A 56,330-nucleotide genomic window follows, 5' to 3' on the forward strand; every position below is an offset into this window, starting at 1 on the left:
AGGGGTACCAGATCAGCCAGTTCGAGGTCCCGGTGGTGCAGGGCGGCGAGGTCTCGTTCTTCCTTGGCGACGAGAAGAAGACCGTGCGCCTGGTGCGTGCGCACCTGGAAGAGGATGCGGGCAAGAGCCTGCACGAGGACTTCATCGGCCAGAGCGGCATCGACCTCAACCGCGCCGGCACGCCGCTGCTGGAGATCGTGACCGAGCCCGACATCCGTTCCAGTGCCGAGGCCGTGGCCTACGCGAAGGAGCTGCACAAGATCGTCACCTGGATCGGCATCTGCGACGGCAACATGCAGGAAGGCTCGTTCCGCTGCGATGCCAACGTCTCGGTGCGCAAGCCGGGGGCCCCGCTGGGCACGCGCCGTGAAATCAAGAACCTGAACAGCTTCAGGTTCATGCAGCAGGCCATCGACTACGAGGTGCGCTGGCAGATCGAGCAGATCGAGGACGGCCACGCGATCCAGCAGGCCACCGTGCTGTTCGACCCGGACACCGGCGAGACGCGCGCCATGCGCACCAAGGAAGACGCGGCCGACTACCGCTACTTTCCCGACCCGGACCTCCCGCCGCTGGTGATCGCGCGCGACTGGGTGGAGCAGGTCAGGGCCGCCATGCCCGAGTTGCCCCGTGCGATGGCCGAGCGCCTGGTGCGCGACTATGGCCTGCCCGAGTACGACGCCACCACGCTCACCCAAAGCCCGGCGATGGCCGCCTACTTCGAGACCGCGGCGCGCGCCAGCGCACAGGCGAAGCTGGTGAGCAACTGGATCATGGGCGAGGTCTCGCGCCGGCTCAACGCCGAAGAGCGGGACATCGCCGGCGTGCCGGTGAGCGCCGCGCAACTGGCCGCCCTGATCGGGCGCATCGCCGACGGCACGGTGTCGAACAACGCCGCCAAGCAGGTCTTCGACGCCCTGTGGACCGGCGAGGGCAGCGAGGTCGACGCGGTCATCGAGGCCAAGGGCCTCAAGCAGATGAACGACAGCGGCGCGCTGGAGAAGATCATCGACGAGGTGATGGCCGCCCATGCCGATATGGTCGAGCAGTTCCGCGCCGGCAAGGACAAGGCCTTCAACGCCCTGGTGGGCCAGGCCATGAAGGCGAGCAAGGGCAAGGCCAACCCGCAGCAGGTCAACGATCTGCTGCGCCAGAAACTCGGTTGATCGTCAGCGCCCGGCCGGTGCCGGGCCGCTGACGCCGGTGCGGCTGCCGCCTGCGGCCGTCCAGAGCTGGCGCAGCTTGGCCAGTTCTTCGTCGAATCGGGCGTTGAGGCGCTGCTTTTCCTGGACCTGCTCGTCCAGGAAGCGCTTCTGCACCAACACCTGCTTCTCGTTGTCTTCCAGCTTGCGCTTGAGCCAGTTGGGCGCCTTGTTGATGTCGCCCTGGTAGAACTCCAGCTCGACGTTGATCTCCTTGCGCTGCGCCGCCAGCGCGAGTTCGCGCTTGTTCACCGCGCCGATGACCTCGTCGATCTGCGCCAGGGCGTCGGCGCGCTCTTTGTCGTGCACCGCCTGGCTGGGATAGCGGATCATCAAGGCGCGTTCGCGCCGCTTTTCTTCCTGCAGGCGGGCGCGCTGTTCCTCTTCCTGCTTGCGCTGGGCGTCGATCCTCGCGCGCTCGTCGGCCGTGTAGCTGGGTGGCAGCGTCTTGCGCACGGTGCCGCTGTTGCCCAGCTGCTGCTGTTCGCGGTCCAGGCATTCGACGATGGGGCGGTCCCGGATGATGGTGTTGCCCTTGGCATCCTTGCAGGTGTACATGCCCGACTGCCCGTGAGCCATGTTCCACATGCCCCCGCCCAGCAGCAGCGCGCCGCCGAAAAGCCACAGGCGAGTGGGGAAAGCGGAAAGCGGGGGGCGGTGCAGGGTCATCGTGGAAGAAGGGTCAGGACACGCCGTAGCGTTGCCGGTAGGCCATCACACGCTCGCGGTGCGAATCGAACTCACCGCCGGAGCGGGCGGTCAGATAGTGCAGCAAATCGGCCAGCCTCGCAATCGTGCAGACCTGCATGCCCAGCTCGCGCTGGACATATTGCACGGCGCTGTAGTCCACGTCGCGCACCTGGCCGTCGGGACCGACCTCGGTGGCCTTTTCCTGGCGGTCCAGGGCGATGGCGATGGCATGTGGCGTGGCGCCGGCTGCGCGGATCAGCGCGATGGACTCGCGCGCTGCGGTGCCGGCGGACATCACGTCGTCCACGATCAGCACGCGGCCCTGGAGCGGTGCACCCACCAGGGTGCCACCTTCGCCATGGTCCTTGGCTTCCTTGCGGTTGTAGGCAAAAGGCACGTTGCGGCCCAGCCGGGCGAGTTCGATGGAGACGGCCGCGCCCAGGGGGATGCCCTTGTACGCGGGGCCGAAGATCATGTCGAACTCGATGCCGCTGGCCACGAGGGCTTTTGCATAGAATTGCGCGAGCCGGCCCAGCTTGGCGCCGTCGTCGAACAGACCGGCGTTGAAAAAGTAAGGGCTCATGCGCCCGGCCTTGGTCTTGAATTCACCAAAGCGCAGCACGCCGGCATCAACGCAAAACTGCACGAATTCCTGCGCGAGCGCAGCATCGGGCGCGCCGGCCTTCGCCGCGCCTGTATCCAACACCATGGAGACATCCTTGTTCAAACTGACCAGCCTCAACCTCAACGGCATCCGTTCCGCCACCACCAAGGGGCTGGAGAAATGGCTCGCCGCGCACCGGCCCGATTGTATTTGCGTGCAGGAGGTCAAGGCCCAGGCCGCCGATGTGAGTGGCCGCTTTGAAGAGATCGCTGGCCTCAAGGGGCATTTCCATTACGCGCAGAAGAAAGGTTACTCGGGCACGGCGGTGTACACCCGCCACGAACCGAGCGACGTGATCATGGGCTACGGCTCGCCCGAGTTCGACGCCGAGGGCCGCTTCACCGAATTGCGCTTCGACACGCCCCATCGCAAGCTCTCCATCCTGAGCGTCTATTTCCCCAGTGGATCGTCGGGCCCTGAGCGGCAGGAAGCCAAGTACCGCTTTCTCGACGGCTTCTACCCTCACCTGCAGGCGCTCAAGAGCGGGCGCGAGTTCATCCTGTGTGGGGATGTGAACATCGCGCACCAGCAGAAAGACCTGAAGAATTGGCGCAGCAACCAGAAGAACAGCGGCTTCCTGCCCGAGGAACGGGCCTGGATGACCAAGTTGCTCGACGAAGCAGGGCTGGTGGACGTCTACCGCCGGCTGCAGCCCGATGCCACCGACACCTGCTACACGTGGTGGAGCAACCGGGGCCAGGCCTACGCGAACAACGTGGGGTGGCGGCTGGACTACCACTTGGCGACGCCTGCCCTGGCTGCACTGGCGCGCACCGAGGCCATCTACAAGGCGGAGAAATTCTCCGACCATGCGCCATTGACGATCGACTACGACCTCGCCCTGTAGGGCGCCATCCAGCGCACGCCCTGACGTCGGTCCCTGTTCTGACGTTCCGATGGCTTGCGTGAACACGGCGCCCGCTCGCCAGGGACGGCCCAGCAGCGCATCTGCGGGTGGCAGAATGATTGCATGTCGCGACGTCACGCAGTCATTTTCGCGGCGCTTGTCGCCGTCTTTCTTGTGACTGCCATCGCCTGGTGGGCCACACGCGCACCTTTGGTGCCAGCGGTCAGCGCCCGCATGGCACCGCTGGTGCGGACCCTTCAATTTTCCGCCCGCGTGGCGACCGCTTCCCGGGTCGAGGTGGGCAGCACGCTCACCGGGCGTGTGTCGCAGGTCGATGTGGTCGAGGGCGCACAGGTCAAGTCGGGCGCTGTGCTCGTGCGCCTGAAGAGCGACGAGTTGCAGGCCGCGTTGGCGCAAAGCCGTGCCAGCGAAAGCCAGGCCGCTGCGCGGCTTGCGGGCCTGCGCAGCACAGGGCGCAACGCGGTACAGGCCAGCGTCATGCAGGCAGAGTCCGTGCTGGTGGCCGCGCAGGCCGAACTGCGGCGCACACTCGATCTTGTCGCCCAGGGGTTCGTGAGCGAATCGCGTCTGGATGAGGCACGCCGTGGCGTGGCGGTGGCGCAGGCCCAACGGGAAGCCGCACTGGCGCAGCGTGCGGCAGTGGACGATTCGGGGACCGACGTCGTCCAGGCCCAGGCGCAGCTGGACCTGGCGATCGCCGCCCGAAAGGCCGCAGAGGCCAGGCTGGGCGAGGCCGTGATCACCGCGCCAGCCGATGCACACGTGCTCTCTCGCCTGGTCGAGCCTGGTCAGATCGTGCAGCCTGGTCGTGCGCTGCTGGTCTTGGCGCTGGCGGGACCGCTTCAGCTGGTGGCGCAGGTGGATGAGCGCTACCTGGGCCAGCTGCAGCCGGGGCAGGAGGCCAGCGTGCTGGCCGACGCCTACCCGTCGCAGCGCTTCAAGGCCCGTGTGCTGTCCATCGCGCCGCTGGTGGATGCGCAGCGCGGCGCGATCGAGGTCAAGTTCCTGGTGCCGCAGCCGGTGCCGGCGTTCTTGCGCGAGGACATGACCCTGTCGGTGGAGGTGGAGACAGCGCGCCGTGAGCGCGCGCTGGTGCTGCCCGCCGATGCGCTGCGGCGTGATGCCAGCAGCGACAACAGCGTCTGGCTCGTGCATGACGGGCGTGTCCAGGCGCGCCCGGTGCGCGTGGGGTTGCGCACCCTGGAGTCGGTTGAGATTCTCGAGGGCCTGAGCGAGGGCGAGCTCGTGCTGGTCGGCGCGGCGACGCCTGTGCCAGGGCGGCGCGTGCGCGCTGACACCCGGGCGCCTGCACGGGGCGTGGTCAACAAAGGCACGCAGGACAGCGCAGGGGCCGCGATGACCCATGCGATGGGTCGCTGAAGACAGGCCGGTGATGCTTGGATTCGAGACCCACGTTGCGACGCGGTTTCTGCGCGAAGGGCGCATGCAGACCCTGCTGATCATCGTTGGCGTGGCAGCGGGCGTCGCGGTGGTGGCCTACATCTCTGCGCTCATCACCGGGTTGCAGCGCAACACCATTGAAAAGACCCTGGGCTCGCAGGCCCACGTGACCGTGAGCTCGCGCGAGGATGTGGTGCTGGCCGCGCGCGAGCCCGCCGGCGGCGGCACCCGCGAACTGGTGCAGACGCAGCCGCGCGCGCAGCGGCCGCGTGCCATCGGCAACTGGCAGGAACTGGTGCCCCTGCTGGAAGCCATGCCGCAGGTGACTGCAGTCTCGCCCATGGTGTCGGCAGCGGGGTTGGCCGAGCGCGGGGAGGCGTCCAGGTCGATCGCGCTGGTGGGCGTGGACCTGGACCGCTACGACCGCATCGTGGGCCTGCGCAGCAAAGTGGTCGAAGGGAGCGCGCGGCTCGGGCCTGGCGAGGGCATCCTGGGCCGGGACCTCGCCGACGACCTCGGCGTGCGCGTCGGTGACCGCGTGGGCATCGTCACCGGCGGCGTCAGCGACTCGCTGCGCGTCACGGCGCTGGTGGACATGGGTGTGCGCGATGTGAACCGGCGCACGGTGATCGTGCCCCTGCGCACCGCTCAAAGCCTGGTCGGCCTGCCCGGCGGTGCGACCAGCCTCGACGTTACCCTGGACGACATCTGGGCGGCCCAGGCGGTGTCAGACGACCTTGCTGCGCGTTGGCCCCACAAGGTCGAGAGCTGGCAACAGGCGAATGCCCAACTGGTGTCGGCGCTGAATGCGCAGTCGGTGAGCACGGCGGTGATTCGAGGCGTGGTGATGATCGTGGTGGTGTTGGGCATCGCCAGCGTGCTGGTCGTGTCGGTGGTGCAGAAGCAGCGCGAGATCGGCATCCTGCGCGCCATGGGCGCCACCCGGGGCCAGGTGCTGCGCGTTTTCCTGCTGCAGGGCGCCATCGTCGGCGCGCTGGGTTCGGCGGTTGGCGTGTTGCTGGCGGTGGCGCTGATCTGGGCCTTCACGCACTTCGTGCGCGGCTCCGATGGTTTGCCGCTGTTCAACATCAGCCTTGAACCCATGCTGGCCCTCCAGGTGGCTGCCAGCGCCACCGTGTGTGGCGTGCTCGCGGCGGTGGCGCCGGCGCGGCGCGCCGCCCGGCTGGATCCGGCACAGGCCATCCGTCTATGAGCGCACCGCCATCTCCCCCACCATCGGCCCGTCTGCTGGAGCTTGACGGTGTGCGCAAGAGTTACAACAGGGGGCTGCCCAACGAGACCGAAGTGCTGCACGGCCTGTCGTTCAACATCGCGCGGGGCGAGTTTGTGGCCTTGATCGGCCCGTCGGGCTCGGGCAAGAGCACGTTGTTGAACATTCTGGGCTTGCTGGAGCGGATGAGCGCCGGCAGCTACCGCATCGAAGGCGAGGAGATGGCCGGGCTGGACGACGAGGCACTCACGCGGCGGCGCAGGTCCTCGCTGGGCTTTGTGTTCCAGTTCCACCATCTGCTGCCGGCGTTCACTGCACTCGAGAACGTGACCCTGCCTGCGATGTTGCGCGAGGGGCGCGTGACCCCCGCGCAGAGAGAGAGTGCGCGGGCCGTGCTCGCCGCCGTCGGCCTGGCGTCAGCCATGGGCAAGCGCCCGGGCGAGTTGTCTGGCGGTATGGCGCAGCGTGTGGCGATCGCACGCGCATTGGTGCTTGAGCCCCCGCTCGTGCTGGCAGACGAGCCCACCGGCAATCTGGACACGGCGTCGTCCGACGAGGTCTTCACCCTGATGCGGCGGATGCACATCGAACTCCATACCTCGTTTCTGGTGGTGACCCACGACCCACGCCTGGCGGCGCGCTGTGACCGCGTCCTCGAGCTCGTGGATGGGCGGCTTGTTCATGACGGGCCGCCTGCCGCCATGGGTGACTAAGACGAGCCACACGCAACCCGGTGCGCGGCCCGGGATTCCAACCGCGCGCCTGCGCTCGCTTAGATGTGCGACGGCAGCCAGGTCGCCAGTGGCGGCCACGCGTAGATCAGCCAGGCCAGCAACAGGATCAGGATCCAGTACGGCACCGAGCCCATGAAGATCTCGCTGACCTTGATGTTGCGGTCGGGGATGGCGGCCTTCACCACGAAGACGCCGATGCCAAAGGGCGGCGTGAGCACGCCAGCTTCGATCACCAGGATACCGATCAGCGCGAACACGATCGGGTCGATGCCCAGCGCCATGGCGACGGGCCAGAAGATCGGCACCGTGAGCAGCATGATGGAGATGCTGTCGATCATCGCCCCCAGGATGAACCACACCGCCACCATGAACAGCAGCGTGCCACCGGTGCCCAGGCCCATGGACTCCATCAGGCCTTGCACTTCCTGAGGGATGCCGTTGAGCGCGATGAGCTTGCTGTAGATCGTGGCGGTCAGCAGCAAGAGCATGATGGGCGTGACCGTGCGCCCGGCCTCCACGAAGGCATTGAACACCCCACGCCAGCGCATGCCCTTGGCCCAGGCCAGGATGGCTGAGCCGACCAGGCCGATCGCGCTGCCTTCGGTGGGCGTGAAATAGCCGAACCAGATGCCGCCGAGCGTGACGGCGATCAGCAGCCCCACGCCGAGCGATCCGCCGATCTGGGCGCTGGTGAGCGCCGCGCGCTCTTCGTTGGCCAGCTCCGGCGCGGCCGAGGGTTTGAGCTTGGCGTAGACCATGCAGTACACGGCGTACATGAAGGCCAGCAGCAGGCCGGGAAACACGCCGGCCGCGAACAGCTTGCCCACCGATTGCTCGGTGAGGATGGCCCAGACGATCATGAAGACGGAGGGCGGGATCAGCAGGCCCAGCACCGAGCTGCCGGCGATGCAGCCGGTGGCGAAGCTGCGGCTGTAGCGCGCCTCGCGCATCGCAGGGTAGGCCACGTGGCTGAAGGCGGCGGCGGCGGCCACGCCCACGCCGGTCACGGCGGCGAACACCGCGTTGCCGCCGACCGTGGCCACCGCCAGGCGGCCGGGCACGCCGCGCAAGCCCCGGTTGACCACGTTGAAGAGGTCGCTGGCTGCGCCGCAGTGCGCGATCAGCATGCCCATCACGGTGAAGCAGGGGATGACGACGAAGTTGTATTCCTTGATGCCCGAGAGCGCTGACTGCTGCAGCAGGTTGATCACGGGGTCGATGCCGCCGAGCGCGAAATACAGCCCCAGCGAGGCGGCAGCGGCGAAGGCAAAGACAATGGGCACGCCCACGACGACAAGGGCGAGCAGCGCGATCAGGCCGCTCCACATTTCGAAAGACATGTTGGGTTCCTATTCCGGCAGTTGTTCTTCTTCGCGCGCGCCCATGCGGCCGCACACGCCCTCGGCGACGAAGCCCAGGCACACCAGGGCGGCGATCACCCACAGCACGATGGAGCCAAAGCGCAAAGGCCAGGCGGGGATGCGGAAAGCGTCGTTACCGAAGAACTCGCCGCTGTGCCATCCCGCGAGCGAGGGCTCCCAGGAGGCGATCACGATCGCGATGAAGAACGCCGCGCCCAGCAGGTAGGTGAAGGCGTTGAGCTGGCTGCGCACCGCAGGGGGCAGGCGGTCCAGGAAGAAGGTGACGCGCAGCAACTTGCGTTCGCGGATGACGTAGGGCGCCTGCATGAAGGTCAGCAGCACCAGGCCCACGGCCGCGAGCTCGGCGGTGCCCGCGAAGGGCTTGTTGAACAGCAGGCGACCCGCCACGTCGTAGCAGATCACCAGGGTCAGAATGCCCAGCACAGCGGCGCCGGCCACATGGAGCCCCAGCAAGGCTCGGTCGGTCCAGGTTTTCATGGAGTTTCCTTTACAGCTTCATTCATCTTGTCATGTCGGGTCGACGGCCGGGCGGGCGCGGTGGGCGGCCAACAGGGCGAGCACGCCAAGGCCCACCATCACCAACGCGACGCCCGCGGTTCTTTGTGTCGCGGTACCGGGCCACAGCGCGGCACCACCGCTCACCGCCGCCCCGACCGCCATCTGCAGCATGCCGGTGAAGGCCGCTGCCATGCCGGCGCGCGTGGGCAGCGCTTGCATCACCACGCTCAGCGCCGAGGGGAAAATCACGCCGTGGCCGGTGGAATAGACCAGCATGCCAGCGATCCACGCCAGCGGTGAGGGCCACACCACACACCCCGCGATCACCAGCACGCCCAGCGCCGCCAGCGCACCACCCCGGTGGCACAGCGCGAGGCCGCCGAGCCGGCGCGATTGCCGCATGGCCCAGAGGCTGCCGGCCAGAAAGCCGAGGTAGGTGCCGCCCAGCACCGCGGCGATTTCGCGCCCGTCCAGTCCCACCGATTCGCGCAGCGCCGCAGGGCCATGCGCGATCAGCAGAAAGAACACCGAACTGATGGCCGCGAAGCCCAGCGCCACCCAGCGTGGCGCGGCATGGCGCCAGAGCACGGGCAGGGTGTCCCAACCTGGCAGGGTGGTCCCGGCCGGTCGCGTTTCCACGTGCCGCCAGAGCGCCACGGCGCCACCCAGCGCGATCAGCACCGGCACCACGCCCAGCGCCGTGCGCCAGCCGCCCCCCTGCACCAGCAGCCACCACCCGAGCAGTGGCGCCACGGCGGGCATGAGGGCGAAGGCCACAGAGACAATGGCCATGCCCCGCTGCAGCGCCGCGCCGTGGCACAGATCGCGCAAGGTGGCGCGCGGCACCACCAGCACCACGCTCAGCCCCAGTCCGGTGAGGAAACGGCCGGCCAGCAGCGTGGCGCCATGGCCGGCCAACGCCGCCAACAGGCCGCCACCCAGGCCGAGCAGCAGGCCGGCGAGCAAGGTGCGGCGGCGCCCCCAGCGGTCGGCACCGATGCCGGCCAGGGGCTGACCCATGGCCAGGCCCAGCACGTAGAGCGCGATCGCGGCCTGTCCCTGCCAGGCCGTCAGCCCGAGGTCCTCGCGCAAGGCCGCGTCCAGCGGCACCAGCACATTGAGCCCCAGGGGTGGCAGGCAGGCAATGGCGGTCAGCCAGATCAACCATGACCGGATGGGTGGGGGGGACTCGACGGCGGTCACCGTGGCGCAGCCAGGGTGCCGCTCAGAGCGGGTAGTCGATCGGGAACTTGTAGCCGGCTTCGTTCAGGAAGCGCACGTAGGTCTTGAGCACCTCGGTGGCGGGCTGGCCCTTGCCATCGAGTTCCTTCGCGGCCTTGCCCGGCAGGTCCTTGAGCAACTCGGCCCAGCGCTTCTTCTCGGCATCGGGCAGGGTGTTCACCTTGACGCCTGCGGCCTTGGCGCGCGTTTCCACCTCGATGTCGCGCTGCTTGCTGATCTCGGCCACCCGCATGGACGACTCCTCGGCCACTTCGTCGATGATGGCGACCACTTCCTTGGGCAGCTTGGCTCGCGTGTCCAGGTTCATGAAGGCCACCAGCGTGCTCAGCGAACCGAAGCCGGTCTTGTTGAAGACCTTGGCCACTTCCTGCAGCTTGAATGCCTCCAGGCCGGAGATGTAGAACAGGCTGCCGTCGGCCAGGCCGTTCTGGATCGCCTGGTAGTGCTCGCCGATGCCCAGCGTGACGGGCACCGCCCCCAGCGGGATGAACAGCGGCGCGTTGGTCCCCGCCAGCGCGATGCGCTTGCCCTTGAGCTCGGCCACGCTGTTCCAGTCGAACTTGGTCGTCACGCCATAGGCCTCGGAGGTCATGGCGCCCAGCACGTGGCTGTTGTAGGGCTTCATGCTGGCTTGCAGGGCCGGCACTTCCTTGATCATGCGGTTGGACACCTTCTGCTGCAGCACCGGGTCGGGCGAGGTGAAGGGCACGTAGGCGCTGTAGTTCAGCAGGCCGGCGCGCGATTGCTCGAAGCCAATGGGCGACAGGCCGATGTCCAGCGTGCCTTTCTGCACCGCCTCGATCACGCCATCGACCTTGGCCACGCTGCCGCCCCAGGCCTTGATGAAGCGGATGTCGTGGCCGGTTTTCTCCTTCACGCGCTTCGTGACTTCGGTGGCGAAGTAGGTGTCGTACACGCCCACGTAGGTCAGGCCGGTGGGGTGGCCGCCACCCATGCGCAGCGTGAAGCTGGCGGCGCTGGCGCCGCAGACGGTCGCGGCCAGGGCGGTGAGGGTGAGCAGTTGTTTGAATTTCATTCTTGTCTCCTTGTTCTGAGGGTTACATGGGGTTCGTGAGCAGGTCTTCGTAGGCTTGTGGGTTCAGCACGTGAGGATAGTGGCCACCGGTGGGCAGGCTCACATGGCGCGCCCCCGGGTATTGCTGTCGCAAACGCTCGCGCACATGGGGCGGAATCAAGGGGTCGTCGTCGCAGTCGAGCACCGTGATGGCCGCGTCCGGCAAAGGCAGGGGTGGGCAGGCCTTGGAACGTACCACGCCCAGGAAGCGGGCCTGCAGGTTGAGCGGCGACTGCCGCTGCGCGAGCATGATCTCCTGCAACTGCTGCAGCGGCGCGGTGGGCGTGGCGCGCACGCGCGTGAGCCACTCGTTGTGAAGGTCCTGCGCGCTGATGCCCTCCACGAATGCCCGGTCGAACATCGGGTTGGCGGCCAGATCGGTGCCGTCCACGAAACCATTGCCCAGCACCAGAGAGGTCACGTTGCCGGGATGCCGCAGACCGTAGAACTGCAGCCAATAGGCGGAGAACGAGGAGCTCACCACGCGCCCGGGCGGCAGCCCCAGGTGCTTGACGACGGCGGCCAGTCCGTCGGCCAGTTGCGCCGGGTCGGACAGCGCGGGGTAGGTCACTGCGATCAGGCGCAGGCGCTGACCCAGCGAGAGCAAGGTGCGCACGAACATCGCGCCGTCGCCCACCGAGCCCGGCAGCAGGATGGTGGCGGGCCCCGGGGCCTGCGTGTCCAGCCAGCGCCACTCGTGGCCATCGACCGTCAGCGAGTGCCAGTCGTGGCGCGCCTCGAGCTGCGCCAGCAGCTCGCGCATCGTGGGCTCAGAAGTTGCCGTTGGCATCGACGTAGCCCTTGGCTTTGAGTTCTTCCATGGCTTCGGGCGAGAACTCGGCCTGCGGCGTGTTGCCGCCGATCACGAACAGCAGCCAGTGCGTGTTGTTGGGCTCTTCGAAGGTGATGTTCTCGAAGCGGCGCTGCACGCCCGCGGGGAACGAGATCACGTCGCGCGGGCCGAGCTCGAAGGCCTCCACGCGGCCATCGACCTCCCACGAGCAGCGCCAGCGGCCGGTCAGCGGCATGAAGGTCTCGTTGGTGTCGTGGTTGTGCATCATCGGGCCCTTGCCGGGCGAGGTTTCGCACATGCCCAGGTTGAAGCCTTCGTTGATCTTGATGGCGGCGTTCTCGGCCGAGTTCGCGCCCACGGGCGAGTGCATGTCCGGGTCGCCTTCGGGGGGCTGGAAACCGATCACGTTGTAGAGCTTGCGCACGGCGCTGGGGTAGCGGCTGTCGGGCAGGCCGCCGTCGGAGCCCTTGAGTTCGCTGAACAGGGCGACGCGCTTGCGCATTTCTTCGCGGGTGACACGGATGGTGGGGATCTTGCCCATGGTGGCTCCTGGGGATGAAGTTGACGTGGAGGCGCCTGCGGCGCGCACGTCGTTGAACAACGCGGGTCATCTGCTGGTGTCTCCGATGCCCGCTCGTGAAAGTGCGGATTAAAGACGCAGCCCGGCCTGGGGGCAATTGCGCTCGTCGATAGCCGTTATCGGTCTTTCGATGGGCACAATGGCGGGGGAGACCAGGGCCGGCAAGAGCCCCACAACAAGGATGCCCATGCGACTGCGCAACGCCGACCTGAACCTGCTCGTGGCCTTCGATGCCCTGATGCGCGAATGCCACGTGACGCGCGCGGCCAACCTGCTGGACATCAGCCAGTCGTCCATGAGCCTGGCCCTGGCCAAGCTGCGCGTGCTGTTCCACGACCCGCTGCTCATCAAATCAGGCAACGCACTCATACCGACCGTTCGCGCGCGCGAACTCATTCTGCATGTGGAACAGGTGCTGCGCAGTGTGGACGTGCTGATCCACGAGCAGGCGCCATTCGATCCCGCGCATGCCAGCCAGGTCATCACCATGATCGTGGTCGACTACATCGACTTCGTGGTCATGCCCACGCTGATGGCGGCGCTGGAGCGTGAGGCGCCGGACGTCTCGCTGCGCCTCATCAACCCCAACCCGCGCCGGCTCGGGGAGATCATGAGCCGGGGCGATATCGACCTGGCGCTGTCCTACTTCCCCACGCCGCCGGAGAACATCCGGACGCGCCCGCTGTTCACCGACCGCCTGGTGGGCATCGCGCGCACCGGGCACCCGATGTTTGAACGCCCGCTGTCGCTGGAGCGCTTCTGCGAGTACGGCCACGTCGCGATCGAGCCGGGCGAGGGCGCCACCATGTACAACGCACTGGTGGACGATGCGCTGCACAACGTGGGCATGCAGCGCCGTGTGGTGCTGTCCAAGCCGACCTTTCTGGGCGTTCCCTTCGTGATCGCGCAGACCGACCTGATCGCCACCCTGCCAGAGCGACTGGTGCAGCGCTTCACCGACATCGCGCCGGTGCGCATCTTCGAGCCGCCCTTGCAGCTCGAGCGCCTCAACGTCGTGCTCATGTGGCACGACCGAACGCACAACAACCCGTTGCACCGGTGGGTGCGCGATCTGGTGGCCAAGCTGTTTGCGCGCTGAGGCGGGCCTTCATCGGTGCTGCGCCGCCAAGACGAACGCATGAAGCTTTTGCACCCGATCACGAGCGTGTGGTGGCGAGCCCCTCCCCACCACGCGACAGGGCGGCGATGAACCACGACGATGGCACTGGGCTACCCTGGTCATGGGAGGTTGACCGACTGCGTTCGTGACGCGCTTCCTGAGACCTGGAAGGCTTTGGTTGGGCGGACTGGTCGTCCCAGGTATCGCGAGGGATGGGTCTTCGAGAGACACCACGGCTGCTGCGGCTATCCAGCGAACGCATGGCGGACGGCGCACGCCATTGAGGACCAATGCGGAAGGATGGCACAAAGGCGGCATGGCCGGCGCACGTTTGGGGCAGACGCCGATGCCGTATCGGGCCTTTGGTCCGAGGCAGAGACGCCCCCGCGCGCGTCCAGGGCGCCCGATGGGCAAGGGCTCAGGGTCCCGGGTGGGACTTTCGAGGGCGGTATTGAAGCATCGACCTCGCAAACTTGGGGTCGACCACATAGCCCACGTTGTAGCGACTCCATGCGCTGACGTGCCTTGCATCAATCCCGAAAAAGGCGCCCGGGGCGAGGGCCACCTTGTCTTTCAACAGGTTCTTTGCAAGTGCCAGGGAATCGGGTGCCCACGGAAACTCCGCCCACAGGTAGAGGGTGTGCGACGGGGAGCAGAAGAGGTTGGCGCCCAGCCCCGTCAGCACCTTGGCGGCATGCCGCGTGGCGCGCTCGACCTGCTGTTGCAGCTGCACCAGCTGCCGGGGATGCTCGGGCGCGCGAAGCACCGCATCCACGGTGCGCTCGGCGTACTCCGAAGTGCTGACATGTACCAGCATCTTCACGTCCGCGAGGCGCTCGGCGAGGCCGGCGTCGGCGGCAATGAAGCCGACCCGCAGCGCAGCCGCCACGGACTTGGTGAAGCTGCCGATGTAGACGGTGCGGCGCAGCTGGTCCAGGCTGCTCAGGCGCGACACCGCCGTCGGCTTGAGATCGGCCACTGCGTCGTTCTCGACGATGGTCACGCCGTGTTTCTCCGCCACCTGCAGCAGGCGGAACGCCTTGGCCGGTGAGATGTCGGAGCCGGTCGGGTTCTGGCCGACCGACTGCGTGAAGAAAACCTTGGCCTTGGTGGTTGCCACCAGTCGCTCGAAAGTCGCGACGTCGGGCCCGTCGGCCTCGCGCGGCACGCCGACCACGGTGGTGCCGTGCAGGCGCAGCTTGCCGTAGAGCGGGTAGTAGCCGGGCTCGTCCACGAGGGCGATATCGCCCGGGCGCATCAGGCAGCGCACCACGATGTCCAGTGCCTCGTTCGCGCCGAAGGTCAGCACGATCTGGTTGGCGCGCGCCTGGATGCTGTAGCCCGCGAGCTTGCGCTCCAGCAGGTCGCGCAGGGGACGGTAGCCGTACGGGTTGCCGTACTGGAACATCGATTCCAGCGCCACGCGCGAGACTCTCTGCTGGATGCGCTCGAGCCGGTTGTCGGCCAGCCACTGTCCCGGTGGAATGCCGTGGCCCACGGCGAGGTGCTGCGGGTCGTTGTTGAGTTGCTCGCGCATCATCCAGACCGAGTCCAGCGCGCGGTCCAGCGAGCTCGGCTCGTCCTCTGCCGGCGGCTCTGCGGATCGCTGGCTGACGTAGTAGCCCGAGCCGCGCCGCGCCTCCACATGGCCGCTGGCGATGAGCCGCTCGTAGGCGTCGACGATGGTGTTCTTCGAGAAGCCGTACTGCGCCACAAGGCGGCGGATCGAGGGAAGCCGCTCGCCGATCGCGCAGGTTCCCTCGGTGATCTGCTGGCGCAAGTCGCTGGCCACCTGGTCCGCATTCGAGAGAGTGGGTTGCATTGGTGTTTTCCCTGCTCTGCATGTCCCTGCCCCTGAGCTTCCTGAGGGCATCTGGTCGCCAGAATTGTCCTGAGACAGTTTTAAAAGTGTCTGCTCAAACTGTACCTATTTGGAGCCAGACGGTTTGCTTATAGTCGGCGCCACTGTATCCCAATTGCTTCAGGATTTCACGCCCATGCCGATCGATTCGACCCTTCCCGGTTTCCGTTCCCTGACGCCGTCGCAACGGCTGGAGGTCATTGCCCAGAAGGCCGGCCTGACGCCGGCCGAAATGGCTTCCATCCACACGCCCGGTGCGCTGCCGCTGGGCACGGCGGACGGGATGATCGAAAACGTGATCGGGACCTACGAGCTGCCGCTGGCGGTGGCGGGCTACTTCCAGCTCAATGGCAAGGACGTGCTCGTGCCCATGGTGGTCGAGGAGCCTTCGGTGGTGGCGGCAGCTTCCTTCATGGCCAAACTGGTGCGCGAAGGGGGTGGCTTCCAGACCTCCAGCTCGGGACCCTTGATGCGAGCGCAGGTGCAGGTGATCGGCGTGTCCGATCCGCTGGGCGCGCGCCAGGCCATCCTGCGCCACCGCCAGGAAATCATCGAGATCGCCAACAGCCGCGACAAGGTGCTCATCGGCCTGGGCGGCGGCTGCCGCGACGTCGAGGTCCACGTGTTTCCCGACACGCCGCGCGGCCCCATGGTGGTGGCCCACCTGATCGTCGACGTGCGCGACGCGATGGGCGCGAACACGGTGAACACCATGGCCGAAGCGGTGGCCGGCCGCATCGAGCAGATCACGGGCGGTTCGGTGCGCCTGCGCATCCTGTCCAACCTGGCCGACCTGCGCGTGGCGCGTGCCAGCCTGCGGGTTTCAGCGTCCACGCTGGCGAGCCGGGACTTCGCGGGCGAGCGGGTGGTGGACGGCATTCTCGACGCCTACACCTTCGCGGCGGTGGACCCCTACCGCGCGGCGACCCACAACAAGGGCATCATGAATGGCATCGATCCCGTGGTCGTGGCCACGGGCAACGACTGGCGGGCGGTGGAGGCGGGCGCGCACGCCTACGCCTGCCGCAGCGGTCGCTACACCTCGCTGACCTGCTGGGAGCGCGCCAACAACGGCGACCTGGTCGGCTCGATCGAATTGCCGATGCCGGTGGGCCTGGTCGGTGGCGCCACCAAGACACACCCGCTGGCGCGCCTGGCGCTCAAGGTCATGAACGTGGCCAGCGCGGAAGAACTGGGCGAGGTGATCGCGGCCGTCGGGCTGGCCCAGAACATGGCCGCCATGCGCGCGCTGGCCACCGAGGGCATCCAGCGCGGCCACATGGCCCTGCACGCCCGCAACATCGCACTCGCCGCAGGCGCCACGGGCGAGGAAATCGACTGGGTGGCACAGCGCCTGGCGGCCGCCCGCGACGTTCGCATGGATCTCGCGGTCGAACTTCTCGCCGAAAAGCGGCGCTGACGCGCCGAACGCCGGGGCCGCCCAGCGGCTGTCCCCGCCTGGATTTCAACAAGCACAAGGAGACATCGGAATGAAACGTTTCACCAGATTCCTCACGGCAGGCATCAGCCTGCTGGCGTTGGCGAGCGCGTCCTTCGCGCAGAGCGCCAAACCGGCCGAGCTCAAGCTCGGCATGAGCACCTTCATGACCGGCCCGGCCTCGGTGCTGGGCACGCCGGCGAAGATCGCGGCCGACATGTGGATCGAGGACTTCAACGCGGCCGGTGGCATCGATGGCGTCAAGCTCAAGCCGACCTGGATCGACGAAGGCCAGGGCGCGGACAAGTTCCTCTCCGAATACCGCCGCCTGGCGCAGGAACCCGGCGAGAAGCTGATGCTCTCGGCGATCTCCAGCGGCTACTGCAATGCGCTGGCCCCGGTGGCGGAGGACCTCAAGGTCATCAACATCCTGTGGGAGTGTTCCACCGAGAAAGTGCTCGAGGAGCGCCGCTACAAGTACGTGTTCCGCACCGGCCCCAACGCCACCATGGAGATGGTCGCGGCCGTGCTGCACCTGCTCAAAGTCAAGCCAGACTTCAAGACCATCGCGGTGGTGAACCAGGACTACGCGTGGGGCCGAGACTCCTGGGAGATCTTCCGCCACACGCTCGCCGCGCTGCGGCCGGACGTCAAGGTCGTGGCCGAGATGTTCCCCAAGTTCGGCGCGCCCGACTTCTCCACCGAGGTCACGCGCCTGCAGGCCCTCAGGCCTGACGTGGTGCTCACCACGGCCTGGGGCGGTGACCTCGACACCTTCCTGCGCCAGGCCTCCCAGCGCGGCCTGCTCAAGACCTCGCAGTTCGTGCTGCCGTTGGCCGATTCGTCCCTGGAGCGGCTGGGCAACGCCGTGCCTCCAGGCGTCATCGTCGGCTTCGTGGGCGACGGCTACTTTGCCGATCCCGAGTTCCAGAACGACCCCGAGGCCAAGGCCTTCGTCCAGCGCTTCAAGGCGCGCACAGGGGCCTATCCCAACTTCGCCGTCTACCACATGATCCAGGCGCTGAAGGCAGCCACCAGTGCTTACCGCCAGGCCATCGCCGCCAACAAGGGCCAGTGGCCCAGCACCGAGCAGGTCGTGACGGCACTGCAGAAGCTGGAGTACCGGGGCCTGTCGCGCCCGATTCGCCTGCGCGAGGATGGGCAGGCCCTGCAGGGCCAGCTGTATGGCGTCACCCGCAACGACCCGGCTTACCCCTTCCCCGTCGTGGGCGAGCTCTTCTATTACCCGGCCGAGATCGCCACCGCACCCGTGGGCCAGAAATCGGTCGACTGGGTCAAGACGCTCAAGCCGTCGCTGATCGACCACCCGCAGATCAAGCGCGTGGGTCGCTGAGGAACGGGCGCTGCCGCACTGTCGATGAACCTGAATCTGTTTCTGCTGGCCGTGGTGGATGGACTCTCCTACGCGGGATTGCTGTTCCTCATTTCCCTGGGCCTGACCCTGATCTGCGGCGTCTTCGGCGTGATCAACGTGGCGCACGGCAGCCTGTACGCCATCGGTGGCTACAGCGCCGCGAGCCTGGTCGCCTGGCTCATGCCGCACGCGCCGCCCACGTGGATGCTGGTGGCTGCGCTCTTCGTGTCATCGATCGTGGTCGGTGCGGCGCTCGGCGCCTTGCTCGAGCGCGGCCTGCTGCGGCATTTCCAGGACCGCGATCCTGTGCTGCAGCTGCTCGTGACCTTCGGCGCCTTCATGGTGCTGGAGGATGTGCAGCGCATGGTCTGGGGTGCTACGCCGGTGAACTCGGGAGAGATCGCCTCGCGCCTGGGCACTTCGGAGCTGCTGGGCGTCACCTTCATGAACTACCAGCTGGTGCTGGTGCCGTCGGTGGCGCTGCTGGCCTACGGGGGGCTGCAATTCCTGCTGCGCCACTCGGTGGCGGGCAAGCAGATCGTGGCCATCATCCACCACCGCGAGGTGGCCACGGCGCTGGGCATCAACGCGGCGCGCGTTGGCACGCTCACCTTTGCGCTGGCGGGCATGCTGGGCGCGCTGGGCGGCGCGCTGTCGGTGCCCATGACCTCGTTCGTGCCGGGCCTGGGGGCCGAGATGATCGTCACCTCGTTCGCCGTGATCGCCACCGCAGGCCTGGGCCAGATCACCGGTGCCCTGGTGGCGGCCGTGCTGATCGGCCTGGCCCGCTCGATGGCGGTCTACACCCTGCCCGAGCTCGAGGTCGTGATGCCCTATCTCATGATGGTGCTGGTGCTGCTGATCCGGCCCAACGGCCTGTTCACGGTCGCGGCGGCGCGGAGGATCTGATGAGGCTGCCCGGTTTTTCCCTTCTGCTGGCCCTGGCGGCCGCCGGTCTGCTGATCCTCGGTGTCGCGCTGCCCTGGCTGCGTGTGCCGGTGATCACGTTCCTGAGCTACGGCATGGCGGCCCTGGGCCTGACCGTGCTGATGCGCGCTGGCCAGGTCTCGTTCGGCCATGCCATGTACGCCGCCATCGGCGGTTATGCGGTGGCCTTTGCCGCGCGCGCGCACCCCTCGGTGGACGCGGCGTTCATTGTGCTCGGTGGCGTGCTGGCCAGCGTGCTGGCTGGCACGCTGGCCGCCGCCTTCCTGTCGCGCTATCGCGGCATCTTCTTCGGCATGCTCAACCTGGGCATCTCGATGGTGCTGTTCGCCCTGGCCGGCAAGCTCTACCACTGGACCGGTGGCACCGACGGGCTGCGCTTCGAGCGCCCGCCGATCCTCGGCATGGCGCTGGACCGCGGCACCTTCGAGCTCACTGTGATGGTGCTGGCGCTGGGCCTGGCGATCGCCGTGGCCTGGCTGGTGCAGCGCTATTTCGCCTCCGCCGCCGGCCAGATGATGGCGGCCATCAAGACCAACGAAACGCGTCTGGAGTACATCGGCGTATCGGCTCGCCGCTCGCTGGCCGAGGGTTATGTCATCTCGTCGGCCCTGGTCGGGCTTTCCGGCTCTCTGATGGCGCTGGTGCAGGGCCTGGTCACGCCGGAGAGCGGCTACTGGATCCGCTCGGGCGAGTACGTGTTCATCGCCATCCTGGGCGGCGCGGGCCATGCGCTGGGCGCCTTCCTGGGAGCCGGCGTGTTCGAGGTCATCAAGCTCGTGGCCGCCGCTTACTTCACCAACGCCTGGCAGATCCTGCTGGGCAGCACCCTCATCGCCGTGATCTTCTTTGCTCCGCGCGGCCTGATGGGATGGATCCAGCGCGATCGCGCGCAACGGGAGCGCAAGGAATGAGGATGAACGCCCCTTCTGGCGAGGCCCTGCTGCGCACCACGGCCCTGACGTTGAAATTCGGCGGTGTCACGGCGGCCGATGGCATCGACTTCGAGCTGCAGCGCGGTGAACGGCTCGCCGTGATCGGCGCCAACGGCGCGGGCAAGACCACCTTCATCAACATCTGCACCGGCTACCTCAAGCCCTCCAGCGGCCGGGTCTACTTTGGCGGCGCCGACGTCACCGCGATGGGCCCGCGCCGCATCGCGCAGCTGGGCGTGGGGCGTTCGTTCCAGCTGCCCCAGCTGTTTCTTGAGCACACCGTGCGGGAATGCCTGCAGTTGGCCAGCGCCGCTCGCCAGGGCCGGCTCTCGCGCTTCGCACCCTTGTCGGTCACGGCGGACCAGCGCGCGGTGGCGGCGATGCTCGAGCTGGTCGAACTCGGCCCCTTCGCCGCCGATCCCGTGACCGTGTTGCCCGAAGGGCATCGCAAACTGCTGGATGTGGCAATCGCGCTGATGCTGCAGCCGCAGCTGGTGATCATGGACGAGCCCACCAGCGGTGTGGCCTCGGAGGACAAACACGCCGTCATGGCAACCATCATGCGGGCCCTGCAGGAGCGCGAGGTCACGGCCTGGTTCGTGGAGCACGACGTCGACATCGTGCTGCAGTACGCCACCCGCGTGGCGGCGTGGATCGATGGCCGCATTGCCGCCGACGGCGCGCCGAAGGCTGTTTTTGCCGATCCCGTCATCCGGCGCGAAGTTCTGGGGGAAAGATGAAACTTGCGATCGAATCGCTGAGCGTCGACCTGGCGGGCCATGCGGTGCTGCGGGGCGTGAACGTGGCCCTGGAAGCCGGGCAGACCGTGGCCGTCGTCGGGCGCAATGGTGCCGGCAAGACCACGCTGCTGCGCGCGATCATGGGGCTGGTCCGGCCCCGTTCCGGGCGCCTGCTGCTCGATGGCGTGGACATGGCAGCGCAGCCCGCGCACCAGCGCGCGACCCTGGGCTTCGGCTATGCGCCGGAAGACCGCGTGATTCTGCCGACCCTGACCGTCAGGGAGAACGTGACGCTGCCCTGCGACGTGCTGCGGGTGTCGCCCAGCGAGATCGGCCGGCGCATCGAGAACGTGCTCGCGGTGGTGCCCCAGCTCGAACCGTTGCTCTCGCGCTCCGGCGCGGCGCTCTCCGGCGGGCAGGGAAAGATCGTCGCTCTGGCGCGCGCGCTCATGGTCGGCACGCGTTTCGTGCTGCTGGACGAGCCGTTCCAGGGCCTGGCGCCGGCGCTGGCGCGCCAGTACGGCGACGCGCTCAGGGCGCTTCGCGGCACGCGACCCGAACTGTGCGTGGTGGTGACGGAGTCGAACGCTGCGCTGCTGGAGGGGGTGCAGAGCCGCACGCTGAACATCGAGCGCGGCAGCGTGTCCCTGCTTCACCCCGACGGTGTCGGCCCGCTGCACGCGACCGCGCTGACCCGAGATTCAAACGGAGAGTTTTCCCATGGCACCTGACCTGAACGCCCTGCCCACCCGCGAGGGGCCGCTGAAAGGGGTGATCGTCCTGGACCTCACCCGCGTGGTGGCCGGGCCCTACTGCACGATGATGCTGGCCGACCTGGGGGCCACGGTCATCAAGATCGAGAATCCCCATGACCCCGACTACGTGCGGACCTTTCCCCCCATGGTGCGCGCTGGCGACGAGGAGCGCAGCGGCTTCTTCGCCCAGTACAACCGGCACAAGTTCGGCATCACGCTCGATCTGAAGGCGCCCGAGGGCCGCGAGCTGTTCCTCCGGTTGGTCGAGCGCGCCGACATCCTGGTCGAGAACTTCCGGCCCGGCACCATGCACAAGCTGGGCTTGGGTTTCGAGGCGCTGCATGCGGTGAACCCGCGCATGGTGTTCACCGCCATCAGCGGTTTCGGCCAGACCGGTCCCCACGCCTCGCGGCCGGCGTTCGACAACAGCGCGCAGGCCGCAGGCGGCCTGTGGTCCATGAACGGCGCACCCGGCGAGCCGATGCGGGTGGGCACCATCATCGGCGACCTCGCCGCTTCGCTGTACGCGGCCTTCGGCACGCTGGCCGCACTGCGCCAGGCCGAGGCCCAGGGCCTGGGTCAGCTGGTCGACGTCTCGCAGCAGGACTCGGTGTTCACGCTGACCGAGAATGCGGTGGTGAACTACACGGCTGCAGGCAAGGTGGCGGAGCCACTGGGCAATGACCATCCCTTCGTGCGACCCTACGGGCGGTACGCCTGCCGGGACGGTCACGTGTTCTTCGGCGCCTACACCGACAAGTTCTGGCAGGAAGCCTGCCGCGCGTTCGGTCACCCAGAGCTCGCGGCCGATCCGGAAATCGACTCGATGGAAAAACGTTTTGCGCCCGACGTGTATGAGCGGCGCGTGCGGCCGATCGTGAATGGCTGGTGCGCCAGCCGCACCAAGCAGGAACTCGAAGAGCTGGCGGCCGACCGCTTTCCCATGACACCCATCAAGGACATCGCCGAGGTGGTGGCCGATCCGCACATGGCCGCGCGAGGCATGATCCGGCCGGTGGACTATGGGGCGACGCAGGCGCAGGTGTTCGGCTCGGCGGTCCATCTGTCGGCGATGGCGCCTCAGGAAGGCGCGAGGGTTCCCCTGGTCGGCGAGCACAACGAACTGGTGTACGCGCAGTGGATGGCACTGGAGTCCGGCCACATCGACCGGTTGCGCGCGCAAGGCGTGATCTGACCATGGGCATTGCCTACGACACCATCGACGCGACCGCCGTGATCCGGTTCGACCGGCCGGCCAAGCTCAATGCGCTCACCCTGGCGATGTACGACGACCTGGGCCGCGCGTTCGCGCAGGCGGGGCAGGACGATGCGGTGCGGGTGATCGTGCTCACCGGCGCAGGCGAGCGCGCCTTCTGCGTCGGCGCCGATCTCACCGAATCCATTCCGGCGCTGGCGCGCAACGAGATCGACATCTCGGCCTGGGACGCAGCCCACCTCAAGCACGTGCACATCGACAAGCCCATCATCGGTGCCATCAACGGGCTGTGCATGGGCGGCGGCTTCGAGATCATGCTGGCGACGGACATCCGCATCGCGGCCCACACGGCGCAGTTCAGCCTGCCCGAGGTGTCGCTGGGCATCGTGCCCGCCGGCGGCACGCTGGCCCGGCTCACGCGCCAGGTCGGCCACGCGCACGCCATGGAACTGCTGTTGACCGCCGGGCGTTTTTCTGCTGCCGACCTGCTGCGCATGGGTGTGCTCAACCAGGTGGTCGCGCCCGGTGAACTGATGCCCACCACGCTCGGGCTGGCCGAGCGCATCTCGCGCCTGAGCGCCAGCGCCCTGGCCGTGACCAAGCAGGCCGTGCGCGAACTGGCGGACCTGCCCCTGGACAGCGCGTTCCGGCGAGAAGCCGTGCTGGGCCAGGCCGCCTTCACCAGCAGCGACGCCCGGCGGGGGCTGGCCGCCTTCGCGCGCGGCGAGCGCGTCGACTACCGCACGCCACCACCATGAACCGTACTTCTTCATCACCCCCCGGCCGCGCCGCCATCGGCTGGCGCCGCCTCCAGCACGGGTTCACGCAGGAGCGCATCGTCTTGAGCCTGGCGGTCGCGCTGTTCGCGCTGTTCGCGGCTTTCCTGCCGGGCTTTGCGACGCAGGACAACATCCTCTCGCTGGTGCGCAGCGTCTCCGTGCTGGGGATCCTGGGGCTGGCCATGGCGCTGGTGGTGATCGGTCGCGGCATCGATCTGTCGCTGGTGGCGACGATGGCGATCTCGGTCGCCTGGACGCTGGCGCTGGCCGGCAGTGGCATGCCCATGGGCCAGGCCATCGCCTATGGCCTGCTCTTGGCCATCGGTGTCGGCCTCGTCAACGGGGTGCTGATCGCCTATGCCGACATCCCGGCGCTGTTCTCCACGCTGGCCATGGGAACCTTCATTTATGGCCTGGGGCGGTTGAAGCTGATTCCCTCCGACGTGGTGCCCGCGCCCGAGGACGTTCTCTGGTTTACGCGGATCGGCCAGGGCGAACTGCTGGGCGTACCGATGCCGGTTTGGCTGTTCCTGGCGGTGGCACTGGCGGGCCACGTGTTTCTGCGGCACACCCGCGCCGGACGTTTTGTGTACGCCTTGGGTGACAACCACCTGGCTGCGCGCATCACCGGCATTCCCGTGCGGCCCATGGTGGTGCTGCAGTACGGCGTGGCCTCGCTGATCGGTTGCATCGGCGGGCTGGTCACGGCCGCCTCGGTCTCGGGCATGAACACGCGCATCGTCAATTCCACCCTGATCTACGACGTGATCCTGGTGGTCGTGCTGGGTGGCATCGGCTTGAGCGGCGGCAAGGGCGGTGTGCGCAACGTGATCATCGGCACCCTGCTGATCGGGGTGCTGCTCAACGGCATGACCATCATGAACGTGCAATACACGGTGCAGAACGTCGTGAAGAGTTCGATCCTGCTGGCTGCCCTGATCTTTGACAGCCTGCTCAACCCGCGCGACGAGCAGACGGCCCAGCAGGGCGACATCTGAAGGCTCGCGCGCCGTCCTGTTCCAACCCGAAGGAGACATCACCATGAAACGACAGATCACCATCCGCCTGTTGCTTGCCCTGGGGCTCGGTGCCGCAGTGGCCACCGCCGCGTTGGCGCAGGAATCTCCCCTCAAGGGCAAGACGGTGGCCTTCGTGCCCACCTCGCTCGGCTATGACCTCACCGACGGCTGGAACGCGATGGCGGGCAAACAGCTGCAGGCGCTGGGGGCGAAATGGGTGGTGCGCGACCCCAACTGGAGCACCGACGCAGGCGCCCAGGCAATCACCTCGCTGATCTCCGAGAAGCCCGATGTGCTGCTGGTGCAGAACCCGGATATCCAGTCCTATGCCCGCCTGCTCAAGCGCGCGGAGGACGCGGGCATCGCGGTGGTGCAGGTCAACATGCGCTCCGCCGCCAACACCAGCGCCTTCGTGGGGGCCGACTGGGTCGGTATCGGCGAGGCCATGGCCAACGCTGTGGTCGCCCAGTGCGGCAAGGGCAGCGGCAAATCGGGCAAGGTGAGCATCGTGCAAGGCGTGCTGACGGCGGCGGCGAGCACGTTCCAGATGAAGGGTGTGCAGAACGTGCTGTCCAAGCACCCCGAGATCAAGGTGGTGTCGAACCAGGCGGCCGACTGGGATGCGTCCAAGGCGCGGGCGGTCACCGATACCGTGCTGCGCCAGCACGCCGACCTGTGCGGTGTGATTGGCTTCTGGGACGGCCACGACACCGGTACCGCCGCCGCCATCCGCGAAGCCAAGCGGCAGGGCCAGGTGTTCCTGGTGACCAACGGCGGCGCGGCCATGACGGGTTGCAGCAATGTGGCCAACGGCAACTTCAGCGCCTACATGACCTACAACGTGAAGCAGCAGTCGGACGACCTCGTCGCCGTCACGCGCGACCTGCTGACCAAGCCGCGGCCTGCCGCAATGGTCTCGCGCATCACCCCCATCACCGTGATCGACAAGGCTTCGCTGCGCCCCGATTCCTGCTGGAACCTGGCCGACGTCCGAAAGTAAGGGCAGGGGACAGGACGGGCCGTGTGCCCGGCCTGTTCCGTTGAGCAAGACACGATGAACATTGAAAACACCCTGGCGCGATGGCGCTCCCGGTACGTTCCCGACCACGTGGTCGGGGAGGTGCTGTCCAAGAACTGGATCGACAACAGCGTCCCTTTCCTCTCGCTGGTGCTGGTGCTGGCCGTGTTCGGCTCGCTGATCCCGAACTTCTTTTCGCTCGGTAGCCTGGGCGACAGCGCGCGCCAGCTCGGCGAGTTTTCGTTCATCGTCTTCGCCATGATGCTGGTGATGGTGGCCGGTGGCATCGACCTCAGCGTGGGGTCCAACTTCGCCCTCGGCAACTTCGTCGCGCTGCTGCTCATGAACGTGCACGGCTGGCCGGTGGCGGCGGTGGTGCCGGTGGTGCTGCTGGCCTGTGCCGCCGTGGGGCTGCTCAACGGGGTGCTGATCGGCTACCTGAGGCTGCGCGCCTTCCTCACCACGCTGGTGACGCTCATCATCGTGCGCGCCGTGGTTGACATGCTGCTGCTGGCCTACGCGGTCGACATCGCGACGAACATCCCGGCGTCGAGCGTCTGGGACTTCCTGGGCGGGGGCTCGCTCTGGGGTTTTCCGCTGAGCTTCTGTCTGGCCGCGCTCTTTGCGCTGGGCGCCCACCTCTTCCTCAGCCGCACGCGGCCGGGCTGGCACATCATGGCCATCGGCGGGTCGCGCAAATCGGCCTACAACGTGGGCATTCCGGTGCGGCGCGCGGTCTGCCTGACCTATGTGGCCTCGGGTGCCCTGTGTGGCGTGGCCGGCCTGCTGTATGCCGCGCGCCTGTCCAGCGCGGGATCGGACACCGGCGTCGGCCTGGAAATCATGGCGCTGACGGCTGCCGTGGTGGGCGGCAACAGCCTGGGCGGTGGGCGTGGCTCGGTCATGAAAGCGCTGATGGGCGCGGTGATCGTGCTGGTGATCACCAACGGCCTGGTGCGCATCGGCTTCCAGAGCGGCGCCGGTTCGCTGGCCCTGGGCCTGATCCTGCTGGCGGCGATCTTCATCGACGTACGCTGGCTGAAGAACCGCCACAAGCTGCTGGCGAAGGTGTACGTGTCGCCGGCCTATCTGGACCTGCCTGCCGCCCCCGCCACCAATGCCGGCAGCGCCACGCCGTTCGCCGTCAACGACCGGCTCAAGGACGTGGAGCTGATCGGCCTGGGGCAGGTGGAGGGGCCCGAGGACGTGATCTTCGACCGGGATGGCCACCTCTACACCGGCACGCGGCACGGCGACATCGTGCGCTTCCTCGGCCCGGACCACCAGCAGATGGAGCTGTTCGCCCACGTCGGCGGCCACCCGCTGGGGCTGGCCTTCGACCGCGATGGCAATCTGCTGGTCTGCATTGCCGGCATGGGGCTCTACAGCGTCAGCCCGCAGCGCGAGGTGCGCAAGCTCACCGACGAGACCCAGCGCTCGGCGTGGTCGGTGATCGACGACTCCCGGCTGAAGCTCGCGGACGACCTCGACATCGCGCCCGACGGACGCGTGTTCTTCAGCGAAGCCACGGTGCGCTATGAGATGCACAACTGGGCCTACGACGCGCTGGAGAGCCGCGGCAACGGCCGCATCATCTGCTACGACCCGCGCACCGACCGCACGCGCACCGTGATCCGCAACCTCATCTTCCCCAATGGCGTGTGCATGGCGCACGATGGCGAGTCGTTCTTCTTCGCCGAAACCTGGGCCTGCCGCATCAATCGCCACTGGTTCAGCGGCCCGCGCGCGGGTACCACGGAATGCGTGATCGGCAACTTGCCCGGGTACCCCGACAACATCAACCGCGCCTCGGACGGACACTACTGGGTCGCCCTGGTCGGCATGCGCACGCCGTCGATGGACCTCGCGCTGCGCATGCCCGGTTTTCGGCGCCGCATGGCGCGCCGCGTATCACCTCAGGAGTTGATCTTCCCCAACATCAACACCGGCTGCGTACTCAAATTCAGCCAACAGGGCGAGGTGCTCGAGTCGCTGTGGGACCTGGGGGGCAAGAACCATCCCATGATCACCTCGATGCGCGAGCACAAGGGGTACCTGTACCTGGGCGGCCTGCTCAACAACCGGATCGGCAAGTACCGCGTGACTGGCGCGGACCCGACATGGACCGCCGAGCGAAGTTACTGGGGGGATCGGCCATGATGGCGCGCGTGATGGATCGACTGGTATCGCTGGGCGATGCGCTGTTGGGGCGCGGGGAACACGCGGTGACGGTGCCTCCCATGGACGGTGCCCTGCAGCCCAATCAGGCGCTGGAGGCCGCGCGCAGCGCACAGGCCGTGGCCGCGCCCGACAACCTCGTGCGGTGGAACGGACATCTCTGCCACAGCAGCGGCGACGCGCTCTACCGCGTGGAGGCCGGGGGTGGCGTAGGTGTGCGGCTGAAGTCGTTTGGGGTCGAGATCACCTGCCTGGCGGCGCTGGACAGCGCCACTTTGGTGGTCGGCCTGGACGACGGCCGCCTGCTGCTCGAAGGAGGTCCCTCCACCGGCCGCGAGATCGGCCAGCTGGGGGATTACCGGGCTGCCTGCCCGACGGCGGTGCTGGCGCTGGACGAACACCGCCTGGTGGTGGCCGAAGGCTCTGCTCGCCAGCGCTGCAGCGCCTGGCGGCGCGACCTGATGGCGGGCGAGAAGAGCGGTGCGGTCTGGCTGCTGGACCTGCGGCAGGCGAGCGCGCGCTGCCTCGCCCGTGGCCTGGCCTTTCCGAATGGCCTGGCACGCACCGCCGATGGCGGTGTCGCCGTCAGTGAGAGCTGGCGCCACCGGCTCCTGAGGCTGCCGCTGGACGGCGGCTCGTCCACGGTGCTGCTGGCCGACCTGCCGGGCTATCCGGGCCGCCTGAGCCCGGCCGCAGACGGTGGCCACTGGCTGTGCCTGTTTGCACCGCGCAGCCAGCTGGTGGAGTTTGTGCTGCGCGAGCCGAAGTTCCTGCACCGCATGATGGCCGAGGTGCCCGAGGGTTTCTGGGTGGCGCCTGCGCTCTCCTCCGGGCGCGATTTCAGGGAGCCGCTGCAGGGCGGATCGATCAAGTCGATGGGCATCCTCAAGCCGTGGGCGCCCACCCGTTCGTACGGGCTGGTGGTGCGGCTGGACGCTGGCTTCGCGCCGGTGTCGAGTCTGCACAGCCGGGCCGATGGGCGGCGGCACGGCATCACGAGCGCGATGGAATGGCGCGGCGAACTCTGGCTGGCCAGTCGCGGGGGCGATGAGCTCGTGGCGGCACCGCTGGCCTGACACCCAAGGGACATTGCAAATGAGCATTCTTCTGGAGTTGCGCGGCCTGTCGAAAGACTACCGAGGCGCTTTTGCGGTCAGGGACATTCACTTCACCCTGCGCAAGGGCGAGGTGCATGCCTTGCTCGGCGAGAACGGGGCCGGCAAGTCGACCCTCACCAAGATGATGGCCGGGGCCGTGCGGCCCTCCAGCGGGCAGATCCTGCTCGAGGGCGAGCCGGTGCTGTTCGAGACGCCGAATGCCGCGCTGCGCAGCGGCATCGCCATGGTGTATCAAGAGACCAGCTTGGTGCCGTCCCTGACCGTCGCGCAGAACCTCTACTTGGGTGACGAACCCTTCTTCAACCGGCTGCGTGGCCTCTACATCGCCGCGCAGCAGTTCCTGCAGACCCTCAACTTCAACGTGGACCCGACCAAACTGGTTTCGCAGCTCGGCGCGGCGCAGCGCCAGATGGTGGAGATCGCGCGGGCGGTGCACCACAAGGCCCGGCTGATCATCTTCGACGAACCCACGGCCACGCTCACGCCGGAAGAGAAACACCACTTCTTCGGCCTGGTGGAGCGCCTCAAGCGAGATGGCGTGTCCATCATCTTCATCTCGCACGCGCTGGAAGAGGCCCTGGCCATTGCTGACCGCATCACCGTCCTGCGCGACGGCGAGCGCGTGCTCACCGAAGACGCCGCCCGGCTGGACCGCGACAAGATCGTCAAGGCCATGGTGGGGCGCGATCTCTCGGACAGCCTGTATGGCAGCAAGGGCCGCGGTCGCCCCTGTCGCCCGCGCGGTCGCAAGGTGCTCAGCGTCAAGAACCTGTCGATGGGCAACATCGTCAAGAACAACGCCTTCTCGCTTTATGAAGGGCAGATCACCGGCTTCTTCGGCCTCATCGGCTCGGGCCGCACAGAGACCGCGAAGATCATCGCTGGCGTGGTGAAGCGCGATTTCCTGCACGGTGGCGAGATCCTGCTTGATGACCGACCGGTGCGCTACCGCACCCCGCGCCCTGCCGTGAAGGACGGCATCGTCTACGTGACCGAGGACCGCAAGCTCGAGGGCTTCTTCGAGACGATGTCCATCGCCGAGAACATCCACGCTGGCCAGCTCGCAGCCCCCTCCGGCGGGAGCGCGCTGGTCAGCTACGGGGAGATGGCCCAGCTGGCCCAGCAATGGCGCGAATCGCTCAACATCCGCGCCATCAGCGGCGACGCGAAGGTGATCGAGCTCTCCGGCGGCAACCAGCAGAAGGTGGTGATCGCCAAATCGCTGGTGCAAAGGCCCCGCCTGGTCATCTTCGACGAGCCTACCCGGGGCGTGGACGTGGGTGCGATCGCGGAGATCCACCAACTGATCCACCGCCTGGCCGACGACGGCCTGGCCGTCATGGTGATCTCCTCCTACCTGCCCGAGATCCTGGCGCTGTCCGATCGCATCCTGGTGATGCGCCAGGGGCGTGTGGTCGAGGAGTTCACGCCCGGGAGCGCGCTGGAAGAAAAGATCATGTACGCGGCCGTGCACTGATGCGGCCAAGCGCAGGAGAACAGACCGTGCAAGGTTTCGTGAGGATCGTGGAGGTCGGGCCGCGCGACGGCTTGCAGAACGAGCGCCAGCCCATCGACGTGGACACCCGCGTGGCGCTGATCGAGCGACTGGTGGATGCCGGGCTGCAGCACATCGAGGCGGCCTCCTTCGTCTCGCCCCGTTGGGTACCTCAGATGGCGGGGAGTGCCGAGGTGATGGCCCGCCTGCCGCCGCTGCCCGGCGTGCGCTACAGCGCCCTCACGCCCAACCTGCGGGGCCTGGAGGCGGCTCTGGCGAGCGGCTGCCAGGACGTGGCCGTCTTCGGCGCTGCTTCCGAAAGCTTCTCGCAGAAAAACATCAACTGCTCCATTCGCGACAGCCTGGAGCGTTTCCGCTCGGTGGTCGAGACGGCGCGCGGCCACGGGGTGCGGGTACGGGGCTACGTGTCCTGCGTGGTGGGCTGCCCCTACGAAGGGCCGATTGCGCCTGCGAAGGTCGCCGAGGTGTGCCTGCAGCTGCAGGAGATGGGATGCCAGGAAATATCGCTCGGCGACACGATCGGCGTGGGCACGCCTGCCTCGGTGACCGCCATGCTCGAGGCGTGCCTGCGTCACCTGCCGGCCGCGCAGCTGGCCGGCCATTTCCACGACACCTACGGCATGGCGGTGGCCAATGTGGCAGCGTCCCTGGCGATGGGACTGCGCACCTTCGACAGCTCCGTTTCGGGGCTGGGCGGCTGCCCCTATGCTGCGGGCGCCTCCGGCAATGTGGCGACTGAGGACCTGGTGTACCTGCTGCACGGCCAGGGACTGCGCACCGGTATCGACCTGGACCGGCTGGTGGCCATCTCGGGTTGGATCTCCATGCTGCTCCAGCGCTCGCCCGCCTCCAAAGTCACGCGTGCGCTTCTGGCCCGCAGCTTGCCGAACTGATCTGCCTTCGGCGGGGTGGGCTAGGAAATCGTCCTGAAAACTGGGGACAAGCGCATTTCGTCCTTGCGTGAAAATATTCTGTCCCATCTTTGTCAGCCGTCAACGATTCCCCATGCTCCGCTACCACACCGTCCCCGTCACCGCCTTCGCGCAGAACTGTTCCCTCGTCTGGTGCGACGACACCATGGAGGCGGCGGTGATTGATCCCGGCGGCGACCTGGAGCGTCTGTTGGCCGAGGTGAAGCGCCTGGGCCTGAACCTCAAGGCGATCTGGCAGACCCACGCGCACATCGACCACGCCGGCGGCACAGCCGAGCTCGCTCGCCGCCTGAACCTGCCCATCATCGGCCCCCACCCGGGAGACCAGTTCTGGATATCGGGCCTGCCGCAACAAGGCGCCATGTTCGGCTTTCCACCGGCGGAGGTCTTCACGCCGACGCGCTGGCTGGACGACGGCGACACGGTGCAGATTGGCCGTTGCACGCTGAACGTGCGGCACTGCCCAGGCCACACACCGGGCCATGTGGTGTTTCACTCCCCCGAAGCCAAGCGCGCCTTCGTGGGCGACGTGCTGTTTGCCGGCAGCATCGGCCGCACCGATTTCCCGCAGGGCAACCACCAGCAGTTGATCGATAGCATCACGGGGCGCCTCTGGCCCATGGGCGACGACACGGTGTTCATTCCCGGCCATGGCCCGGAGAGCACGTTTGGCCGGGAGCGGCAGAGCAACCCGTACGTGCGCGGGACCTGAGCTTCAGCCCTTGCGCGCCTGTTCGTACAGGCCTTGCACCTTGGGCACATTGGCCTCCAGCTCGCGGATGCGATCGGGGCCGCTGGGGTGGGTGGAGAGGAAGCTCGCGCCCGAACCACCGCCGTTGGCGGCCATCTTCTGCCACAGGCTCACGCTGGCCCGGGGCTGATAGCCGGAACGCGCCGCGAGCTCAAGGCCGACCAGGTCGGCCTCGGTTTCGTCCTCGCGGCTGAACTTGAGGGTGAGCAATTGCGTGCCCAGGTTGGCGGCCACATCGCCCAACTGGCCCAGGCCCAGCAGCTGCGCTGCGATGGACAGGCCGATGCCGGTCGCGTTGCTCTTGGCCACGCGCGAGCGCGCGTGTTCGCGCAACGCATGCGCCATCTCGTGGCCCATGATCATCGCGGTCTCGTCGTCGGTAAGGCTGAGTTTTTCCAGAATGCCCGTGTAGAACGCGATCTTGCCCCCGGGCATGCAAAAGGCGTTGATCTGCGTGCTCTGGATGAGGTTGACTTCCCACTTCCACTGCGAGGCCCGCGAGTTCCACTGCGCGGAGTGGGGGATGATGCGGCGCGCGATGGTGCGCAGGCGCTGCACCTGGGGGTGGCCGTCGGGCATGAGCAGCTTCTTGGCGCTGGCCTCGGCCATCATCTGGCCATACTGCTGGCCAGCAGCGTTCTCGAGTTCATCGGCGGGCACCAGTTTGCGCAGCGTGGAGCCCTCGCCCACGTTCACCTGCGCGGCCACCGGCAGGGCAGAGGCCGCTGCAGCGGCTGTGCCCGCCAGCACGAAGGCGCGGCGGGCCGACCACACGTGTTCGGGCCGTGGGGTCTCAGGGGCGGGGGACTTGAGGTCGCAGAGCAGGCACATGCGTGAATAATAGACAAAGCCGGGCGTTCGTGCCTGTTTGCTGCTTGCCACCCACCACAATTTTCGCCGCCCATGCCACCGCCCTCCACCTTGCCGCCGACCGCCCCCAGCGAGGCGCCCGGCAGCGCCGTGGCCGAGCCGCCGACCCGCCCCAGCTGGGGTGAAACGCTGCGGGTGTACCTGGAGCCGGCCAGCCTGCGCATGTTTGCGCTGGGTTTCTCGGCCGGGCTGCCGCTGCTGCTGGTGCTGGGCACGCTGAGTTTTCGCCTGCGCGAGGCCGGGCTGGACCGCACCACGATCGGCTACCTGAGCTGGGTGGGCCTGGCTTACGGCTTCAAATGGTGCTGGGCACCGCTGGTCGATCGACTGCCCATCCCGCTGCTTACGCGCTGGTTCGGCCGGCGGCGCAGCTGGTTGCTGCTGTCGCAGGCGCTGATCATGGCCTCGCTCGTGGGCATGGCACTGGCCGATCCGCGCACCCAGCTCCACCTCGTGGTGTGGTGCGCCCTGGCGGTGGCGTTTGCCTCGGCCACGCAGGACATCGCGCTGGACGCTTTCCGCATCGAGTCGGCCGACGTGCGCCACCAGGGTGCGCTGGCGGCCACCTACCAGACGGGTTATCGCCTGGCCATGATCTGGGCCGGGGCGGGCGTGCTGTGGATCGCCGCCCGCGCGGAAGTCGCGCCCGCTGCCGTGGCTGCCGCGCCCGGCGCGCTCTACCAGCAGGGTGCCTGGACCACCGCCTACCTGGTCATGGCCGCGAGCATGCTCGTGGGCGTGCTCACGGTGCTGTTTTCGCACGAGCCTGCCCGCGTGGCTTTGTCGCCGGCGAAGAACGCCGCCGACTGGCTGCGCGGTGCGCTGATCGAGCCGTTTGCCGACTTCCTGCGGCGTTATGGCAGGCAGGCGCTGCTGATCCTGGCGCTGATCGGCGTCTACCGCATCAGCGACGTGGTGATGGGCATCATGGCCAACCCCTTTTACGTGGACATGGGCTACACCAAGGACGAGGTGGCCGCGGTGACGAAGGTGTTTGGCGTCATCATGACCCTGGTGGGCGCCTTCGTCGGCGGGGCACTCTCGCTGCGCCTGGGGGTGATGCGTGTGCTCATGCTGGGTGCGGTGCTCTCGGCCGCGAGCAACCTGCTGTTTGCCTGGCTGGCGGGGCACGGCCACGACGTGACCGCTTTGATCCTGGTGATCTCGGCCGACAACCTCAGCGCCGGCGTGGCATCGGCCGCGTTCATCGCCTACCTCTCGGGTCTGACCAATGTGCGCTATTCGGCGACGCAGTACGCGCTGTTCAGTTCGATGATGCTGCTCGCACCCAAGTGGCTTGCGGGCTATTCGGGTGCCTTCGTCGATGCCTACGACTACCCCACCTTCTTCATCGCCACGGCTTGCCTGGGCGTGCCCGTGCTGCTGCTGATCTGGCTGGCGACGCGCCTGGCGCCGGTGGAGCGCAAGGCGTGAGGCTCAGTTGCCCAGCAAGGCCTTGACGGCGGGCTTCTGCACCTTGCCCAGCGCGGTCTTTGGAAGGGCCGCCACCCGGTGCCAGCGGCGCGGCCACTTGTAGCGCGCGAGCCGACCCTCGAGCAGGCCTTGCAGCGACGCTTCCCAATCCTCGGGTGCGTCGTCGCGCAGCACCACCACGGCCACCACCACCTCGCCCCAGCGCGGGTCGTCCTGGCCAACCACCGCGCACTCGACCACGCAGGGATGCTGCGCCAGCAGGTTCTCGATTTCGGCGGGGTAGATGTTCTCGCCGCCCGAGATCAACATGTCTTTGGCGCGACCGACCACGGTGAAGCTGCCGTCGCCCGCCTGCTGGGCGAGGTCACCGCTGTGAAAGAAGCCCTCGGCGTCGCAGGTGGGCTGGTCGGGCCAGTAGCGTTGCGCCACATTGGGCCCGTGCAGCCACAGTTCGCCGACCTGGCTGGCCCCCACCGGCTGGCCAGCGGGATCGCGCAGCGCCACCTGCACGCCGGGCGCCGGCCAGCCGCAGGCACCCAGGTGGCTGGCTGCGTGGGCGGGTGGCAGGGCGATGGAGAACGGGCCGGTTTCCGTGCTGCCGTACACGTTGCACACCGGCACGCCGCGGGCGTGGCAGGCTTCGATAAGCGGGGCGGGCAAAAGGCTGGAGCCGGCCCAGATCGCTCGCAGGCTGGCCAGGTCGGTGGCGGGCCATTCGGCGTGGCTGGTGAGCGCCTGCAACGTCGCCGGCACCTGCAGCGTGAGGGTGGGGCGCTCACTGCGGAGGCTGCGCAGGGTGGCGCTGGCATCGAAGCGGCTGTGCAGCACCACCTGCGCGCCCACCGAAAGCGCGGGCAGCGTCTGGATGCACAGGCCGCCCACGTGGAAGAGGGGCAGCACAGTGAGCACCGTGTCGTGCTCGCTCAGTTCCTGCACTTGCGCGGCGATGGCCATGTTGGCCAGCAGGTTGCCCTGGGTGTGCACCGCGCCCTTGGGTGCGCCCGTGGTGCCTGAGGTGTAGACCAGCAGCACGGGGTGGTCCGCGCAGCCCTGGTCGGCCGCATCGCCGGCCATCGGGTCGGTCGGCAGGCCGTCCACGTGGAGCGTGGCGGGGTGGGCGAGGGAGCGCGCCGCCTCGGCCAGCGCCGTGTCGTGCAGCAGCAATTTGGGGCCACAGTCGTGCAGCACCGCGGCCCATTCGGCGGGCGAGAGGCGGTGGTTCAGTGGCACCAGCAGCGCGCCCAGGCGCGCCAGCGCGAACAGCAGCGCGATCTGCGCGGGGTGGTTCCATCCCAGCCAGGCCACACGGTCGCCCGCGCGCACGCCGTGGGTGCGGGCCAGCCCCTGCGCCAGCGCCCCGGTGCGCTGCGCCAGCCCGGCGAACGACAAGTGGCTCCAGCGTGGGTCGGGGGCCGTCTGGCCCGGTTCGATCCAACGCAGTGCCGTCGCCAGCGGCCTGGCACGGGCCTGCTGGTGCAGCAGCGCCTCCAGCGAAGGGGCGGGCAGGGCGGGGGGCGGGTTGGGCGGTGCCATTTACATGACTTTACGTGACCCGAAAGCCTGCTTCACACAGCACTGACACGATGATGGGCTCCGGTGCCCGCCGCTACACTGAAAACCATGAACCCTCCCCTGCTGATGATTGAAGACGATGGCCGCCTCGCGCAGATGGTGGTGGAGTACCTGGGCCAGTCTGGTTTCGAGGTGACACACGCCAGCGATGGCGAGGCCGGCCTGGAGCAATTGCAGCTCATCCAGCCGCAGCTGGTGATCCTGGACCTGATGATGCCTGGGATCGATGGGCTGGAGGTCTGCCGTCGCATCCGCTCGATGCCGGGCGAAGCCGCGCGGGTGCCGGTGCTCATGCTGACCGCCAAGGGCGATCCGATGGACCGCATCATCGGCCTGGAGCTCGGCGCCGACGATTACCTGCCCAAACCCTTCGAGCCGCGCGAGTTGCTTGCGCGCGTGCGCGCCGTGCTTCGCCGCCGAGGCGAACCCTCCGGCAGCGCGGCCGTGTCGCGTTCCACGCCGGTGTTGCGCTTCGGTTCGCTCGACATCGACCGCGACGCGCGCACCGTGCAGGTGGCGGGCCAGCCGTGCGAGCTGACCTCCTACCAGTTTGATCTCTTGGTGGCCATGGCCGAGCGCGCGGGCCGCGTGCTCACGCGCGACCAGATCATGGAAGCGGTGCGCGGGCGTGAGCTGGAAGCCTTTGACCGCTCGATCGATGTGCACATCGGGCGCATCCGCAACGCCATCGAGGCCGACAGCAAGGACCCCAAACGCATCCTCACGGTGCGCGGTGTGGGTTACGTGTTCGCCAAGCAGCAGGAATGAGCTCGCTTTTCGGCTCCCGGCTGTACGTCCGCATCTGGCTCGCGGTGGTGGCTGCGGTCACGGTGCTGACGCTGGTCACGGGCTGGCTGTGGCAGCAGGCGCTGGACGAAGACCGCGCCGAGCGCGAGGCGCGAGTCACCCGCACGATCATCGTGCGCGATGGCGCGCGTGAGATCGTGGGTCAGGCGCCCGCGCGGGCCGTGAGCCTCCCCGGCGAAGGCTGGGAGTTCGAGGTGGTGATGAAGGACGGGCAGACTCTGTACGTGCTGCTGCCGCGCCCGAACCGCCCGTCGGGAGGCAGCAGCGCGGGCCGCCGCGCACCCGAGTGGTTCCAGACGCCGACCGGTTTTGCCTGGCTGCTGGGCCTGGTGGCTTTTGCCGTGGCCCTGGGCGCCTACCCCATCGTGCGGCGCCTGACCAAGCGCCTCGAGGCGCTTCAGAAAGGTGTGGAGCGCTGGGGCGACGGCGACTTGTCGACGCGCCTGCCCATGCAGGGGCAGGACGAAGTCGCCTTTCTGGCGACGCGTTTCAACGCCGCGGCCGAACGCGTGCAGACGCTGCTGCAATCGCACAAGGCCTTGCTGGCCAATGCCTCGCACGAACTGCGCTCGCCGCTGGCGCGCATCCGCATGGGGCTGGAGCTGCTCGGCAAGGACAGCGCGAATGCACCACAGCGCGCCGAGATCGCCCGCAGCATCGAAGAACTTGATCAGCTGATCGACGAGATCCTGCTGGCCAGCCGGCTGGACTTGATCGATGCGCGCGACGCAAGTGCGCTCGGCCCCACGGAGGAGGTCGATCTCGTTGGCCTGGCGGCCGAGGAGTGCGCGCGCACCGGCGCCGACCTGGAGATCGCCGCCGGAGCCTCGCCCGTGCTGGTCCATGGCCAGGCCCGTCTGCTGCGCCGAGTCTTGCGCAACCTGTTGGAGAACGCGCGACGTTATGGCCATGTCGGCGGCGCGGGCGATTCGCAGGTGCGGTTGAGCATCTTTGCGCCCGCTTCCTCCGGCCCGGGGCAGGGCGTTGCGCGAGTGGCGCTGTGGGTGGAGGACCGCGGCCCGGGCGTGCCACCCGAGCATCGCATGCGCATCTTCGAGCCGTTCTATCGTCTGCCTGGTGCCAGCGAACGCGAAGGCGGCGTCGGCCTGGGCCTGTCACTGGTGAAGACGATCATCGAACGCCACGGGGGCCGCGTGCGCTGCGAAGACCGTCCGGGCGGAGGCGCACGTTTCGTGGTGGAGCTGCCCGTCTGACGGGTGGCGGGGCGTGGCCGCTGCCGCGGCTTTGAGTGGGGAAAGTCAGAACCCTTGCGCCAAGAAATGTCCGTTGGAGGACAGTTTATGGACTGGCCTGGACCTTTTGGGTTTTATTCACCAAGAAAACACGCCGGTTCCCACAAATGGGGGATGTTCGAAAGCCCACTCACAGCGCACAATTCGCGTCGTTGCTGTCACAACATCAGAACAACGGATCCGGCAAACACCATACGTCATGAAAAACGTTTGAATCTGGTCTCCCAACGACGTCCCTTCAAGGACTTTCAAAAGCCACCCTGCGGTGGCTTTTTTTTGCTCAGACGCGGTTGGATTCCAGGCTGTTGCCCGGCGATGTGTGCAGCCAGTCGACCACCTCGCCGGTGGGTTGGTAGCCCTGAACACACGCCTGCAACAAGGCCCGCAGGGCCGCCGCGTCGTTGCGATCCATGGCATCTTCCAGCGACCGCAGCAGGCCCTGCAACTCGCTCCAGCACAGCATGTCTTCCTGGGCCTTCATGATGCGCGCGTGTTGCGTGGGCTGAGGGTTGTCGCCGATCAGCAGTTCCTCGTAGAGCTTCTCGCCTGGCCGCAGCCCCGTGATCTGGATCTCGATGTCGCCAGTGGGGTTCTGCTCGCTCTTCACTTGCAGGCCTGAAAGCTCCACCATGCGCCGGGCCAGGTCGATGATGCGCACGGGCTCGCCCATGTCCAGCACGAAGACATCGCCGCCTTGTGCCATGGCACCGGCCTGGATCACCAGCTGAGCGGCCTCGGGGATGGTCATGAAGTAGCGCGTGATGTCCGGGTGGGTCAGCGTGATCGGGCCCCCATTCTTGATCTGCTCCCGGAACAGGGGCACCACCGAGCCACTGGAGCCCAGCACATTGCCGAAGCGCACCATGGCGAAGGTGGTAGGGCTGCCCGACTCTGCTGCCATCGCCTGCAAAACCATCTCGGCCAGGCGCTTGCTCGCCCCCATGACGTTGGTAGGGCGCACAGCCTTGTCGGTGCTGATCAACACGAAGTTGGCGGCACCGGCGGCCTGCGCGGCGCGTGCGCACACCCAGGTACCCCATACGTTGTTGCGCAAGCCCTGCACCGGGTTGTGCTCCACCAGGGGCACGTGCTTGTACGCCGCCGCGTGGTACACGGTGTCGGGCCGCCAAGCCTGCATGATCTGCCGGATGCGGGCCTCGTCCTGCACCGAGGCCAGCAGGGGGACCAGCTGCACCTCGGGCGTCGCGTCACCACGGCCTTCGGATGGTGCAACGGTGTCGCTGTCGAAGAGGGCTTCCAATTCGCGGTGAATTTGGTAGAGCGCAAACTCGCTGTTTTCCACCAGAAGAAGGGTGCGCGGCCCGCAGGCTGCGATCTGACGGCACAGCTCACTGCCAATGCTGCCGCCTGCACCCGTGACTGCCACCACTTTGCTATGGATCAGGCGATGAAGCAGCTCGGTATTTGGCTTGACGGGGTCGCGACCAAGCAGATCTTCGATGTCGAGTTCGCGCACGTCGCTCATCGTCACGCGGCCCGCCGCAAGGTCCGACATGCCTGGCAGGGTGCGAACGTGCACGGGCAGGTGGCGCAAGGTGTCGAGAATGTCCAGTCGGCGCTGGCGCGTGATGGAGGGCAATGCGAGGAGCACGTCCGTCACCCCGAGGTTGGGGATCAGTTGCACCAGATCTGCTGGGTCGTACACCGTGCGGCCATCAAGGCTGTTGCCCTGCAGTTGGTCGTCGTCGTCGATGAAGCCAAGCAAGCGCTGCTCGCTACCGCGAGCGAGCGCTGCCGCGAGCTGACGGCCCGACATGCCGGCTCCGTAGATGAGGATGCCAGGCAGATGTTCGCGCTGCAGCATGGTGCGGTAAAGGCCGCCCAGCCAGTAACGCACCACCACGCGGCTGAATCCGATCGTGACGAGCAGCAGCAGGGGCTGGATCACGCCCACGGTGCGAGGCACGCCCGGAATGCCGATTGCGGTGAAGACCGTGGCGTAGAACAAGGTGTAGAGCGCCATCGCCTGCGCAAGGCTCACCATGGCATTCCATCCAGCGTAGCGGAAGATGGCGCGGTACAGGCCAAAACGGATGAACAAGGGCAGGGCGATCAACACCGCGCCCATGATGGCCAGCACATGCGAGGGGGTCAGCTGCACCCAATGCTCCAGCCGAAGGCACAGGGCCAGCCAGACGGTCAGTGCACACAGCGCGATGTCCACCAGCACCGCCGACAGGCGCTTGGCGGCCCGTGGCATGTGCAGAAGCGTGGCGGCGGCTTGGCTTCTATGGTCCCGGTTGTTCATGTTTTCAGTGGGCCACACCATCCCGGCGCAGCACTTTGACAAACGTCATCCAGAGTATCCGCAGGTCAAAGCCCAGACTCTGGCGACGAAGGTATTCGGCGTCCAGCGCCACCTTTTGGGGGATGGGCAGTTCGTCGCGGCCGTTGACCTGGGCCCAGCCCGTCAGGCCAGGGACGAGTTCGTGCACGCCTTGCTGCGTGCGCAGGGCAATCAGATCGTCCTGATTGAAGAGCGCAGGGCGAGGTCCCACGAAGCTCATGTCGCCCATGAGGATGCTCCACAGCTGTGGCAGTTCGTCCAGGCTGCTCTTGCGCAGGAATGGGCCAATGGGCGTGAGGTACTTGCCTGGATCGGTCAGCAGGTGGGTGGCCACCGCCGGCGTGTCGATGCGCATGCTGCGGAACTTGGGCATGCGGAAGATGCGGTTGTAGCGGCCCACGCGATCGCTCCAGTAAAGCGCCGGGCCGGGGGAGGTCAGGCGCACGGCCAATGCAACGAGTGCGATGGTCGGCAGCAGGATCAGTGCGGCAGGAATCGCGAGAGCGAGGTCGAACAGGCGCTTCATGGTGCTGGCAGCGCGGCCACGGCGCGCTTCAGTCCTTCGTCCACTGTGATGGGTGGCGTCCATCCCAGTGTTTTCCTGGTGTGGGCGATGTCGATTTGCAGGTTGCCCAGCAGGCGTTGCGCTTCGCTGCCCTTGCCCAGCATTGTCGCCCCGAGTCGGACCAGGTTGTTGGGCACGGGCCACAACCGGGCCGGCCGGCCCATCGCCTGACCGAGCCGCTTGAGGAGGTCGGCGGTGGACAAGTCCTCGCCATCGCTGGCCAAAAAGATCTGGTTCGCGGCCGCGGGGTGATCCAGGCAGATGATGAGGAGATCCACGAGGTTGTCCAAGGCGATGAGACTGCGGCGGTTGTGCGCGGTGCAGGCGAGCGGCAGGGGTATCCCACGCTGCACGGCGCGCATCATGGTCGCGAAGTTCGCCTTGACACCTGGGCCGTAAACCAGAGGCGGACGCACGACGACCACCGCCATGCCGGTCTCAGTCGCCAGCTCGCGCAAGCCGTGCTCGGCCTCGGCCTTGGAGATGCCGTAGGGATCCATCGGCCGCGGGATGTCGTCATGATGGAAGGCATGCCCTGGCTCGGTCGCCTCGCCGTTGACCTTGACGCTGCTGACGAAGACGAAGCGGCTCACCCCGGCGAGGGCCGCCTGACGCGCCAGGTTCAGGGTGCCTGCGGTGTTGACCTCGCGGAAGGCCTTCAGGGGGTCAAGGGCGGCGTCGCGCATGACGTGGACGCGTGCGGCCGTGTGAACCACTGTGGAGGCTCCCGCCAGCACGGTGCCGAAATCCGCGTTGCCTTGCAAGGCAGGCAGGGTTATGGGCTCGACGTCCGGCGGGAGTCCGGCCTGGGGCCGTCTGGCGGCGGCACGCAGGCTCTTGTGGCCGCGACGCGCCAGTTCCTGGACAAGGGCTTGGCCAACAAGGCCGCTGCTTCCCGTGATCAGCGTACTCACGGCCGCAGCAACTCCATCAGCTTGGCCGGGTACTTCGACAGAATTTTGAACAAGTTGGTATCAATTCCATTCTCTCGGCACGACTGCAGTACCTCGCGATTGAGACGCCACTTGCTCCGCAAGCCGGCGTTGCTCACGCCGCCGGCCTGCATGCGCACCATGATGTCGGGCAAGTGCCGATAGCGCAATCGGCCAGGGCCAAATGCGCGGGCGATAAAGTCAAAATCACCGGCGATGCGGAAGTGCGTTCGGAACCCGCCGAGTTGTTCGTAGATGCTGCGCTTCATGAACAGCGCGGGATGTGCGGGCATCCAGCCGTAAGCCAGGCGGTCTGGGGCAAAACGGTCAGAGCGGTAGCGGCGCACGCTGCGTTGCGGGGCATCGGCCCTGAAGAAAACCACATCGCCGAACAATGCGTCCAGGCGATGCAGTTCCATCTCGTGAGCCACTCGATCGAGCACCCCTGCATCCGCATAGGCATCGTCCGCATTGAGGAAGCACACGATGTCACCCGTGGCGCGCGCCAGGCCTTTGTTCATCGCGTCGTAGATGCCCTTGTCGGGTTCGGACCGGATCAGGGTGCGCGGCGTCCCGTGGGCCTGCGCAATCTTCACGGTGTCATCTTTCGACGCACCGTCGACCACCAGATGCTCCAAGTCGGTATGGGTCTGCATCGCCACCGAATCCATCGTGTCTGCGATGGTCGCGGCGCTGTTGTAGGCGACGGTGATGACGCTGATTTTCACGTAGAAGCTTTCGGCGTTGGATGGCGCTGGCTGGTGACTTGCCGCACCAGGTCGACGAAATCGTCCGCAAAGCGCTGAACAGGATCGATCGCGGGCGTCGGGGCTGCCGCGTCGCCGGCTTTCAAAGTGTCTTGGCCTCGCCAGACTTCGAGCAGGGCATCGGCCAGCGAGCGCGCGCTGGTGCGGTCGAAGAAACGGGCCATGCCGCTTGCCTGTTCCTGGTGCACCGCAAGATCGGAGAGAACGAGGGGCACGCGCAGTGCACGTGCTTCTTCCACGGTGGTGCTCCAGCCCTCGAACAGCGAGGGGTTCAGCACGGCCACGCTGCCCACCATCAATGGCGCCACGTGTTCGTAGGGAATCAGGCCCAGCAGGCGGAATTCGTTGGCCACGCCGGTGGTGGTCAGGCGCTCGGTGATGCGCTGGAAGTGATCGGGCCGGTAGGGATCGAGTTGCTTGCCCGATGCGGCGACCACCACGGAATGGCCCTCCTGCTTGAGCAAGGCGAGGGCTTCAATCACGAGCAGGTGGTTCTTGTGTTGCCAGAACTGGTTTGGCAAATAGAAGAAGCGTTCAGGCAGACCATGTGCCTCGCGTGCGGCCTGCACCGTGGCAGCGTCGGGCCGACCGGCTGAAGGCACGGCGAAACGGACCAGGTGGGTACGGCCGACCGTGGTCGGGTAGTAGCGCTCGCAGCCGTCGCGCGCATCGCCACTGCTGAGCATGATGGCGCGGCCGCCGTGGATCTGCGCCCGAAAACCCAGCTCGCGCTTCCACCAGGCGGCGCGCGAAAACAGATGGGGCAGTTCGCGGTGCTGGAAATCGGGGATCCAGGCAATGGCGGGAATCCCAAGCCGCGCGCCGTGGAATTGCGCGTTTTCGAACACCACGTCGATGCGGTGCTCGTGAAGCAGCCGACGCGTCGCCGGGTCAGCGCCGAGCACAAGGCTTCTGAGCAGCGAGGCGGTGCGACGATCGGCGTTCATGCATGGCGAGGTGACGATCTCCACACCGGCGATGGACTGGAAAGGCCGGGCGTCATCGGAATCGATGTCGGTGCCGAAGAACAGCACCGGCTGGAGCACGCCGGGGTGACGCTGCGTGATCACGCGCAAAAGGTTGAGCAGGTAGTTGTACCCCCCGGTCCAGGCCTTGCCACCGATCAAGGTGAATGCGATGCGGGTCATGTCAACGGGCGGTGGACTGGTGGAACCAGTCGACGAAAGAGCCCACGCCTTCGGCCAGGGGCATGCCCCTGGCAAAGCCCAGGCGAGACAAACGCGACGGATCTGCCACCAGGCTGAAAGGGTCACCGGGGCGCGACTGGCCGGAGAACTGCAGCGAGGGCTTGTTCGCGACGCCAGCGCGCACATGCCATGCGTCGATCAAGGTTTGTGCGATGGCGTGGACGGGTGTGCCCACGCCGGTGCCAATGTTGACCGTTTGGCCGCGTTGCACGGGGTCACCATCGAATGCGATCTGCGCGAGCGCCGTCACCACGTCGCTCACATGGGTCCAATCGCGGAGTTCCTGACCTGTGCCGCCTAGCATCAGCGTCGATTCACCTGCGGCCAGGCGGGTGCAGATGTCCCACAACAATTGCTTCTTGAGTTCTGGCCCATACACCGAGAACAGGCGTGCGACACGGAAGTCGAGCCCATAGGTGTCGCCATATGAGCGGCACAGCAGCTCCATCATGCGTTTGTGATGGCCATAGGGCGAGTAAGGCACACCGAGTGCGTCTTCCGCAATCGGGCCGCTGAAGCCCGAACCGTAGACCGCTGCGCTTGACACGGCGATCAGACGTGCCCGCGGCACGTCCAGGCGCATCCACTCCAGCAGCTCAACGGTACTGGCCACCGTGCGGAAGAAATCTTCTCGTGGGTTGGCGATCGCGGCGCCCACGGTGGACCCTCCCGCAAGGTGGAACACCACCTCCGGCTCACAGCGTGCCTGCAGGGAGCGCAGGTTGGTCGCCTGCACATCGCCGTTGAGCCATTCCTGCACGCCCCAGCGGGAAGCCTCGATCGGTGGCCAGATGCCGTGACCGAGGCCGCTGACGAGGTGCCCCTGTGTCGCGAGGTGACGGGCGAGGTGCTTGCCGATGAAGCCGTGGGCTCCTGTGATGAGAATACGCGCCATGTCAGAGGGGGCGGTTCGCCACGAAGGAATAAAGCCGGCCCGGCCGGTGATCAATGCGGGTCAGCACGGGGAGCACCAGTGGCCAGACACCCGGAATAGAGAACACCTGGCGCGCGAGATCGCGCACCACGGGGAGATTGCGCGTGGCACGTGCTGCGATCTCGCGCTGCAGGCTCTGTCGAGTTTGCGGCGCGTAGTTGATCGGGCTCTCGAGCGGACTGCTGACCTGCTCCAGGCGGAAACCAGCCTGGCGAATGGCCGCCTCGTACTGCGGCAGCCGAAAGGCGTTTTCACCGCCATAGAGGCTGTGCAGGGGATGGACCTGCAGGAAAGCCTCGAGGTCCTCCTCGCGGGAAATCACATGTTCGCGAACTGCGAGGAGACGCCCGCCCGGTTTGAGCACGCGGAAAAACTCGGCGCAGGCGGCATTGAGGTCGCGCGTGTGGTGCAGCACGGCGCGCGCAAAGACAACGTCGAAACTGGCATCCGCGAACGGTAGTCGTTCGGAAAATTCTTGTGTCACTTGGATAGGCAGTCCGCTCTCTCGAGCGAGAGCGCGGACTGCCTCGGCGCCAACCAGCGCGCTGCCGTCGGGCTCCAAAGCGGTGACTTCGAACCCGTCACGAGCCAGTGCGTAGCTTGCGATGCCCCGACCAGCGCCGACGTCGAGCGCGGTACCCCTGGCGGTAGGCAACAGAGGGCGGATCGCGGCCCATTCTTCGCTACGGTGGTAGCGATCTGCCGCCGCGAGTAGCGGGTCGTCATAGTAGGCGGCCAGCACCAGCTCGCGCTGGTCGGGCTGGTCACGCAGCCATTGAACGGCCTGCTCCCAGGTGGAAAAACGAGGTCTTTCAGTCATCATCTAGTGCTTCCTCGAGAGAATTTGCATCAGTCGAGATATCCAATCGTGACATGTGATTTGTAGAAATCACGCCAGACAAATTCTTAGTGTGTGTCGGGAGTGGAAGCATGCTCTTGCGGCTCGAGGTGGCGTACGATGCGAGCGGGGTTGCCGGCTACCACCGTCCAAGCCGCGACATCGCGCGTCACCACTGAACCAGCGCCCACAATCGCGCCCTTGCCAATAGTGACCCCCTTTAGGACGATTGCACCTGCGGCAATCCAGGCATCGTCTTCAATTCTCACAGGCTTACCGGCCAAATCAAGGGAGCGGGGGTGGCCAACTGTCGCGATGTGGCGAAACTGCTGGTGTCGTAGAGTTGCAGATATTGGATGTGTCAAATTGTCAAATATATTGACATTGTGAGAGATCATTACTCTATTGCCAATATCGATCCCCGCAGCAGACCAAATGTGCGTTCCCTCTCCAACGAAGCACCATTGACCAATAGAAATATACCCGTCGCCAGGGAAGACCTGTAATTGCCCCTCAATAATCGAATTTGCCCCAATGTGAATTTGCGATGAGTGCTGTGCAATGTTGAAGATCCGCCCTCGCGGCCCAATGCGTGCGCCGTCCTCCAACACACACGTGGGACGTCCCAGTAGACGTTTGATATGCCGTTTAAAATCCATGTATCACTCGGTCTTCACGACGCCAGCTTGAGGAATTCTTCCCATTGGCGAGATTTTGAATATCGCGTTGCGATCAGTTGATGCCCAGCCCGCGCCACCTCTTCCCGGTAAGGATCATTCTGTAGCAGTTCTTCGATCTTGATTACCGCTTGCAAAGGGTCGCTCCATGTCACCAAAGTTTTGTTTTCTTGCATGCCGTCTGGGTAGTTGCCCGTGTCAGACAGCAATACCGCACCGCATCCCATCGCTTCAAAACAACGCATGTTCCCTCGGTCTGGTCCGGCCATGTCGATGGCGCCATTCAATACAATCTTGGCACTAGAGACCGCTTCGTATAGATCGAGGCCAAACACTGGTCCGTATGCAATTGCTCGAATGGATGCAGGACGGCGATGCCGGCCAAGCGGCAAGAGGTACCCCAGTGGCGATTCAGCCAATCTTGTCGCCCGAGAGTTGTCGAGGTGAAAGCGCAGCTTGAACTTGTCAGTCAAGGCCGCGACGGCCTCAAGCAACTCGGCACGACGACGGTGATGTCGGGTATACCCACCAACGAATAGCACATCGATAGGGCGGTGCTGCCGTGCAGCGTAATTGTCCATGACCGGGTCATGCGAGGGCGAGAAGTAGGCACCTCGCCATCCGCGTTCCCTGTAGCTGGCAAGGATGCCGGGAAAGTTACATAGCACTGCGTCATACGCTGCAAAATCAGCGCCCGGAGAGGGCGCGGCGCGCCACGCGAAGCTTCTGCGCACGCAAGCCGGAAGCCTGCGCACGAAGTCGGTTCCATAGCGCAGAGGGTCGAGGTTGTAGAAGACCTCTGTGCGATGGCTCTCGATCTGAGCCAAGAGGATGTCTCCAAGCGACGTTTTGGAGGGAAGCCCTTGTTCGCTGGCCCACAGTCTTTGTGCTGCCTCATCGTCACCATTTGTAAAGAAAGCGTCCGGATCTCCGGACAGTACAGGTTGTAAAAAATGGGCGGCGCCAAAGCGATCATCGAGAAACGCCTTGGTCCACGCGCTGAAGCCTTTCTTGTCAACTCTGAGTGCAGCAAGCCTCTCGAGATAAGCAGGATAGATTCCGGAGTTTTGAAATACTCTCATTGTAGATATCGCAAGTAAGAGCCTGTGCTATTGCACGAGAGGTGAACTCGGCCGCGTTCGGGAAAACAGCCACACCAGAGGAACTACCATCAGCAAGCCCCCCGTCAGGAATGACGTCTGCAAGGCGGTGGACAGTGCAGTGAATGCAGCGAAATATGCCAATGCCAACCCCGCGATAGAGGCGGCCGACTTTTTCCTGACGATAATCATTTGGACATCGACCCAGCGGAACATGAATCCGGCGAGCGCAGAGCCTGCGATGACGCCTGCCCAACCGAATTGAGCCCAAGCGTCTCCAATGAACATGGTGTTGGTGCTGTGCCCCTTGACGCCGCGATACAGCTCGCTAACGCGGAAGTGAGTGGCCTCAAGTGGCGTGATTTGAAGAATTTTGGCTAAAAATCGGTTATCAAGACCCCAGGTGTGTGGGATGAGATGGGGAATTGCCGCGAAATACTCCAAAAGTGCCTCATTGGGCGCCATGAAGATTCGGTAGAGGACAAAGCCCAAACCCTGCGTCGCATTCAATTCCGGGTTCGCTACAAACGTCATCACGAACAGCGTGGTGAGTGCGGCCAGAAACGTCCACACGATGGCACCTCTAAAACGCAATGTCTTGCGCAATTGGAAGAGTAAACAGATTTGGGCGAAAAACACCACCACAGGAGCCTTGCTCAGAAGTGCCAGTTTGGCCAGTGCCACAAAAAGGGTAATCAACAGTGCAAGAGTCAAGAATGAGCCGCGCCGCTCTTTGAGGGATGCGATTAGGTAGAAGCAGATGAAGGGCAAGACGGTGCACAACATCAAGTTAAAGAAATAGCTGTCGCTGCCTCCCTCTGACTGGCGCATTTTGATCTTCTCAAATTCACCCGCCTGCGAGATAAAGTAACGCCAGACTTTGGAGATCTGGTGGTCGTGCACCATGAAATACACCAATAGGAGCAACGCGCCCGCCGACACCAGAGTTAGCATCCAATTGCGTGTTGGGCCTATGGCCTCTGGAGGCTTCGCGCTCCATTCATTCATAGCAAGTCGCATTTTTTGCGGCGAGCTTGAGCATACTCTGTCGGCGAGCATGCACCCCAAGGTTAAACCGATAAATAGGAGTGAGATGGCGCGATCAAATGTGGGGATGATGTTCAGGTTGATCGAAGTCTGAAGAATGAAGTTGTATTGGCTCAGTTCTCTGCCGCAGATCAAATACTGAGCAAGCTTATTGTCTGGATTTGGCGGCAGCAGAGACTCAAAAACGCCGGGACCGAAGAATCGAGTGAATGCCACATATCCAGCGCCATAAATGAGCCAGATCGCACCCATGAACACAGAGGTCACGCTTAGATTGAAGCCCACCAACCGCCAATACAACGGCACAAAGCCCAGCAGAATGAGAGAAAGTGGCAGCAGATCGGTCATCGTAGGGGGCACGCTCAGGTCCGGAAGCTGGCATCCAGCACCCATTTCAAGTTGATGTAGGGCCACAGGCGAGCAGAGTTGTCCCACCCCCATTGGCCGGTACTCGTGAGTGCCTGGACCCGTTTGCGCAGCCCCTCGGCATCGACCAATTCATCGAAGATTTCGTTGGGTTTGTTCAGTAGGTCCGACAACCAGGGCTCCATTCCTTGGGCATTCAGCCACTCAGGCATTGGTGAGTTGAAGCCCACTTTGCGTTTTCCCATTCGAATTCGTTCAGGCATGAGGCCGGCCATGGCCTGTCTCGCCACCCACTTGTTTCTTCCGTCACAAAGCTTGTCAGCGTCCGGAAGGGACATGACATACGTGACAACGCGCCAATCCATGAAGGGCATGCGCACTTCGATGCCATGGGCCATGGACAGGCGATCAAAGTTGCGCAAGATCGTCGGCAGCACCGTTGAATGAAACATTCGGTACAGGCGCTTGTTCAGGGCCCCCCAGTGGTGAGGCAGTCGATCGGCGTCGGCGGCGATGTGAGGTGCACGAGGTGCGATCACGCGATGATGCTTGAGGAAGTTGAGCCCGCGATTCGACAGCATGGCTAGCTTGGCGGTGTCCAGGGTCCGCTGCGCCAGCGGAGACCGCTGCGTCCAACGAGCTGCCTGATTGCGCAGGGCAAAACCAAATCCGCCCCCATCTTGTAGATACGCACCCATTAACTCGTCCGCCCCGTGCCCATCGAGCGAGACCAGTGTGCGAGCCGCGCGCAGTTCGCGGTAGATTTGCCAGGGGGCTGTGGTGAGGCTGATGTACACGTCGTCCAGATCGCCCATGATGCTGTCGATCGACCCCAAAGGATCTTGTTGATCGAAGCGCAAGACATGGGGAGCGACGCCAGCGTACTGGGCGGCTTCCAGTGCTTCTGGCGTTTCGTCATTGGACTGACCCGGGAAGGATGCAATAAATGCATGCCTCCAGTCCTCGGCTTCCCGTCGGTGCGGGTGCGTGCCTTGCGCCACATGAGCCATGGTGCATGCGATGGCGCTGGAGTCGAAGCCCCCGCTGAGGCAAGTACCCACCGGGACGTCGCTGCGCATCCGAACGCGAACCGCGTCCAGGAACAACTCACGAAAACGCTCAACCCGCTCTGCCTGTGTGTGGGGCACGGCAACTAGATGGTCGGTGGTGTTCCACCACCGGTGTGTTTCCAGCCGATTGCGCCGCAGCCACGCGCAATGGCCCGCGGGGAGGCGGCGGATGCCTTTGTAGAGGGTGAATTCGCTTCCTTCGATGCTGAAGGGATCAAACAACAGGCGTGTTGCGACAGACGCATTGACCTCGCGATCCACCCAGGGCATGGTCAGCAACGCGCGCATTTCGGACGCGAACGCGAACCGCCCGCCCGCCTGTGTGTATAGAAGGGGCTTGATGCCAAAGCGGTCGCGAGCGAAGAAGACGTCGCCAGAGCGATTGTCCCGAATCGCCAGGGCCCACATTCCGTTGAAGCGTTTGAGCATCTCCGGCCCCCAATGGCGCCAGGCCTCGAGGATCACCTCCGTATCGCTGTCGCTCAAGAACTGGCTGCCTAGGGTTTCAAGCTCCGCACGAAGCTCCAGGAAGTTGTAGACCTCGCCGTTGTAGACGATGGAGGACTGGCGATCAGGCGAGTGCATCGGTTGATGTCCACGATCGCTGGTGTCAATGATGGCCAGACGCCTGTGTACGAAGCCGGCGGTTTCTTCCGGGTTGACCCAGATGCCCTCCCCGTCCGGCCCCCTATGCGCAATGGCCGCAGCCAGCCGTGCCAGATCGGAGCGCTGGAGCAACGATGGATCGTTCGCAATGATTCCTGCTATGCCGCACATACCTAGTTCCGTCTGAAGGTTTGGCGCAGCGCTTGCGCGGAATGCCGGACGAGTGCCCGGCCCGATGGGCTGGTGCATGTCGCCAACGCAGTGCCCCCACCGATCATCAGAGCGACCAACGCGTATTGAACGAGCAACGCCCACCAACTTGTAGGATGGAGTAGGTCCATGCGCCAGGCGCTGTACGCGATGGCCAGGCCGATGGCCAAAGGGGGCAAGGTTGTCTGCAACAACTGCGTTGAGCGCATGGCGTCAGAAAAGTGATTTCGCGTTAGCCAGAGGCTGACGCCCAATCTCAACAGATTGGCGCCCAGGTACCCTGCGCCCGCCGCCACCGGACCCCACAACAACAGCGAAGCCGCCGTCAACGCAATCGTCAGAACCGCGTGAGCTACCGTTAGGGCCGCCATGCGGGCCTGTTGGCCAGTTCCCAACGCAAAGTAGTAGTACACGTTGACGCCGCATCCCAGAACGCCAGCAGCCGCAAGGGTACGCAGCATCGGCGCGCTGCCTTGGGCGGCCTCCGGACCGATCCACAAGGAGATGAGGCTGTGAGCGAGGGGGATCAAGGGTGCAAGGGCGCATGCACCCAGCAGGTTGAGCGCCCAGCTTGCCTGCAGGAAAAACGTGCTTCTGCGTTCCGGCGAGTCCGTTGCTGTCACAGCGAAATGCGGCAGCAACACCTCTGTCGCCTTGAGCAGACCCATGTGAACAACTTCCTGCAAGCGCATCGCAATGTTGAACTGCCCCACCACCGCCAGTGGGGCCAAAATACCAAGAAGATACCGATCGATCTGGTTGCTGACCGCCCCGACGAAATGTGCCCCTCCTTGCCATTTGCCGAAGGCTGCAATGGTCTTCATATCAGTTAGCGACACTCTAGGTAACGGGAAGAGAAAGGGCAGTTGGCGCCGTGCCTGAAACGTCCAGAGCACGACCGATATGATGAAACCCGCGCTGGTGCCGATGAGGAATCCCCGGTAGTCGGGCATCCACTTCGAGCCGGCCACCGCGCAAATGGCGCTGACGACAGCTGTGACCACGCTCAGTTGGGCAACTGCTGCATAGCGCTGGGTTGCAGCGATGCTTCCTTGGATGACGAGAACCACTTGCTGCGCAGCCCACCCCAACCCCGCAACCAGGAATGCCAGCCACCAATCGACGGCAAGATCGTCTTGCACATCGAAAAGGGTCATGGCCACATTCGCCAAGGCGACCAGACTCGCTGTCACCGCGATGCTTCCGACAACGCACAGAAAAATGGCTGTGGAGAGCAGGGATGCCGCATGGGCGTCTCGCCGTGGAGTGGCCAGCAAAAGAGGGGCCAACTCCTTCACCATCGCTTGCCCTAGCACAGTACCCACCAGCATGAACGGCGCGTAGATGGCCAGCACCAGACCGCCCACCCCGAATGCGGGCAGGCCGATCGCCGCCACAACAATAGGCAGCGTCGCGAAATTGACCATCAAGGAGGCGGCAAACGCCAGCAGATTCCAACGGGAATTGGAAAGGAGTTTGCCATTGGCACCGTCGGGTGCCTGAGTGGAGTTCACGCCGGCAACTCGCCGATCGCCTCGACAACCCGTGCCACGTGCGCCGCGGTCATCTCGGGAAAGATGGGGATTGAGACGATGTGCGACTGGTTGCGGTGCGCGTTGGGGAACTCCTCCGGGCGATGGGCAAAGCGCGAGTAGCACGGGAGAAAGGGCAGCGCGACGGGATAACTTATGACGGTTTGAATGCCCTGCGTGCTCAGGTGCTGGACCAGACGGTCCCGATTCTCGTGTCGGATGACATAGAGGTGATACACATGTTCCCGTCCGGATGCGCAGGTCGGCCGCGTCACACCAGGTGTATGGGCAAGCATCTCGTCGTACTGCTGTGCAATGGCCTGCCGGCGGCGTGTCCAGGCGGCGAGGTGGGGCAGCTTGACGGACAGCACGGCCGCTTGCAGACCATCCAGGCGGCTGTTGACTCCTTCAATCTGGTGATCGCCTTTGTTGATACCTCCATGCCGTGCAAACATCGCCATCCGTTGGGCCAATGCTGCGTCGTTGGTCGTGATTGCGCCAGCATCACCCATCGCGCCCAGGTTCTTGCCCGGGTAGAAGGAGTACGACGCCGCGTTGCCGAAACTGCCAACGAGTTGACCCTTGTACCGCGCCAGGTGGGCTTGTGCGCAGTCTTCAATGACCCAGAGGCCATGTTTGCGTGCGATGGCCATGATCGCGTCCATGTCTGCCGGCTGTCCATATAGGTGGACCGGTACGATGCCCACCGTTCGGGACGTGATGCGAGCTTCGATCTGCGCAGGATCGATCGTGAAGGTTTGCGCATCCGTATCGCAGAATACAGGCGTGCCACCGGCTTGGGAAATCGTTTCGCTGGTGCTGATCCAGGAGTGTGCGGTGGTCAACACCTCGTCGCCGGGTTTCACGCCGAGGGCGTGCATGGCGATGTACAGAGAGTCGGTGCCATTGGCGCAAGAGATGCAGTGTTGCGCTCCCACGGCCGCGGCAAACTCTGCCTCGAACTTCTGCACGAAAGGTCCTCGGATAAAGGCAGAAGTGCGGATTACCTCGGCAATGGCAGCGTCGACCTCGGGCTTGATCGACAAATACTGGGCGTGCAGGTCTGCAAATGGAACGTTCATTTTAGAGTCGGACGGTTGGGGTGACGGCGGGCGGGGTTGCCCGAGTAGGTGCCAGGTTCGGTAATGTCGCGTGTCACCACGGCGCCAGCGCCAATCACGACATCGTCGCATATGCACACCGGCAGGAGTGTGGCGTTGGAGCCCACGGAAACACGGTTACCCAGGTAGGTCGATTTCCACAATGCGCGGTTGCCGCGCGCCGGACCACCCAGGGCAAACAGGTCGTTGGTGAACATCACGCCATGGCCGATGAAGCAGTCTTCACCGATTTCAACGAGTTCGCAGATGAACGCATGGGACTGCACCTTGGTTCGTGCGCCGATCTTCACGCCCTTCTGGATCTCGACGAAAGGGCCAACGAAGCAATCGTCCCCCAGCGTGCACTCGTAGACATTGGCAGGCTCAACGACGCGCACGCGCTCCCCGCAAGTGACATCGCGGACCTGGGCCTTGAGCATGGATGGGGTTTTGCCCGGCGTGCTCATTTGCGGCCTAGCTTGCAATGCTCGACCTTCAGCGGCAACTGCACCTCTTTGCCAGACGCAATGGACTCATAGAGCGCCATGATCAACTCCAGGCTCTGTCGCCCTTGATGGCCATCCACCAAGGCTTCCGTGCCGTTCACAAAGCAGTCGACCACATGTTCGTAATAGGCCTGATGTCCGAAGCCGTATACGTTGGGCGGGTTGACCGAGTATTTGTCCATCACGTCGCCATCCGATTCCAGGGCGTGCGCGAACTGCCAAGTGCGAATCTTGTTCACCGAGAAACCTGCGATCTCCACCGAGCCACCCGAGCCCAGCACGGACAGCGACCCCTCCATGTCCTTGGGGCGCGTGGCTGAAGTCGCTTCCACAATGCCAAGAGCGCCGTTGCGGAACTTGATGGTGGCGACCGCGGTGTCTTCCGCTTCGATCTTCGCAAGGGCCGTGATGCCACGCGCGTGCACGCTTTCCACATCGCCCATGAACCAGCTCAACATGTCGACGTGGTGGCTTGCCTGGTTGGACAGCACGCCGCCATCCTGCGCCCACGTTCCCCGCCAGTTGTCATGGTCGTAGTAGCTTTGGTCACGGCACCAGCGCACGCGCACCGTGCCGAGAACCAGCTGGCCGAATCGGCCCGCGTCCAGTGCTTCGCGCGCTTTCACGACCGGCACATTGAAGCGGTTCTGTTTCACGACGAAAAGGCGCACGCCATTGGCATCACAGGCTTCGATCATCGCGTTGGCATCCGACAGCGTAAGCGCCATCGGTTTTTCAACCACGACATGCTTGCGGGCGGATGCGACCGCGATCGCATGTTCGGCATGCATGCCGCTGGGCGTGAGAACGGACACCACGTCGATGTCTGGGCGCGCCAGCATCTCCTCGATCGAGTGGAATGCCGGCACACCATAGGTGGCCCCGAAAGCGTCCGCTCGCTCGCCTTGAATGTCACAAACCGCTGCCAGCCGTGCGCCCTTGATCTGCCCCTTGCCGAGGAGCTCTGCGTGGCGTTTGGCGATTCGGCCGCAGCCCAGGATTGCGAAGTTGATCATGTGTCTCGATGGATGGTGAATGCTTGGGAGTAGAGTGGGTGTCGCAGGGGCTTACTCGACGCTGACGTTGACGCTGTATCCGTGGGTTTTCAGCAAGGCGTGCTGCTTGGCCTGTGCGAGGTCGAAAGCCACCATTTCGGCGCACATTTCCTGCGCAGTGATCTCAGGCTCCCACCCCAGCTTCTGCTTGGCCTTGGTGGGGTCCCCCAACAGTGTTTCCACCTCCGCAGGGCGGAAGTAGCGTGGGTCGATTTTCACGACTGCGCGCTCTTTGGCCGAGAGAGCTGCAGGCGGATTGGTCCAGTAGGCAATCTCTTCGACTCCCTTGCCTTCCCAGCGCAGTGCCATGCCGAGTTCAGCGGCTGTCCACTCAATGAACTGGCGCACGCTGTACTGCTTGCCGGTGGCGATGACAAAGTCCTCGGGTTGCTCCTGCTGCAGCATCATCCATTGCATGCGGACGTAGTCCTTGGCGTGACCCCAATCTCGCAGCGCATCGATGTTGCCCATGTACAGGCAATCCTCGAGCCCCTGGCTGATGTTGGCCAGTCCGCGGGTGATCTTGCGGGTCACGAAGGTTTCGCCGCGGCGCGGGCTCTCGTGGTTGAACAAGACACCGTTGCAGGCATACATGCCGTAGGCCTCCCGGTAGTTCACGGTGATCCAGTACGCGTAGAGCTTCGCCACGGCATAGGGGCTGCGGGGATAGAACGGCGTGGTTTCCTTCTGAGGGACTTCCTGCACCAGACCATAGAGTTCGCTGGTGCTAGCCTGGTAAAAGCGGGTCTTCTTTTCGAGTCCGAGGATGCGGATCGCCTCCAGCATGCGCAGCGTGCCCATGCCATCGACATCGGCGGTGTACTCTGGGCTTTCGAAGCTCACGGCGACATGGCTTTGCGCTCCGAGGTTGTAGATCTCGTCGGGTTGCGTCTCCTGGATGATGCGCACCAGATTGCTGGTGTCGCTCAGGTCACCATAGTGAAGTTTGAAGCGTGCGTTCTCGATGTGCGGGTCCTGGTAAATGTGATCCACCCGCGCGGTGTTGAAGCTTGAGGCACGGCGCTTGATGCCATGCACGGTATAGCCTTTCTCAAGCAGAAATTCAGCCAGATAGCTGCCGTCCTGTCCGGTGATACCCGTGATCAGGGCGGTCTTGGGGGTATTGAGTTGTGGCATGTTCTTAGAGACTGGGAACGTGGGTATTCAGAAAATCGGCGTAGGCCCGGGACAGTCCCGACTCCAGGTCGGTTTGCGCCCGCCAACCCAATGCGTGGATCCGCCGGCTGTCCATGAGTTTGCGGGGAGTGCCATCGGGCTTGCTGGTGTCGAACTGGATGCTGCCTTCAAAACCCACCGCCCGGCTCACGGCACGTGCTAGGTCGGCAATGCTGATGTCCGACCCCCAGCCCACATTGATGTGGCTCAGCATGGGGAGGGTGTATTGATCGAAGAGCTGCTTTGGCAGGTTCATGACATGCACACTGGCGGCGGCCATGTCGTCCACATACAGAAACTCGCGCATCGGCGTGCCGGTGCCCCAGATCGTGACCACAGGC

Annotated in this window: 52 protein-coding genes (2 of these 52 only partly in view); 24 read left to right on the forward strand and 28 right to left on the reverse strand. The window is 65.5% G+C overall.

The features are described 5' to 3' along the window. On the forward strand, window positions 1-1,166 hold the 3' portion of the coding sequence (gene gatB / locus KIT86_RS02630) for an Asp-tRNA(Asn)/Glu-tRNA(Gln) amidotransferase subunit GatB (RefSeq protein ID WP_297394800.1). 289 nt of this gene lie to the left of the window's left edge; 1,166 of the gene's 1,455 nt are visible here — the last part of the coding sequence; its start codon lies beyond the left edge, outside the window; the stop codon is at window positions 1,164-1,166. Window positions 1,167-1,169: 3 nt separating this feature from the next. Here gatB and KIT86_RS02635 read toward each other — a convergent pair whose 3' ends face one another. Both KIT86_RS02635 and pyrE read right to left on the reverse strand, forming a co-directional pair. Beyond that, window positions 1,170-1,871 (reverse strand): DUF4124 domain-containing protein, encoded by a 702-nt coding sequence (locus tag KIT86_RS02635; protein WP_297394803.1) that lies wholly within the window; start codon window positions 1,869-1,871, stop codon window positions 1,170-1,172. 13 nt (window positions 1,872-1,884) lie between these two features. Then, complete coding sequence (pyrE, locus tag KIT86_RS02640; RefSeq protein ID WP_297394805.1) at window positions 1,885-2,601, reverse strand: orotate phosphoribosyltransferase; 717 nt, start codon at window positions 2,599-2,601, stop codon at window positions 1,885-1,887. A gap of 10 nt (window positions 2,602-2,611) precedes the next feature. Here pyrE and KIT86_RS02645 point away from each other — a divergent pair, with 10 nt between their 5' ends. The 4 genes from KIT86_RS02645 (at window position 2,612) to KIT86_RS02660 (ending at window position 6,769) form a co-directional block, all read left to right on the forward strand. Then, window positions 2,612-3,403: an exodeoxyribonuclease III gene (locus tag KIT86_RS02645; RefSeq protein WP_297394807.1), complete on the forward strand. Its 792-nt coding sequence runs from the start codon at window positions 2,612-2,614 to the stop codon at window positions 3,401-3,403. Window positions 3,404-3,676: 273 nt separating this feature from the next. Continuing rightward, complete coding sequence (locus KIT86_RS02650) at window positions 3,677-4,804, forward strand: efflux RND transporter periplasmic adaptor subunit (RefSeq protein WP_297394809.1); 1,128 nt, start codon at window positions 3,677-3,679, stop codon at window positions 4,802-4,804. A 64-nt stretch (window positions 4,805-4,868) separates the two neighbouring features. Continuing rightward, window positions 4,869-6,038, forward strand: coding sequence for an FtsX-like permease family protein (locus KIT86_RS02655; RefSeq protein ID WP_297394812.1), 1,170 nt, complete (start codon window positions 4,869-4,871; stop codon window positions 6,036-6,038). Further along, entirely contained in the window at window positions 6,035-6,769 is a 735-nt protein-coding gene (locus KIT86_RS02660) for an ABC transporter ATP-binding protein (protein ID WP_297394815.1), read from the forward strand. The genes KIT86_RS02655 and KIT86_RS02660 overlap by 4 nt, the downstream gene beginning before the upstream one ends. 59 nt (window positions 6,770-6,828) lie before the next feature. On the opposite strand, the gene KIT86_RS02665 is transcribed toward KIT86_RS02660, so the two are convergent. The 6 genes from KIT86_RS02665 to KIT86_RS02690 are packed head-to-tail and all read right to left on the reverse strand — an operon-like array spanning window position 6,829 to window position 12,321. Beyond that, window positions 6,829-8,130: a TRAP transporter large permease subunit gene (locus KIT86_RS02665; RefSeq protein WP_297394817.1), complete on the reverse strand. Its 1,302-nt coding sequence runs from the start codon at window positions 8,128-8,130 to the stop codon at window positions 6,829-6,831. A 9-nt stretch (window positions 8,131-8,139) separates the two neighbouring features. Then, window positions 8,140-8,649 carry a TRAP transporter small permease gene (locus KIT86_RS02670; protein ID WP_297394819.1) on the reverse strand — a complete coding sequence of 170 codons (510 nt, stop codon included), beginning with the start codon at window positions 8,647-8,649 and terminating at the stop codon, window positions 8,140-8,142. Window positions 8,650-8,679: 30 nt separating this feature from the next. Further along, window positions 8,680-9,873 (reverse strand): MFS transporter, encoded by a 1,194-nt coding sequence (locus tag KIT86_RS02675; RefSeq protein ID WP_297394821.1) that lies wholly within the window; start codon window positions 9,871-9,873, stop codon window positions 8,680-8,682. Window positions 9,874-9,895: 22 nt separating this feature from the next. After that, window positions 9,896-10,948, reverse strand: coding sequence for a TRAP transporter substrate-binding protein DctP (dctP, locus tag KIT86_RS02680; RefSeq protein ID WP_297394822.1), 1,053 nt, complete (start codon window positions 10,946-10,948; stop codon window positions 9,896-9,898). Between the two features lie 22 nt (window positions 10,949-10,970). Continuing rightward, the gene (locus KIT86_RS02685) at window positions 10,971-11,750 is read right to left on the reverse strand and encodes an alpha/beta hydrolase (RefSeq protein ID WP_297394823.1); all 780 of its coding nucleotides are present in this window, start codon (window positions 11,748-11,750) and stop codon (window positions 10,971-10,973) included. A 7-nt stretch (window positions 11,751-11,757) separates the two neighbouring features. Further along, window positions 11,758-12,321, reverse strand: a complete 564-nt coding sequence (locus KIT86_RS02690) for a cupin domain-containing protein (RefSeq protein WP_297394825.1) — start codon at window positions 12,319-12,321, stop codon at window positions 11,758-11,760. A 226-nt stretch (window positions 12,322-12,547) separates the two neighbouring features. Here KIT86_RS02690 and KIT86_RS02695 point away from each other — a divergent pair, with 226 nt between their 5' ends. Continuing rightward, the gene (locus tag KIT86_RS02695) at window positions 12,548-13,459 is read left to right on the forward strand and encodes a LysR family transcriptional regulator (protein WP_297394827.1); all 912 of its coding nucleotides are present in this window, start codon (window positions 12,548-12,550) and stop codon (window positions 13,457-13,459) included. Window positions 13,460-13,898: 439 nt separating this feature from the next. On the opposite strand, the gene KIT86_RS02700 is transcribed toward KIT86_RS02695, so the two are convergent. Further along, window positions 13,899-15,302 carry a PLP-dependent aminotransferase family protein gene (locus KIT86_RS02700; protein WP_297394829.1) on the reverse strand — a complete coding sequence of 468 codons (1,404 nt, stop codon included), beginning with the start codon at window positions 15,300-15,302 and terminating at the stop codon, window positions 13,899-13,901. A 175-nt stretch (window positions 15,303-15,477) separates the two neighbouring features. On the opposite strand from KIT86_RS02700, the gene KIT86_RS02705 reads away from it, so the two are divergent. The 15 genes from KIT86_RS02705 to KIT86_RS02775 all read left to right on the forward strand — a co-directional run bounded on the left by KIT86_RS02705 (window position 15,478) and on the right by KIT86_RS02775 (window position 32,017). Beyond that, on the forward strand, window positions 15,478-16,761 hold the full coding sequence (locus KIT86_RS02705; protein WP_297394830.1) for a hydroxymethylglutaryl-CoA reductase, degradative: 1,284 nt from the start codon (window positions 15,478-15,480) through the stop codon (window positions 16,759-16,761). A gap of 70 nt (window positions 16,762-16,831) precedes the next feature. Then, entirely contained in the window at window positions 16,832-18,133 is a 1,302-nt protein-coding gene (locus tag KIT86_RS02710; RefSeq protein WP_297394832.1) for an ABC transporter substrate-binding protein, read from the forward strand. A 24-nt stretch (window positions 18,134-18,157) separates the two neighbouring features. Further along, window positions 18,158-19,063, forward strand: a complete 906-nt coding sequence (locus tag KIT86_RS02715) for a branched-chain amino acid ABC transporter permease (protein WP_297394840.1) — start codon at window positions 18,158-18,160, stop codon at window positions 19,061-19,063. Beyond that, window positions 19,063-20,013, forward strand: coding sequence for a branched-chain amino acid ABC transporter permease (locus KIT86_RS02720; protein ID WP_297394841.1), 951 nt, complete (start codon window positions 19,063-19,065; stop codon window positions 20,011-20,013). The genes KIT86_RS02715 and KIT86_RS02720 overlap by 1 nt, the downstream gene beginning before the upstream one ends. 2 nt (window positions 20,014-20,015) lie before the next feature. Continuing rightward, complete coding sequence (locus KIT86_RS02725) at window positions 20,016-20,774, forward strand: ABC transporter ATP-binding protein (RefSeq protein WP_297394843.1); 759 nt, start codon at window positions 20,016-20,018, stop codon at window positions 20,772-20,774. Beyond that, window positions 20,771-21,505, forward strand: a complete 735-nt coding sequence (locus KIT86_RS02730; RefSeq protein WP_297394845.1) for an ABC transporter ATP-binding protein — start codon at window positions 20,771-20,773, stop codon at window positions 21,503-21,505. The genes KIT86_RS02725 and KIT86_RS02730 overlap by 4 nt, the downstream gene beginning before the upstream one ends. After that, a complete protein-coding gene (locus KIT86_RS02735) occupies window positions 21,495-22,724 on the forward strand; it encodes a CoA transferase (protein ID WP_297394847.1) in 1,230 nt (409 codons plus the stop codon). Before KIT86_RS02730 ends, KIT86_RS02735 begins: the two co-directional genes overlap by 11 nt. A 2-nt stretch (window positions 22,725-22,726) precedes the next feature. Then, window positions 22,727-23,503 (forward strand): enoyl-CoA hydratase/isomerase family protein, encoded by a 777-nt coding sequence (locus KIT86_RS02740; protein WP_297394849.1) that lies wholly within the window; start codon window positions 22,727-22,729, stop codon window positions 23,501-23,503. Next, complete coding sequence (locus tag KIT86_RS02745; RefSeq protein ID WP_297394851.1) at window positions 23,500-24,522, forward strand: ABC transporter permease; 1,023 nt, start codon at window positions 23,500-23,502, stop codon at window positions 24,520-24,522. The genes KIT86_RS02740 and KIT86_RS02745 overlap by 4 nt, the downstream gene beginning before the upstream one ends. A 43-nt stretch (window positions 24,523-24,565) precedes the next feature. After that, window positions 24,566-25,543, forward strand: coding sequence for a sugar ABC transporter substrate-binding protein (locus tag KIT86_RS02750; protein WP_297394853.1), 978 nt, complete (start codon window positions 24,566-24,568; stop codon window positions 25,541-25,543). A gap of 54 nt (window positions 25,544-25,597) precedes the next feature. After that, window positions 25,598-27,721, forward strand: coding sequence for an SMP-30/gluconolactonase/LRE family protein (locus KIT86_RS02755; RefSeq protein WP_297394855.1), 2,124 nt, complete (start codon window positions 25,598-25,600; stop codon window positions 27,719-27,721). Further along, window positions 27,682-28,815, forward strand: coding sequence for a strictosidine synthase (locus KIT86_RS02760; RefSeq protein ID WP_297394857.1), 1,134 nt, complete (start codon window positions 27,682-27,684; stop codon window positions 28,813-28,815). Before KIT86_RS02755 ends, KIT86_RS02760 begins: the two co-directional genes overlap by 40 nt. A gap of 19 nt (window positions 28,816-28,834) precedes the next feature. Then, window positions 28,835-30,334, forward strand: a complete 1,500-nt coding sequence (locus tag KIT86_RS02765) for a sugar ABC transporter ATP-binding protein (protein ID WP_297394859.1) — start codon at window positions 28,835-28,837, stop codon at window positions 30,332-30,334. 26 nt (window positions 30,335-30,360) lie between these two features. Beyond that, complete coding sequence (locus KIT86_RS02770) at window positions 30,361-31,266, forward strand: hydroxymethylglutaryl-CoA lyase (RefSeq protein WP_297394861.1); 906 nt, start codon at window positions 30,361-30,363, stop codon at window positions 31,264-31,266. A gap of 112 nt (window positions 31,267-31,378) precedes the next feature. Beyond that, entirely contained in the window at window positions 31,379-32,017 is a 639-nt protein-coding gene (locus tag KIT86_RS02775) for an MBL fold metallo-hydrolase (protein ID WP_297394863.1), read from the forward strand. 3 nt (window positions 32,018-32,020) lie between these two features. Here KIT86_RS02775 and KIT86_RS02780 read toward each other — a convergent pair whose 3' ends face one another. Next, window positions 32,021-32,887 carry a M48 family metallopeptidase gene (locus KIT86_RS02780; RefSeq protein WP_297394865.1) on the reverse strand — a complete coding sequence of 289 codons (867 nt, stop codon included), beginning with the start codon at window positions 32,885-32,887 and terminating at the stop codon, window positions 32,021-32,023. 72 nt (window positions 32,888-32,959) lie between these two features. Between KIT86_RS02780 and KIT86_RS02785 the strand changes: the two genes are divergently transcribed. Next, on the forward strand, window positions 32,960-34,360 hold the full coding sequence (locus KIT86_RS02785) for an MFS transporter (RefSeq protein WP_297394867.1): 1,401 nt from the start codon (window positions 32,960-32,962) through the stop codon (window positions 34,358-34,360). 3 nt (window positions 34,361-34,363) lie between these two features. Here the strand turns inward: KIT86_RS02785 and KIT86_RS02790 are convergent, their stop codons facing one another. Next, the gene (locus KIT86_RS02790; protein WP_297394869.1) at window positions 34,364-35,893 is read right to left on the reverse strand and encodes a class I adenylate-forming enzyme family protein; all 1,530 of its coding nucleotides are present in this window, start codon (window positions 35,891-35,893) and stop codon (window positions 34,364-34,366) included. Window positions 35,894-35,980: 87 nt separating this feature from the next. Between KIT86_RS02790 and KIT86_RS02795 the strand changes: the two genes are divergently transcribed. Next, on the forward strand, window positions 35,981-36,700 hold the full coding sequence (locus tag KIT86_RS02795; protein WP_297394871.1) for a response regulator transcription factor: 720 nt from the start codon (window positions 35,981-35,983) through the stop codon (window positions 36,698-36,700). After that, window positions 36,697-37,953: a HAMP domain-containing sensor histidine kinase gene (locus tag KIT86_RS02800; RefSeq protein WP_297394873.1), complete on the forward strand. Its 1,257-nt coding sequence runs from the start codon at window positions 36,697-36,699 to the stop codon at window positions 37,951-37,953. The genes KIT86_RS02795 and KIT86_RS02800 overlap by 4 nt, the downstream gene beginning before the upstream one ends. 319 nt (window positions 37,954-38,272) lie before the next feature. On the opposite strand, the gene KIT86_RS02805 is transcribed toward KIT86_RS02800, so the two are convergent. The 17 genes from KIT86_RS02805 to KIT86_RS02885 all read right to left on the reverse strand — a co-directional run. Then, the gene (locus KIT86_RS02805) at window positions 38,273-40,213 is read right to left on the reverse strand and encodes a polysaccharide biosynthesis protein (RefSeq protein ID WP_367185414.1); all 1,941 of its coding nucleotides are present in this window, start codon (window positions 40,211-40,213) and stop codon (window positions 38,273-38,275) included. A 52-nt stretch (window positions 40,214-40,265) separates the two neighbouring features. After that, on the reverse strand, window positions 40,266-40,826 hold the full coding sequence (locus KIT86_RS02810) for a sugar transferase (RefSeq protein ID WP_297394877.1): 561 nt from the start codon (window positions 40,824-40,826) through the stop codon (window positions 40,266-40,268). After that, window positions 40,823-41,779: an SDR family oxidoreductase gene (locus KIT86_RS02815; RefSeq protein ID WP_297394879.1), complete on the reverse strand. Its 957-nt coding sequence runs from the start codon at window positions 41,777-41,779 to the stop codon at window positions 40,823-40,825. The genes KIT86_RS02810 and KIT86_RS02815 overlap by 4 nt, the downstream gene beginning before the upstream one ends. Beyond that, a complete protein-coding gene (locus KIT86_RS02820; RefSeq protein WP_297394880.1) occupies window positions 41,776-42,525 on the reverse strand; it encodes a glycosyltransferase family 2 protein in 750 nt (249 codons plus the stop codon). The genes KIT86_RS02815 and KIT86_RS02820 overlap by 4 nt, the downstream gene beginning before the upstream one ends. Next, complete coding sequence (locus KIT86_RS02825) at window positions 42,522-43,712, reverse strand: glycosyltransferase family 1 protein (protein ID WP_297394882.1); 1,191 nt, start codon at window positions 43,710-43,712, stop codon at window positions 42,522-42,524. Before KIT86_RS02825 ends, KIT86_RS02820 begins: the two co-directional genes overlap by 4 nt. A gap of 1 nt (window position 43,713) precedes the next feature. After that, on the reverse strand, window positions 43,714-44,721 hold the full coding sequence (locus tag KIT86_RS02830; RefSeq protein ID WP_297394884.1) for an NAD(P)-dependent oxidoreductase: 1,008 nt from the start codon (window positions 44,719-44,721) through the stop codon (window positions 43,714-43,716). After that, complete coding sequence (locus tag KIT86_RS02835) at window positions 44,669-45,529, reverse strand: class I SAM-dependent methyltransferase (RefSeq protein WP_297394886.1); 861 nt, start codon at window positions 45,527-45,529, stop codon at window positions 44,669-44,671. Before KIT86_RS02835 ends, KIT86_RS02830 begins: the two co-directional genes overlap by 53 nt. Window positions 45,530-45,612: 83 nt before the next feature. Then, window positions 45,613-46,203: an acyltransferase gene (locus KIT86_RS02840; RefSeq protein ID WP_297394888.1), complete on the reverse strand. Its 591-nt coding sequence runs from the start codon at window positions 46,201-46,203 to the stop codon at window positions 45,613-45,615. A 14-nt stretch (window positions 46,204-46,217) separates the two neighbouring features. After that, window positions 46,218-47,303: a glycosyltransferase gene (locus KIT86_RS02845; RefSeq protein ID WP_297394890.1), complete on the reverse strand. Its 1,086-nt coding sequence runs from the start codon at window positions 47,301-47,303 to the stop codon at window positions 46,218-46,220. Window positions 47,304-47,330: 27 nt separating this feature from the next. Further along, a complete protein-coding gene (locus tag KIT86_RS02850) occupies window positions 47,331-48,716 on the reverse strand; it encodes an oligosaccharide repeat unit polymerase (RefSeq protein WP_297394891.1) in 1,386 nt (461 codons plus the stop codon). 14 nt (window positions 48,717-48,730) lie between these two features. Further along, window positions 48,731-50,659 (reverse strand): asparagine synthase (glutamine-hydrolyzing), encoded by a 1,929-nt coding sequence (asnB, locus tag KIT86_RS02855; protein ID WP_297394893.1) that lies wholly within the window; start codon window positions 50,657-50,659, stop codon window positions 48,731-48,733. Further along, window positions 50,584-52,134: a lipopolysaccharide biosynthesis protein gene (locus tag KIT86_RS02860; RefSeq protein ID WP_297394894.1), complete on the reverse strand. Its 1,551-nt coding sequence runs from the start codon at window positions 52,132-52,134 to the stop codon at window positions 50,584-50,586. The genes asnB and KIT86_RS02860 overlap by 76 nt, the downstream gene beginning before the upstream one ends. Beyond that, a complete protein-coding gene (locus KIT86_RS02865) occupies window positions 52,131-53,234 on the reverse strand; it encodes a DegT/DnrJ/EryC1/StrS aminotransferase family protein (protein ID WP_297394895.1) in 1,104 nt (367 codons plus the stop codon). The genes KIT86_RS02860 and KIT86_RS02865 overlap by 4 nt, the downstream gene beginning before the upstream one ends. Further along, window positions 53,231-53,719: an acyltransferase gene (locus KIT86_RS02870; protein ID WP_297394897.1), complete on the reverse strand. Its 489-nt coding sequence runs from the start codon at window positions 53,717-53,719 to the stop codon at window positions 53,231-53,233. Before KIT86_RS02870 ends, KIT86_RS02865 begins: the two co-directional genes overlap by 4 nt. Beyond that, on the reverse strand, window positions 53,716-54,774 hold the full coding sequence (locus KIT86_RS02875) for a Gfo/Idh/MocA family oxidoreductase (RefSeq protein WP_297394899.1): 1,059 nt from the start codon (window positions 54,772-54,774) through the stop codon (window positions 53,716-53,718). Before KIT86_RS02875 ends, KIT86_RS02870 begins: the two co-directional genes overlap by 4 nt. A 51-nt stretch (window positions 54,775-54,825) precedes the next feature. Continuing rightward, entirely contained in the window at window positions 54,826-55,950 is a 1,125-nt protein-coding gene (gene gmd / locus KIT86_RS02880) for a GDP-mannose 4,6-dehydratase (protein ID WP_297394900.1), read from the reverse strand. 4 nt (window positions 55,951-55,954) lie between these two features. Continuing rightward, window positions 55,955-56,330, reverse strand: the 3' portion of a protein-coding gene (locus tag KIT86_RS02885; protein ID WP_297394902.1) for a GDP-L-fucose synthase. Its footprint extends 614 nt past the window's final position; only the last 376 of its 990 coding nucleotides appear in the window; the start codon falls outside the window, past its right edge — the gene reads right to left on this strand; the stop codon is at window positions 55,955-55,957.

Origin of the sequence: Hydrogenophaga sp. (assembly GCF_026125825.1) — a bacterium.
GTDB lineage: Bacteria > Pseudomonadota > Gammaproteobacteria > Burkholderiales > Burkholderiaceae_C > Hydrogenophaga.

What these genes read in the sequence shown, in the direction of transcription:
- asnB (WP_297394893.1), bottom strand. Translation starts at nt 50,659, where the DNA reads ATGCACCAGCCCATCGGGCCGGGCACTCGTCCGGCATTCCGCGCAAGC.
- KIT86_RS02700 (WP_297394829.1), bottom strand. Translation starts at nt 15,302, where the DNA reads ATGCAACCCACTCTCTCGAATGCGGACCAGGTGGCCAGCGACTTGCGC.
- KIT86_RS02765 (WP_297394859.1), top strand. Translation starts at nt 28,835, where the DNA reads ATGAGCATTCTTCTGGAGTTGCGCGGCCTGTCGAAAGACTACCGAGGC.
- dctP (WP_297394822.1), bottom strand. Translation starts at nt 10,948, where the DNA reads ATGAAATTCAAACAACTGCTCACCCTCACCGCCCTGGCCGCGACCGTC.
- KIT86_RS02735 (WP_297394847.1), top strand. Translation starts at nt 21,495, where the DNA reads ATGGCACCTGACCTGAACGCCCTGCCCACCCGCGAGGGGCCGCTGAAA.
- KIT86_RS02795 (WP_297394871.1), top strand. Translation starts at nt 35,981, where the DNA reads ATGAACCCTCCCCTGCTGATGATTGAAGACGATGGCCGCCTCGCGCAG.
- KIT86_RS02710 (WP_297394832.1), top strand. Translation starts at nt 16,832, where the DNA reads ATGAAACGTTTCACCAGATTCCTCACGGCAGGCATCAGCCTGCTGGCG.
- KIT86_RS02720 (WP_297394841.1), top strand. Translation starts at nt 19,063, where the DNA reads ATGAGGCTGCCCGGTTTTTCCCTTCTGCTGGCCCTGGCGGCCGCCGGT.
- KIT86_RS02755 (WP_297394855.1), top strand. Translation starts at nt 25,598, where the DNA reads ATGAACATTGAAAACACCCTGGCGCGATGGCGCTCCCGGTACGTTCCC.
- KIT86_RS02775 (WP_297394863.1), top strand. Translation starts at nt 31,379, where the DNA reads ATGCTCCGCTACCACACCGTCCCCGTCACCGCCTTCGCGCAGAACTGT.
- KIT86_RS02745 (WP_297394851.1), top strand. Translation starts at nt 23,500, where the DNA reads ATGAACCGTACTTCTTCATCACCCCCCGGCCGCGCCGCCATCGGCTGG.
- pyrE (WP_297394805.1), bottom strand. Translation starts at nt 2,601, where the DNA reads ATGGTGTTGGATACAGGCGCGGCGAAGGCCGGCGCGCCCGATGCTGCG.
- KIT86_RS02845 (WP_297394890.1), bottom strand. Translation starts at nt 47,303, where the DNA reads ATGAGAGTATTTCAAAACTCCGGAATCTATCCTGCTTATCTCGAGAGG.
- KIT86_RS02825 (WP_297394882.1), bottom strand. Translation starts at nt 43,712, where the DNA reads ATGACCCGCATCGCATTCACCTTGATCGGTGGCAAGGCCTGGACCGGG.
- KIT86_RS02725 (WP_297394843.1), top strand. Translation starts at nt 20,016, where the DNA reads ATGAACGCCCCTTCTGGCGAGGCCCTGCTGCGCACCACGGCCCTGACG.
- KIT86_RS02835 (WP_297394886.1), bottom strand. Translation starts at nt 45,529, where the DNA reads ATGATGACTGAAAGACCTCGTTTTTCCACCTGGGAGCAGGCCGTTCAA.
- KIT86_RS02790 (WP_297394869.1), bottom strand. Translation starts at nt 35,893, where the DNA reads ATGGCACCGCCCAACCCGCCCCCCGCCCTGCCCGCCCCTTCGCTGGAG.
- KIT86_RS02800 (WP_297394873.1), top strand. Translation starts at nt 36,697, where the DNA reads ATGAGCTCGCTTTTCGGCTCCCGGCTGTACGTCCGCATCTGGCTCGCG.
- KIT86_RS02665 (WP_297394817.1), bottom strand. Translation starts at nt 8,130, where the DNA reads ATGTCTTTCGAAATGTGGAGCGGCCTGATCGCGCTGCTCGCCCTTGTC.
- KIT86_RS02685 (WP_297394823.1), bottom strand. Translation starts at nt 11,750, where the DNA reads ATGCGCGAGCTGCTGGCGCAGCTCGAGGCGCGCCACGACTGGCACTCG.
- KIT86_RS02810 (WP_297394877.1), bottom strand. Translation starts at nt 40,826, where the DNA reads ATGAAGCGCCTGTTCGACCTCGCTCTCGCGATTCCTGCCGCACTGATC.
- KIT86_RS02635 (WP_297394803.1), bottom strand. Translation starts at nt 1,871, where the DNA reads ATGACCCTGCACCGCCCCCCGCTTTCCGCTTTCCCCACTCGCCTGTGG.
- KIT86_RS02850 (WP_297394891.1), bottom strand. Translation starts at nt 48,716, where the DNA reads ATGACCGATCTGCTGCCACTTTCTCTCATTCTGCTGGGCTTTGTGCCG.
- KIT86_RS02715 (WP_297394840.1), top strand. Translation starts at nt 18,158, where the DNA reads ATGAACCTGAATCTGTTTCTGCTGGCCGTGGTGGATGGACTCTCCTAC.
- KIT86_RS02670 (WP_297394819.1), bottom strand. Translation starts at nt 8,649, where the DNA reads ATGAAAACCTGGACCGACCGAGCCTTGCTGGGGCTCCATGTGGCCGGC.
- KIT86_RS02785 (WP_297394867.1), top strand. Translation starts at nt 32,960, where the DNA reads ATGCCACCGCCCTCCACCTTGCCGCCGACCGCCCCCAGCGAGGCGCCC.
- KIT86_RS02740 (WP_297394849.1), top strand. Translation starts at nt 22,727, where the DNA reads ATGGGCATTGCCTACGACACCATCGACGCGACCGCCGTGATCCGGTTC.
- gmd (WP_297394900.1), bottom strand. Translation starts at nt 55,950, where the DNA reads ATGCCACAACTCAATACCCCCAAGACCGCCCTGATCACGGGTATCACC.
- KIT86_RS02750 (WP_297394853.1), top strand. Translation starts at nt 24,566, where the DNA reads ATGAAACGACAGATCACCATCCGCCTGTTGCTTGCCCTGGGGCTCGGT.
- KIT86_RS02865 (WP_297394895.1), bottom strand. Translation starts at nt 53,234, where the DNA reads ATGAACGTTCCATTTGCAGACCTGCACGCCCAGTATTTGTCGATCAAG.
- KIT86_RS02875 (WP_297394899.1), bottom strand. Translation starts at nt 54,774, where the DNA reads ATGATCAACTTCGCAATCCTGGGCTGCGGCCGAATCGCCAAACGCCAC.
- KIT86_RS02655 (WP_297394812.1), top strand. Translation starts at nt 4,869, where the DNA reads ATGCAGACCCTGCTGATCATCGTTGGCGTGGCAGCGGGCGTCGCGGTG.
- KIT86_RS02840 (WP_297394888.1), bottom strand. Translation starts at nt 46,203, where the DNA reads ATGGATTTTAAACGGCATATCAAACGTCTACTGGGACGTCCCACGTGT.
- KIT86_RS02870 (WP_297394897.1), bottom strand. Translation starts at nt 53,719, where the DNA reads ATGAGCACGCCGGGCAAAACCCCATCCATGCTCAAGGCCCAGGTCCGC.
- KIT86_RS02705 (WP_297394830.1), top strand. Translation starts at nt 15,478, where the DNA reads ATGCCGATCGATTCGACCCTTCCCGGTTTCCGTTCCCTGACGCCGTCG.
- KIT86_RS02730 (WP_297394845.1), top strand. Translation starts at nt 20,771, where the DNA reads ATGAAACTTGCGATCGAATCGCTGAGCGTCGACCTGGCGGGCCATGCG.
- KIT86_RS02660 (WP_297394815.1), top strand. Translation starts at nt 6,035, where the DNA reads ATGAGCGCACCGCCATCTCCCCCACCATCGGCCCGTCTGCTGGAGCTT.
- KIT86_RS02805 (WP_367185414.1), bottom strand. Translation starts at nt 40,213, where the DNA reads ATGCCACGGGCCGCCAAGCGCCTGTCGGCGGTGCTGGTGGACATCGCG.
- KIT86_RS02695 (WP_297394827.1), top strand. Translation starts at nt 12,548, where the DNA reads ATGCGACTGCGCAACGCCGACCTGAACCTGCTCGTGGCCTTCGATGCC.
- KIT86_RS02690 (WP_297394825.1), bottom strand. Translation starts at nt 12,321, where the DNA reads ATGGGCAAGATCCCCACCATCCGTGTCACCCGCGAAGAAATGCGCAAG.
- KIT86_RS02760 (WP_297394857.1), top strand. Translation starts at nt 27,682, where the DNA reads ATGGACCGCCGAGCGAAGTTACTGGGGGGATCGGCCATGATGGCGCGC.
- KIT86_RS02780 (WP_297394865.1), bottom strand. Translation starts at nt 32,887, where the DNA reads ATGTGCCTGCTCTGCGACCTCAAGTCCCCCGCCCCTGAGACCCCACGG.